This is a genomic window from Ferrovibrio sp. (assembly GCF_036381655.1).
Taxonomy (GTDB): Bacteria; Pseudomonadota; Alphaproteobacteria; order Ferrovibrionales; family Ferrovibrionaceae; genus Ferrovibrio.
In genome coordinates, this window is the sequence record NZ_DASVCJ010000023.1 from 1 (window position 1) to 54,939 (window position 54,939).

Annotated in this window: 57 protein-coding genes; 39 read left to right on the forward strand and 18 right to left on the reverse strand. The window is 63.2% G+C overall.

Going from position 1 to position 54,939, the window contains the following annotated elements; genetic code table 11:
• Nucleotides 1-278: 278 nt before the first annotated feature.
• The 19 genes from VF194_RS04455 to VF194_RS04545 all read left to right on the forward strand — a co-directional run bounded on the left by VF194_RS04455 (nt 279) and on the right by VF194_RS04545 (nt 16,645).
• The gene (locus tag VF194_RS04455) at nt 279-560 is read left to right on the forward strand and encodes a hypothetical protein (protein ID WP_330888435.1); all 282 of its coding nucleotides are present in this window, start codon (nt 279-281) and stop codon (nt 558-560) included.
• Nucleotides 561-563: 3 nt separating this feature from the next.
• On the forward strand, nt 564-1,148 hold the full coding sequence (locus tag VF194_RS04460) for a type II toxin-antitoxin system VapC family toxin (RefSeq protein ID WP_330888437.1): 585 nt from the start codon (nt 564-566) through the stop codon (nt 1,146-1,148).
• Nucleotides 1,149-1,379: 231 nt separating this feature from the next.
• Nucleotides 1,380-1,796 (forward strand): hypothetical protein, encoded by a 417-nt coding sequence (locus VF194_RS04465; protein ID WP_330888439.1) that lies wholly within the window; start codon nt 1,380-1,382, stop codon nt 1,794-1,796.
• Nucleotides 1,797-1,870: 74 nt separating this feature from the next.
• A complete protein-coding gene (locus VF194_RS04470; RefSeq protein ID WP_330888444.1) occupies nt 1,871-2,518 on the forward strand; it encodes a hypothetical protein in 648 nt (215 codons plus the stop codon).
• Nucleotides 2,519-2,524: 6 nt separating this feature from the next.
• A complete protein-coding gene (locus tag VF194_RS04475; protein ID WP_330888446.1) occupies nt 2,525-3,178 on the forward strand; it encodes a hypothetical protein in 654 nt (217 codons plus the stop codon).
• Nucleotides 3,178-3,870 carry a hypothetical protein gene (locus VF194_RS04480; protein WP_330888448.1) on the forward strand — a complete coding sequence of 231 codons (693 nt, stop codon included), beginning with the start codon at nt 3,178-3,180 and terminating at the stop codon, nt 3,868-3,870. The genes VF194_RS04475 and VF194_RS04480 overlap by 1 nt, the downstream gene beginning before the upstream one ends.
• A 37-nt stretch (nt 3,871-3,907) precedes the next feature.
• Entirely contained in the window at nt 3,908-4,969 is a 1,062-nt protein-coding gene (locus tag VF194_RS04485; protein ID WP_330888450.1) for a hypothetical protein, read from the forward strand.
• Nucleotides 4,970-5,083: 114 nt separating this feature from the next.
• A complete protein-coding gene (locus tag VF194_RS04490) occupies nt 5,084-5,569 on the forward strand; it encodes a hypothetical protein (RefSeq protein WP_330888451.1) in 486 nt (161 codons plus the stop codon).
• A gap of 77 nt (nt 5,570-5,646) precedes the next feature.
• Nucleotides 5,647-6,342: a Tn7 transposase TnsA N-terminal domain-containing protein gene (locus VF194_RS04495; protein WP_330888453.1), complete on the forward strand. Its 696-nt coding sequence runs from the start codon at nt 5,647-5,649 to the stop codon at nt 6,340-6,342.
• A gap of 56 nt (nt 6,343-6,398) precedes the next feature.
• Nucleotides 6,399-8,486 carry a DDE-type integrase/transposase/recombinase gene (locus VF194_RS04500; RefSeq protein ID WP_330888455.1) on the forward strand — a complete coding sequence of 696 codons (2,088 nt, stop codon included), beginning with the start codon at nt 6,399-6,401 and terminating at the stop codon, nt 8,484-8,486.
• 29 nt (nt 8,487-8,515) lie between these two features.
• Nucleotides 8,516-9,532 (forward strand): TniB family NTP-binding protein, encoded by a 1,017-nt coding sequence (locus VF194_RS04505; RefSeq protein ID WP_330888456.1) that lies wholly within the window; start codon nt 8,516-8,518, stop codon nt 9,530-9,532.
• An 18-nt stretch (nt 9,533-9,550) separates the two neighbouring features.
• Nucleotides 9,551-10,432 (forward strand): TniQ family protein, encoded by an 882-nt coding sequence (locus VF194_RS04510; protein WP_330888458.1) that lies wholly within the window; start codon nt 9,551-9,553, stop codon nt 10,430-10,432.
• A 219-nt stretch (nt 10,433-10,651) separates the two neighbouring features.
• Entirely contained in the window at nt 10,652-11,110 is a 459-nt protein-coding gene (locus tag VF194_RS04515; RefSeq protein WP_330888460.1) for an SUF system Fe-S cluster assembly regulator, read from the forward strand.
• Between the two features lie 21 nt (nt 11,111-11,131).
• Nucleotides 11,132-12,592 (forward strand): Fe-S cluster assembly protein SufB, encoded by a 1,461-nt coding sequence (gene sufB, locus VF194_RS04520; RefSeq protein WP_330888462.1) that lies wholly within the window; start codon nt 11,132-11,134, stop codon nt 12,590-12,592.
• 21 nt (nt 12,593-12,613) lie between these two features.
• The gene (sufC, locus tag VF194_RS04525) at nt 12,614-13,363 is read left to right on the forward strand and encodes a Fe-S cluster assembly ATPase SufC (protein WP_330888464.1); all 750 of its coding nucleotides are present in this window, start codon (nt 12,614-12,616) and stop codon (nt 13,361-13,363) included.
• Nucleotides 13,364-13,376: 13 nt separating this feature from the next.
• On the forward strand, nt 13,377-14,669 hold the full coding sequence (sufD, locus tag VF194_RS04530) for a Fe-S cluster assembly protein SufD (RefSeq protein WP_330888466.1): 1,293 nt from the start codon (nt 13,377-13,379) through the stop codon (nt 14,667-14,669).
• Nucleotides 14,666-15,922: a cysteine desulfurase gene (locus tag VF194_RS04535; RefSeq protein WP_330888468.1), complete on the forward strand. Its 1,257-nt coding sequence runs from the start codon at nt 14,666-14,668 to the stop codon at nt 15,920-15,922. Before sufD ends, VF194_RS04535 begins: the two co-directional genes overlap by 4 nt.
• Nucleotides 15,922-16,269 (forward strand): SUF system Fe-S cluster assembly protein, encoded by a 348-nt coding sequence (locus VF194_RS04540; RefSeq protein WP_330888470.1) that lies wholly within the window; start codon nt 15,922-15,924, stop codon nt 16,267-16,269. Before VF194_RS04535 ends, VF194_RS04540 begins: the two co-directional genes overlap by 1 nt.
• Nucleotides 16,270-16,279: 10 nt before the next feature.
• Nucleotides 16,280-16,645 carry an iron-sulfur cluster assembly accessory protein gene (locus VF194_RS04545; protein ID WP_330888472.1) on the forward strand — a complete coding sequence of 122 codons (366 nt, stop codon included), beginning with the start codon at nt 16,280-16,282 and terminating at the stop codon, nt 16,643-16,645.
• 22 nt (nt 16,646-16,667) lie between these two features.
• On the opposite strand, the gene VF194_RS04550 is transcribed toward VF194_RS04545, so the two are convergent.
• Nucleotides 16,668-18,251, reverse strand: coding sequence for a hypothetical protein (locus tag VF194_RS04550; protein ID WP_330888474.1), 1,584 nt, complete (start codon nt 18,249-18,251; stop codon nt 16,668-16,670).
• Nucleotides 18,252-18,364: 113 nt separating this feature from the next.
• On the opposite strand from VF194_RS04550, the gene VF194_RS04555 reads away from it, so the two are divergent.
• Genes VF194_RS04555 through VF194_RS04565 form a run of 3 tightly spaced genes read left to right on the forward strand, consistent with a single transcriptional unit; the run spans nt 18,365 to nt 20,384 of the window.
• Nucleotides 18,365-19,099, forward strand: coding sequence for a class I SAM-dependent methyltransferase (locus VF194_RS04555; RefSeq protein ID WP_330888476.1), 735 nt, complete (start codon nt 18,365-18,367; stop codon nt 19,097-19,099).
• On the forward strand, nt 19,096-20,049 hold the full coding sequence (locus VF194_RS04560; RefSeq protein WP_330888478.1) for a glycosyltransferase family 2 protein: 954 nt from the start codon (nt 19,096-19,098) through the stop codon (nt 20,047-20,049). Before VF194_RS04555 ends, VF194_RS04560 begins: the two co-directional genes overlap by 4 nt.
• A complete protein-coding gene (locus VF194_RS04565) occupies nt 20,049-20,384 on the forward strand; it encodes a DMT family transporter (protein ID WP_330888480.1) in 336 nt (111 codons plus the stop codon). Before VF194_RS04560 ends, VF194_RS04565 begins: the two co-directional genes overlap by 1 nt.
• An 8-nt stretch (nt 20,385-20,392) precedes the next feature.
• On the opposite strand, the gene VF194_RS04570 is transcribed toward VF194_RS04565, so the two are convergent.
• Together VF194_RS04570 and VF194_RS04575 are read right to left on the reverse strand one after the other, a co-directional pair.
• Nucleotides 20,393-21,514: a DegT/DnrJ/EryC1/StrS family aminotransferase gene (locus VF194_RS04570; RefSeq protein WP_330888482.1), complete on the reverse strand. Its 1,122-nt coding sequence runs from the start codon at nt 21,512-21,514 to the stop codon at nt 20,393-20,395.
• Nucleotides 21,515-21,532: 18 nt separating this feature from the next.
• A complete protein-coding gene (locus VF194_RS04575) occupies nt 21,533-22,510 on the reverse strand; it encodes an NAD-dependent epimerase/dehydratase family protein (protein ID WP_330888484.1) in 978 nt (325 codons plus the stop codon).
• Between the two features lie 129 nt (nt 22,511-22,639).
• Between VF194_RS04575 and VF194_RS04580 the strand changes: the two genes are divergently transcribed.
• Nucleotides 22,640-23,044 (forward strand): hypothetical protein, encoded by a 405-nt coding sequence (locus tag VF194_RS04580; protein ID WP_330888486.1) that lies wholly within the window; start codon nt 22,640-22,642, stop codon nt 23,042-23,044.
• Nucleotides 23,045-23,058: 14 nt separating this feature from the next.
• On the opposite strand, the gene VF194_RS04585 is transcribed toward VF194_RS04580, so the two are convergent.
• From VF194_RS04585 to ugpB, 4 genes are all read right to left on the reverse strand, one after another.
• Nucleotides 23,059-24,138, reverse strand: coding sequence for a sn-glycerol-3-phosphate import ATP-binding protein UgpC (locus VF194_RS04585; RefSeq protein ID WP_330888487.1), 1,080 nt, complete (start codon nt 24,136-24,138; stop codon nt 23,059-23,061).
• A 2-nt stretch (nt 24,139-24,140) separates the two neighbouring features.
• Entirely contained in the window at nt 24,141-24,998 is an 858-nt protein-coding gene (gene ugpE / locus VF194_RS04590; protein WP_330888489.1) for a sn-glycerol-3-phosphate ABC transporter permease UgpE, read from the reverse strand.
• Nucleotides 24,998-25,879, reverse strand: coding sequence for a sn-glycerol-3-phosphate ABC transporter permease UgpA (gene ugpA / locus VF194_RS04595; protein WP_330888491.1), 882 nt, complete (start codon nt 25,877-25,879; stop codon nt 24,998-25,000). The genes ugpE and ugpA overlap by 1 nt, the downstream gene beginning before the upstream one ends.
• A gap of 63 nt (nt 25,880-25,942) precedes the next feature.
• Nucleotides 25,943-27,160 (reverse strand): sn-glycerol-3-phosphate ABC transporter substrate-binding protein UgpB, encoded by a 1,218-nt coding sequence (ugpB, locus tag VF194_RS04600; protein ID WP_330888492.1) that lies wholly within the window; start codon nt 27,158-27,160, stop codon nt 25,943-25,945.
• Nucleotides 27,161-27,163: 3 nt separating this feature from the next.
• On the opposite strand from ugpB, the gene VF194_RS04605 reads away from it, so the two are divergent.
• Nucleotides 27,164-28,129 (forward strand): SprT family zinc-dependent metalloprotease, encoded by a 966-nt coding sequence (locus VF194_RS04605; RefSeq protein ID WP_330888494.1) that lies wholly within the window; start codon nt 27,164-27,166, stop codon nt 28,127-28,129.
• Between the two features lie 5 nt (nt 28,130-28,134).
• Nucleotides 28,135-29,346: a multidrug effflux MFS transporter gene (locus VF194_RS04610; protein ID WP_330888496.1), complete on the forward strand. Its 1,212-nt coding sequence runs from the start codon at nt 28,135-28,137 to the stop codon at nt 29,344-29,346.
• Here VF194_RS04610 and VF194_RS04615 read toward each other — a convergent pair.
• Nucleotides 29,321-30,385, reverse strand: coding sequence for an alpha/beta hydrolase family protein (locus VF194_RS04615; protein ID WP_330888498.1), 1,065 nt, complete (start codon nt 30,383-30,385; stop codon nt 29,321-29,323). The two genes, VF194_RS04610 and VF194_RS04615, sit on opposite strands and share 26 nt — an antisense overlap.
• A 1-nt stretch (nt 30,386) precedes the next feature.
• Complete coding sequence (locus tag VF194_RS04620; RefSeq protein ID WP_330888500.1) at nt 30,387-32,348, reverse strand: penicillin-binding protein 1A; 1,962 nt, start codon at nt 32,346-32,348, stop codon at nt 30,387-30,389.
• Between the two features lie 265 nt (nt 32,349-32,613).
• Between VF194_RS04620 and VF194_RS04625 the strand changes: the two genes are divergently transcribed.
• From VF194_RS04625 to VF194_RS04635, 3 genes are read left to right on the forward strand one after another with little or no spacing between them, the layout of a single operon-like run.
• The gene (locus tag VF194_RS04625; RefSeq protein ID WP_330888502.1) at nt 32,614-32,751 is read left to right on the forward strand and encodes a hypothetical protein; all 138 of its coding nucleotides are present in this window, start codon (nt 32,614-32,616) and stop codon (nt 32,749-32,751) included.
• The gene (locus tag VF194_RS04630; protein ID WP_330888505.1) at nt 32,748-33,542 is read left to right on the forward strand and encodes an ABC transporter ATP-binding protein; all 795 of its coding nucleotides are present in this window, start codon (nt 32,748-32,750) and stop codon (nt 33,540-33,542) included. Before VF194_RS04625 ends, VF194_RS04630 begins: the two co-directional genes overlap by 4 nt.
• A gap of 31 nt (nt 33,543-33,573) precedes the next feature.
• On the forward strand, nt 33,574-34,449 hold the full coding sequence (locus VF194_RS04635) for a metal ABC transporter permease (RefSeq protein ID WP_330888506.1): 876 nt from the start codon (nt 33,574-33,576) through the stop codon (nt 34,447-34,449).
• Nucleotides 34,450-34,526: 77 nt separating this feature from the next.
• On the opposite strand, the gene VF194_RS04640 is transcribed toward VF194_RS04635, so the two are convergent.
• From VF194_RS04640 to leuA, 5 genes are all read right to left on the reverse strand, one after another.
• A complete protein-coding gene (locus VF194_RS04640; RefSeq protein ID WP_330888508.1) occupies nt 34,527-34,865 on the reverse strand; it encodes a P-II family nitrogen regulator in 339 nt (112 codons plus the stop codon).
• A gap of 193 nt (nt 34,866-35,058) precedes the next feature.
• Nucleotides 35,059-35,994 (reverse strand): ubiquinone anaerobic biosynthesis protein UbiV, encoded by a 936-nt coding sequence (gene ubiV, locus VF194_RS04645; RefSeq protein WP_330888510.1) that lies wholly within the window; start codon nt 35,992-35,994, stop codon nt 35,059-35,061.
• A complete protein-coding gene (gene ubiU / locus VF194_RS04650; protein WP_330888512.1) occupies nt 35,991-36,989 on the reverse strand; it encodes a ubiquinone anaerobic biosynthesis protein UbiU in 999 nt (332 codons plus the stop codon). Before ubiU ends, ubiV begins: the two co-directional genes overlap by 4 nt.
• The gene (ubiT, locus tag VF194_RS04655) at nt 36,986-37,507 is read right to left on the reverse strand and encodes a ubiquinone anaerobic biosynthesis accessory factor UbiT (protein WP_330888514.1); all 522 of its coding nucleotides are present in this window, start codon (nt 37,505-37,507) and stop codon (nt 36,986-36,988) included. The genes ubiU and ubiT overlap by 4 nt, the downstream gene beginning before the upstream one ends.
• A gap of 126 nt (nt 37,508-37,633) precedes the next feature.
• The gene (gene leuA, locus VF194_RS04660; protein ID WP_330888516.1) at nt 37,634-39,322 is read right to left on the reverse strand and encodes a 2-isopropylmalate synthase; all 1,689 of its coding nucleotides are present in this window, start codon (nt 39,320-39,322) and stop codon (nt 37,634-37,636) included.
• Between the two features lie 429 nt (nt 39,323-39,751).
• Here leuA and VF194_RS04665 point away from each other — a divergent pair, with 429 nt between their 5' ends.
• From VF194_RS04665 to VF194_RS04675, 3 genes are all read left to right on the forward strand, one after another.
• On the forward strand, nt 39,752-40,453 hold the full coding sequence (locus tag VF194_RS04665; protein ID WP_330888518.1) for a CoA transferase subunit A: 702 nt from the start codon (nt 39,752-39,754) through the stop codon (nt 40,451-40,453).
• A gap of 20 nt (nt 40,454-40,473) precedes the next feature.
• On the forward strand, nt 40,474-41,124 hold the full coding sequence (locus tag VF194_RS04670; protein ID WP_330888520.1) for a 3-oxoacid CoA-transferase subunit B: 651 nt from the start codon (nt 40,474-40,476) through the stop codon (nt 41,122-41,124).
• A 258-nt stretch (nt 41,125-41,382) separates the two neighbouring features.
• Nucleotides 41,383-41,943 (forward strand): YbaY family lipoprotein, encoded by a 561-nt coding sequence (locus VF194_RS04675; RefSeq protein ID WP_330888522.1) that lies wholly within the window; start codon nt 41,383-41,385, stop codon nt 41,941-41,943.
• Between the two features lie 11 nt (nt 41,944-41,954).
• On the opposite strand, the gene VF194_RS04680 is transcribed toward VF194_RS04675, so the two are convergent.
• Both VF194_RS04680 and VF194_RS04685 read right to left on the reverse strand, forming a co-directional pair.
• Nucleotides 41,955-42,392, reverse strand: a complete 438-nt coding sequence (locus VF194_RS04680) for a hypothetical protein (RefSeq protein WP_330888524.1) — start codon at nt 42,390-42,392, stop codon at nt 41,955-41,957.
• Nucleotides 42,393-42,418: 26 nt separating this feature from the next.
• A complete protein-coding gene (locus VF194_RS04685) occupies nt 42,419-42,802 on the reverse strand; it encodes a YkvA family protein (RefSeq protein ID WP_330888526.1) in 384 nt (127 codons plus the stop codon).
• Between the two features lie 98 nt (nt 42,803-42,900).
• Here VF194_RS04685 and VF194_RS04690 point away from each other — a divergent pair, with 98 nt between their 5' ends.
• The 5 genes from VF194_RS04690 (at nt 42,901) to VF194_RS04710 (ending at nt 46,573) form a co-directional block, all read left to right on the forward strand.
• A complete protein-coding gene (locus VF194_RS04690) occupies nt 42,901-43,665 on the forward strand; it encodes a substrate-binding periplasmic protein (protein ID WP_330888527.1) in 765 nt (254 codons plus the stop codon).
• An 82-nt stretch (nt 43,666-43,747) separates the two neighbouring features.
• The gene (locus tag VF194_RS04695) at nt 43,748-44,509 is read left to right on the forward strand and encodes a 3-hydroxyacyl-CoA dehydrogenase (protein WP_330888529.1); all 762 of its coding nucleotides are present in this window, start codon (nt 43,748-43,750) and stop codon (nt 44,507-44,509) included.
• Between the two features lie 171 nt (nt 44,510-44,680).
• Complete coding sequence (gene mdh, locus VF194_RS04700; protein ID WP_330888531.1) at nt 44,681-45,646, forward strand: malate dehydrogenase; 966 nt, start codon at nt 44,681-44,683, stop codon at nt 45,644-45,646.
• A 16-nt stretch (nt 45,647-45,662) separates the two neighbouring features.
• The gene (locus tag VF194_RS04705; protein ID WP_330888533.1) at nt 45,663-46,352 is read left to right on the forward strand and encodes a lysoplasmalogenase; all 690 of its coding nucleotides are present in this window, start codon (nt 45,663-45,665) and stop codon (nt 46,350-46,352) included.
• 26 nt (nt 46,353-46,378) lie between these two features.
• Entirely contained in the window at nt 46,379-46,573 is a 195-nt protein-coding gene (locus VF194_RS04710) for a YqaE/Pmp3 family membrane protein (RefSeq protein ID WP_330888535.1), read from the forward strand.
• A 2-nt stretch (nt 46,574-46,575) separates the two neighbouring features.
• Here the strand turns inward: VF194_RS04710 and bioB are convergent, their stop codons facing one another.
• The gene (gene bioB / locus VF194_RS04715) at nt 46,576-47,607 is read right to left on the reverse strand and encodes a biotin synthase BioB (RefSeq protein WP_330888537.1); all 1,032 of its coding nucleotides are present in this window, start codon (nt 47,605-47,607) and stop codon (nt 46,576-46,578) included.
• Between the two features lie 129 nt (nt 47,608-47,736).
• Here bioB and VF194_RS04720 point away from each other — a divergent pair, with 129 nt between their 5' ends.
• On the forward strand, nt 47,737-48,402 hold the full coding sequence (locus VF194_RS04720; protein ID WP_330888539.1) for a response regulator transcription factor: 666 nt from the start codon (nt 47,737-47,739) through the stop codon (nt 48,400-48,402).
• Nucleotides 48,403-48,413: 11 nt separating this feature from the next.
• Here the strand turns inward: VF194_RS04720 and VF194_RS04725 are convergent, their stop codons facing one another.
• A complete protein-coding gene (locus VF194_RS04725) occupies nt 48,414-52,238 on the reverse strand; it encodes a NahK/ErcS family hybrid sensor histidine kinase/response regulator (protein WP_330888541.1) in 3,825 nt (1,274 codons plus the stop codon).
• A 116-nt stretch (nt 52,239-52,354) separates the two neighbouring features.
• Here VF194_RS04725 and mtgA point away from each other — a divergent pair, with 116 nt between their 5' ends.
• The gene (gene mtgA / locus VF194_RS04730; protein WP_330888543.1) at nt 52,355-53,035 is read left to right on the forward strand and encodes a monofunctional biosynthetic peptidoglycan transglycosylase; all 681 of its coding nucleotides are present in this window, start codon (nt 52,355-52,357) and stop codon (nt 53,033-53,035) included.
• Nucleotides 53,036-53,112: 77 nt separating this feature from the next.
• On the forward strand, nt 53,113-54,630 hold the full coding sequence (locus VF194_RS04735; protein ID WP_330888545.1) for a malonyl-CoA synthase: 1,518 nt from the start codon (nt 53,113-53,115) through the stop codon (nt 54,628-54,630).
• Nucleotides 54,631-54,939: the final 309 nt, after the last annotated feature.

The window sequence follows — 54,939 nt, forward strand, 5'->3', positions numbered from 1 at the left end:
AAGCATGCGCAAAGCGATATCGATCTTCTTCAGGTCAGACGCAGTGTCAGCGTCACCCTCGCTGTCCAGATCACCAGTTTGCTTCACGCGGATCATAACCGTCCTCATCAGATTAGCGGTATGATAGCGCCTCGCCATGCAAACTACGTCTTCAAAGAGTCCCGTTTACGGCCTGCATTTTCGCACTAGATTGTTGACGGTCATGGATGCATGATTGTCGCTACATCCCGTGATAATGTTGACAAGAAGTCGCGGAATTTTTCTTCGAGAAGGATTCAATGTCTTCGCTTGCCATGAAGACGGACGAAGCGCGTGAGCGCCTGGACGACCTCGTCACCAAAGTAGCTGAGGGTTCCCCTCAGGTGCTCCGTAATAATTTTGGGACAGAGGCGGTGCTGGTATCTAAACAGTATTTCGAGAAGGCAGAGTCTCTGATTAAATCCCGTCTCCTCTCGGGCGGATACGCTGGAGAGGAAGAGTCCGATCTGGAACGGGAACTGAAGAATGTCCGGTCGCAACCGACACCTTCGACCAGCGGGAGAAAACAGTCCGGAGGGTGACATATGTTCATCCTCGACACGGACGTTCTAAGCGCTACCCACAGGAAACGGCCCCCGCCGAGCTTAGTTGACTGGCTCACATCTCTTCCAACGTCTGACATCTGCACATCGGAAATCGTCATCACCGAGATCGAAGCTGGGATTGCCCGCCTCATCGAGAAGGGATCGCCTGAGGCTGTCCCTGCTGTCCGATGGTTCGAAAAATCCATCCTGCCTATTGTCACCGTCATACCGTTCATGCGGCCAGCCGGTAGCCTGTACTCTCGGATGGTCGCCATTCAGGATTTGCGTACGCTCGTGATCTTCGATCCTCGTAGCAGGAAGTCGCTTCCTGGGGCCGATCTGATGATTGCCGCTACAGCCATTTCAATTGGTGCGCCAGTCGCAACCCGAAACGTGCGTCACTTCCTGCGCATCCATGAATACTTCCAGCTTCCCGGACTCTACGATCCGTTCACGGGGGCTTGGGCAATCGATCAAACAGGACAGTTGGAATTTCAGTTTGGAACGCCCGTCGAAGGAGGTTTCCGCCAACTCATCAGCGCGCACGAAGACCCCGATGGCGAGCAGTTGGCCTTCGTCGCGTGAGAGCTTTTGACAGGATAGCAAGAAAAATCTTGACAGTCGGAAACGTGATTCGTATAGTGCTGCCCATCATGAACGCGACCTCGGCATACACTCTCTCCCGCACTCAGCAGACGCTGAGCGCCGTCGCGTATTCGCTCGCCCTGATATCCTAAGCGCTGGCGTCGAAGGACGTCGGCCCTTACGCATGCGCCAAATGGGCGCATTTTTTGCGCCTAAATCAGGGTTTGAGTCATGTCTTCCACTGCTTCCGATTTCGAAAGTTTCGACTCCTCCTCAGCGCGCCCAGGCTGCGTGCTGGAAGCTCGTGCCGCGCAGATCGTGACGGTCAAAGCTTCCTGTGGCCTGGCGTTGCCTTTTGGCGCCGAGGCTCCGGTCTGGCTCACCTTCTATATCGAGAAGGGCACCGGCCGCGTTTTCGGCATTATGCCCGTGACCTCACCGGACGCACCGTCTCAGGTCAAACTGGGTCGTCTCATCGGCGCCGCTGCCGGAGAGGACGACGCAGTTTACCTCTTCGAAGCCAAGGCGGAGTTTCCGTTCGCATTGCTCCCCAGAGACGCAGTGGCGGATGAATTGAACCAGTCTCCTGCCGAAACTGGCAAAGTCTCGCGCGCCCAAACCTCCTCTGACAGCCGCTCGATAGCGTAGCAGCGCCCATCTGAGCTGCCGCCGCCCGGAATCCGATTCCGGGAACAGAGAACGTCTGTCTGAAGGAGACCACCATGTCTATCACGTCCATGTTCTCAACCGAGAACATCCCCGCTTGGCAGGAAGCCCAGGCGCGGAAGAAGGAGTTCGAAGAGAAGCTCGCAAATCTCTCCGGGGGATTTGCCGACGAGGGTGCCGCGAAACGCGTCCTTGAGAAGGTGTTCGAGGTCGGCGAACGGCCGGACCAGGTAGCGGCTGTCGAGGCTCGCTATTCGGTCGGCGAGCCGATGACCATCGATGATGCCATCGCGCTTCTCTACTCGCTGTTCGAGGACAAGTCGCTTACGGCGAGTGACTTCCTGGATGTCGTCAATGAGTTTCGCACCCGGCGATATGCACGGCTGTTCGAAGGTGTGGAGCGGCGTTCGCTGCCGATTAGGTCGGCTTCCATCCGACCCATCGTCGATGCCGGTGGGAGCGTGACCGGCTTCGAACTGGCCACCCGCTGGCTGGGCGCAGGCGCGCTTTGGATGAACATCGACCTGATTGACGAGCCTCGCCAAAGCTACCTCGTCAGTCTGCAGTCGTTCGATGATTCGGACGAATGGCTGGACTGGCCAGAGAATCGCGAGGAGCTCCGCAAGGGGCCGAGCATCTTCGTCAATGGTCCTCCCTCGTCGGACGATGACTGGATTTTCCCTTTCGACATCGAGCGGGAGTAAGGCGCCATGACCATTATCAGGAAAACAGCAATGGCCGCGGTCAACGATAACGGCCCAATCCCGCCGACCCTCTTCATCAAGTGGGACCAGCTGATGTCCAGCGCGGAAATCCAGCGTGGGATGGCTCAGCTTGCCTGGAGGATGGGCTATCGGGCACGCGCTCTCTTCATGCCCACGAAAGCAGCTCCCGGGCTGATTGTCCCCCCGGAGGACTCCATCGTCGTGGCAATGGATGCGCGTCGCGATGAATACCGCGCGACCGCGGCCAATTCCAAGCTAAGCGGCACACTCAAGGTGATGCTTCCAAGCAACGATTGGACGGAAGAATCGGACCTCCTGGAAGCAGACATCTACCGTGCCGGTAAGGCTCTCGGCCTTTCAGTCATGCTCCTCACGTCCGCAGGGATGCCCGATGCAGTACGGCTTGAGAGCTTCTGGGCCATCTATGCCTGGACAGCTCCGGACCCGCGTCTCCCGGCTCAGGCTCGGAGTTCGTTCGAGATCGAGTTCCCCGTAGAGGCGCCCGACCCATTGTCGGTTGCCGGGATTCTGGCAGGCACCCGGTCCAATGCCCTTCGGTGGGTAGCAGCACCCGATTGCTACATCCCCATGACCAATCAACTCACCACCCAACCCCGCCGCACTCAGGAGGCCGCATAATGTCCAGCAGCTCAAGGAAAAATCGCCCGCGCCGCACTCGCCAGGAACGCGAGTCGTTCATCCTGGAATGCGACCAAATCATCAACGAAGAAGCCCGTCTTAGGCTGCAGCGGCAAAGGAACACGTCATTCGATTCAATTTGGCTGACGTTTGAGGGCTTTCCTTGGACTTCTGTTGAAGAAGCCAAACGGAAGTTCGGCTCCAAGAGGCCGATGCGAATCTATGAGCTTGCGGTCTTGCTCGAGGCATCGATGCTGAACCGCTATCCGCGCAAGCTTGCCAAGGCGGAGCAGCACCTTCGGAAGCTCATTGGCACCGTTGGCTTGTGCTACCCGGTTATCAATTCCCGACGAGTGCCGGAAACCTGCATCGACGTGTGGCTGACTTTCGATGTCGATGACGAAGGTAATGCAGTCGGACATCGCTTCTGGCGCGACTGGAGGGGTGGCGCAATCAAGCTGCCTGTAAATCTGCTACCGCCTGGCACATCGGCTCTGGAAATCGAGTGGCTGCCTGCTGGTGTTCCCAGCACTGTCCTCTGTGACAACGCTGGTGACTTCCAATCGTGGCGGCTGAACGGATGCATCGAGATCGACCACGCGCCGCTCGACGTCATCCTCATCGATGGCACTCGTCCAATGCTCAGCTCCGTAACTTACCGCACTGACGCGCAGAAACCGAGCAGCCACTGAGAAAATCCACCACGCATAAATCGTAAGGAGAACTATTATGACTTCAACTTCCCTCAACACGCGCGCCGAACTGGATGCCTTCGTCACAACGATGGCGCAGTCCCTGAACCTGGAAGGCAGGGTCCTCTGCTACCCGGGCGAGAGGCTTTCAACCGAAATGATGCTCAACCCGAACTGGGCAGTCCTCGCAATCAAGACGGGGATCCCGCTTCCGGAAAGTGAAACCGTGGGCATCTACCGCGTCCGCTTCCTCCCGGAGAATCGAGATAGGCCGCCGATCGTCAAATCGCGCCTGGAGGTGCAGCTCGGCAGATACATCAACCGCCTCGAGGCGGACGGCTTCCTGCGTGGCTTTGTTCGCGCCATTCACATGCCGGGCGATGAGGTTACGGCTCCTCCGGTGCCAACGAACGTGGCGCTGGTGGTGCTGAAGCCCTATCGGAACAGCCGTCCGGAGGAAGCGTCGGGCTCTATTGCTCTCAATCCAAACTCTTCGGACCGGAACGCGCGTATCAGCGAGAGTACACTGCTTGCCGCCCGGGAAGAACTGAAGAGCTTTCTCAAGTCTAAGGGTCGTACCCTTAGTAAGAAACGCCGTGTTCGACGGGAGCCCATCGCCACCAAAGCGGATCTCGACGAATTCGTACGCAATTTGGCTGAGGCGACCAACCTGAAGGCGGAGGTACTCAGCTATCCCGGCGAGAAACTCGCTCAGGAGTACTCGGCTCACCGGAACTGCGTCGTCCTCGCGGTGCGGACTGAAATCCCGACCGAGGTGAGCCCTGCATCTGACCGCTGGAATGTGGTCAAGGCACTTCCCGACCACCTCGATAATGGGCCGCCGCGGCCTGCTTGGCCGGTTATTGAGCCCAGGCTCGGCCGATACTTCTGTGACCTGAATGGCGGAAGCCCGAACTACACGAGCGAGTTCAGGATGGTCCACATCCCGTTCCTGCCGAAGGACAGCGAGAAGGTGGACAAGAAGTACGCCCTTGTCGTCGTGACGGAGCCGGACGGCGGAGACCCTGACGTTTGGCGCTATCCCTTCGGACGCAATCGACCGGTCCAGACTGGAGGTGAAGCGACAGCACTGAGTTAAGACGTAATCGAATCGACCTCGGGTAACCGGGGTCACCAAAACTCACTCACGACCCGACCGGCTGAAATCACATCCGCCGGAACGAGGAAGCTATGCCCTGAAAGGGGGATCACTATGGAACAGAACTTTGTGTCTACCGGCGAAATCGTCGCCATCGCCAAACGCGTCAGCCGACAGCTGCAGCGTAAGTGTACGTTGCTCTACGTACCTGGCCAGCCTGCAGGAACGCTCACCTGTAGCTGGAAGAACTTCGTCATCGCGTTGGGTAACGATTACCCCAACAACACGCCCGCACGCAAGCGGAAGCCTTGGCGCAATCGCCTAGTCCTCAATCCAGAAGCGGAGATTTACCGACCCGGACATATGAGCTTGCTCATGCGGCGGGTCGGCAAAGCCCTGCATGAGACAGGACTCCGCCATCTGGTTGTCCATGAACCTGTTTCGGATTTCATCCCGAATATGCGGGCGCCGCACGACATGGTCGTCTTTGCCATGTCGGTTACGGACGATGAAATCGAGCAAATGAAATCCGATCAGTACATGGCGTTCTTTCGCCCTGCGCTGACGTCGTCACCCTCACAGCCGAAGATTTGCGCCTAACCATGCGTGAACACTGAGCGCGGGAACCGGCTTGGCTCTCGCGCTCAAGCACCCAATCACATCAAAGGAGAATACAGATGCCTAACCTAGCAGAGCAGTATCGCGACTTCAGAAAGCCGTATCTTGCCGGGCGACCTGTCCGCAAGGTCGTAACCAAGCGGAGGAAGCGTGCGACTGGCCTCGTTTCCAGCGTGAAGAACAACGGCTCGATTCCTTGGGAGTCCCAGATTGAAAGGGACAAAATCTACCTGCTCGAGACCGCCGCCGACGTGGAAGCGTATGAAGCGCAGCCCGAGGAATTTCACTACCAACTTGATGGTGAAATGCGCAGGTACTACCCGGACTTCCGGGTCACGTATTGGGACGGACGACGGGAAATCGTCGAAGTTAAGTGTCAGGCCGACGCTGATGATGAAGAGAACCGGCGTGCGTTCGAAGCAATCAGGAAAGCCTACGCCGAAAAAAACATCGAGTTCCGTGTCGTCACTGACACGGAGATCCGGAAGCAGCCCAGGCTCGACAACGCGATTGAGCTGCTGAAGTTCCGCGACTACCAGCCCAATAGCAGGCTGGCCTCCAAGGTCCGTCATCTCTTCGCCTTGCAGCCGCCCAAGACGCTGCAGGAGCTCGCCGACACTCTTCAGTTCGCCTCGTGGGGCGAACCGAAGCTGCTTGGAATGGCTGCACGCGGCCATTTCGGCATCGAACTCGATGCAATCCCACTCTGTCCCAAAAGTCCTGTTTTTCCCACCAACCCACTAGGAGCTCGCTAATGCCTACTCAATCCCTGCGTACCACCACAAATCGCCATTCCGAAAAGGAAAAGCCCATGACTGCTACCGTTCTGAACTGGGAACCGCGTACCACGGTTCGCATCCACGACCACATCTACAAGGTCCATAGCCTGACCAAGGAAGGCATGGTGAACCTGATCTGCCTCAGCGCAAACGACAATGAGGCATCTGCGCTCTCCAAGTCGGAAACGGAGCTTATGCAGCTCTGGACCCGGAAAGACCTGGAGTTCCTGCGCGACCCTGCCATGGAAGCCGTCGATGAGCGGCGCCGCCGCTACCTTGATGTTCCGTTCTCTTCGTGGCCCGTCAACGTGCAGAAGGCCGCACTGCGCAAATACCACCACGTGAAAGCATGGGCAAACAGGAAACTTCGGCGCCGCACACCGAAAGTGCTCTTGCCCATTATCAACGAAATGGCTGAGGAGCACGGCTACACGAAGGTTCATCCCCGGCAGTTTGCCCGCTGGATTGCCGATTGGGAAAGTATTGGCTCTCCGGACATGCGCGACATCCGTATCTTCGCCCCGAGGTATCACGACCGCGGCAAGAACAAGAATCGCTTCCACCCGCTGGTGCAGGAGCAGTGCGACGCCGTCATCCAGGAGTGGTACCTCTGCGAGCAGCCGAAGACAATTGACGAAATCTGGGGCGAGATTAAGCGCCGCGTAGAGCTCATTGACGCGACGGACCTCGACCCTCGCTACAAGGACGGTAACGTCCTGCGCACCTATAGCCGCTCGAAAGTCTTTGACGAGCTGAAGTTGGTGGACAACGACATTGTTGTCTACCACCAGGAAGGCCCGCAAGCCTGGGACAACAAGTGCAAGCCAGTGCTCCGCGGTCCGCAGGCTACCCGGCCCATGGAGGTCATCGAGATCGACCATACCCTGATGGATTTCTGGGCGGTCGACTACGACAACATGGTTCCGCTTGGCAGGCCGTGGCTGACACTCGCAATTGACCGCTACACAAGGATGGTGGTCGGTTTCTACATCAGCTTCCGTGCACCGAATGCGCACTCGGTATTGAAATGCCTGCACCAGGTAATCATGCCGAAGGACGACATTCTCGCGCAGTTCCCGGGCATCAAAAACCGGTGGCCCGCGATGGGGAAGCCGCTGACCATCGTCACGGACAATGGGTCAGAGTTCCATTCAAGCGGGTTCCTCGGCCTGCTGCATGAACTGAACATCGACTTCCAGGCCTGCCCCGCGAAGAAGCCACGGTACAAGGGCCGCGTGGAACGCGCCATCGGAACCATGATGCGCGGCTTTGCCCACAAGCTGCCAGGTACGACGTTTTCGAACGTAAAGCAGAAAGGGCTTCAGAACCCGGTCAAGGCGGCGTCCATCGATCTTAAAGATGGCGTCCACCTGATGCTGCGTTACATCGTCGACGAGTACCATGTGAAGCCTCACCGTGGTCTCGGCGGCATGTCGCCGCTTGCCAAGTGGAACGAGTATTTCGGCCTGCAGGAAGACGGGAAACTGTCAAAGAGCAAGCCGGTCATGCCCGCCAGGCTCTCTGACCTAGACGAGATCATGACGCTCCCGAAGTACGTTCCGTTGACGCGCGAGGGTGTTCGGATCGCAGGTCTTCGGTACTGCGAAGACAGCCCCGAACTTTACGAACTCATCAACAGGGCGGGCAAGCCGGACAAGGTCAAGGTCCGGGTAAATCATGACGACCTCTCATCGGTGCAAATCGAGGATTGGGATACTCACAAGTACATCACGGTTCCCTCGGTCGACCCTGACTATACCGACGGTCTCACGATGGACGCTCACATGTACTACTGCGAGCGCCGTCGCAGGATGCTTGCGCCTGGTCAGAAAATCACAATCGAGCAGCTCATCGAGACCCGGCACATCACCGACCAGATGATTGCCGACCTTAAACGGCGCGGCAAACGCCGGTCCAAGAAGCTCGACGCCTATCTGAACGGCGACGTGCTTCCGACGAAAAAGACGAAGCAAAAGGCGAAGTCAGAAAAGACTGAGCAGAAGAAACGTCCTGCGGAGCGCAAGCCGAAGGCTGAGGTGCCCGAGCTGCGGGATGAATACGACACCCTCGACGAGATGGTCGAGCGTGGCGAGGAATACGGCATCTCGGCTGATATCTAACCAAATCAATCCAAGCCAGGAGAATCTACATGTCTACCAACACCCCCGTGAACGACAACTCGCCGTTCGAGAAGATTGAGTCCCTTCGCAACAGTTTTGTTGCGTATCCACGCATCAAGGAGATTAGCCGGGCACTTGAGCGTCTGCTCATTTTCGGCAATGCCGGAGCTGCAGCCGGTTCGCCTGCACGCTGCATGCTGCTTACCGGCACCTCGGGAAGCGGTAAGACGGCGCTGCTGAAGAAGTTCGCTTCCAAGCACCCGCCGTACCGGCAGGACGGCCGCCTTATTTGTCCTGTCCTGTACGTGGAGGTTCCGAGTAACTGCAAGCTCGGCGTGCTCGCTGAGAACATCATGCGTGCACTTGAAGTCCCCGAAGCCATCGCGCTTCGGGGAACCACCGCCTCCAAAACGGATCGCGTGAAGCACTACTTGCGTGAGCAGGGTGTGAAACTCGTCATTCTGGACGAGTTCCAGCATATGCTTAAGTCGGAGAACCAGAAGGTCATCTTCGAGGCAGCAGACTACGTGAAGTCGTTGCTGAATGAAGCCATCTGCCCCTTCGTTCTCGCCGGTACGGATGCCGCCAAGAAGGTGTACCGGGAGAATGAGCAGTTGCAGCGCCGCTCGTTCGGTGTTCGCGAACTGCGGCCGTTTGACTGGTTCGATACCACTGACCGGGGAAGCTTCGTTCACATTCTGGCGCACCACCAGAAGAGTTTCCCTCTGGAACTCGAGGCACCGCTCTTCTCCGAGAAGATGGCCTACCGTATCCACGCCATCGCGAAAGGCAATCTCGGGCGGGCGATCGACTTCATCTATGCGCTCGCGTCCCGGGCCGTACATGACGGTCGGCAGAAGGTTACCGTCAGCCTGATGCGTGAAGTCGCCGACGATTTCCGCGACTTCGCCAACCCCGAATGGGTGAATCCGTTCGAGGTGGAGGACGCTGACCTCAAACCTGTCGAGGTCGAGCCGGTCCAGGAGAGGGTCACCACCCTGGGACGGCGCAAGCGGCAGATTACCGCCGCTGACCTCGCTGCCTAAGTGATGAGGAGCGCCGCCATGACCAACCAGGCGGCGCTCCTTTCCGTCGCCCCCCAACCGGAACCTGATGAATCGCTCCTTGGCTATGTCCTCCGGCTCACCCAGCTCAATGGATTGCCCAAGTCATCCTGGCTCTTCCGTACGGCCGGGCTTCCCCTCAGTGATCACAGTCTGCTCGCCACCTATCCTTGGGATCTCACGATGCTGGCCGCGTGCTGCGGAGTAGAGTCGGGGCGCCTTGAGCGGATGGCTTATTGGCCAACCAAAGCGGCTGGGGAATTGAACTTCCTCGGCCACGGTATTCGGGAAGACCTCGTCACTGTCCGGCACCGCCGAGTGTGTGGCCGGTGCCTTCTCGATCGTCCGTATCATCAGGCCATCTGGGACCTCAGTGTAATGACGGTCTGCCCAAGGCACGGGTGCTACCTGGATTTTGCCTGCCGATTCTGCGGGCGGCAGCTCAATTGGCGAGCCGAGGCGTTAACCCGCTGCTCCTGCGGACGGGATTACTCGGGTGCGCCAACAAGGGCCGCCCCGATCGACGTCGTCGAGACGGTAAAAATGGTCAGCCGGACCCTGTCGCCGGACAGTCCTGCCGCCAAGGGGGACTGGATCTGGTTGGCTTACCAACTGGGCTGGCTGGCTACAGGGGGGAATGGCCTCGGGCGGCCGATCGGATTCCTCGAGATCGAGGGCGATACTTCGGGAATCCTGGCCGCCGGGATGGCAGGAGCAGTCGGAAACTTCACCGAATTTCTGGACCGCATGATGGCATTCGGGCCCGCCGGGGAGACCCACTGGCGCTTGGCTCGCACCTTCCGGCTCGTTTCCGAGCTGGTTTCAACACCTCAAAAAGCAGCCAAGCTCTCGGAAACCAGGGCCAGAATGCTGAGAGGGTGAGAGGAATTCCCGGTTTTCCGCCAGAAAACTGAAGCCATTTTCTTCCGAATTTTTATGACATTAACCGGGAAAATTCCGGTTTTCTCCTGGATACGACACCCGAGCGTTACTTGACTTCCTCCGCAGGGAAATCATCTTGCAATCCAGACCAATATGGTCATATTTAGCGCGTAATTCGGACCGTATTGGTCTGAATTGAAATTGCGAAGGATTTGCAAGATGTTGCGGTTGAGCCGACTGGCGGATTACGGGGTCATGGTGATGGCCCATATCGCCTCCGAGCCGGAAGGCGTGCATAACGCTGCCGACGCCGCGGCGGCGACCGGTCTGCCGGGACCCACGGTTGCAAAGATCATGGCCAAGCTCAGCAAGGCTGGTCTACTGACCTCCCTGCGCGGGGCCCATGGCGGCTATCGGCTGGCCAATGCCCCGGAGCAGATGTCGGTGGCCGAGATCATCACCGCCCTGGATGGGCCGATCGCGCTGACGCAATGCTCCAGCGGGCCGAGCGTCTGCGACCGCGAAAATCTCTGCGTGTCGCGGCGCGGCATCAACCGGGTCAATCTGGCGATCCGCAATGCGCTGGAAGGCGTGACCTTGGCCGAACTGGCCCGGCCGCCTTACGACTTCTTCGGTCCATTTCCGCCGCGCGCCGGCGCATCCGTTCCCAATGCCTGAGTGAAGAGGACAGGTCGCCCCATGCCTGCCAATGTCGAAACCATCGAAACCGTCCGCAATCTCGGCGGCGAATACAAATACGGCTTCGTTACCGATATCGAATCCGAGATTCTGCCCAAGGGTCTGAATGAAGACACCATCCGCTTCATCTCGGCCAAGAAGAACGAGCCGCAATGGATGCTGGACTGGCGGCTGAAGGCTTATCGCGCCTGGCTGAAGATGGCCGGCAGGGGCGAGCCGACCTGGGCCAAGATCCATCACCCGGAGATCGACTTTCAGGACATCCATTACTATGCCGCGCCGAAGAAAAAGGGCGCGGTGAAGAGCATGGATGAAGTCGATCCCGAATTGCTGGCGACCTACGAGAAGCTCGGCATTCCATTGAAGGAGCGTGAAATCCTCGCCGGCGTCGCGGTAGACGCCGTCTTCGACAGTGTTTCGGTCGCCACCACCTTCAAGGAGAAGCTGAAGGGTCTTGGCATCATCTTCTGCTCGATGTCGGAAGCGGTGCGCGAGCATCCGGAGCTGGTGCAGAAATATCTCGGTTCGGTCGTTCCCGTCACCGACAATTTCTATGCGACGCTGAATTCGGCAGTCTATTCGGACGGCTCCTTCGTCTACATACCGCCGGGCGTGCGCTGCCCGATGGAGCTGTCGACCTATTTCCGCATCAACGAGGCCAAGACCGGCCAGTTCGAGCGCACGCTGATCATTGCCGACAAGGGCGCTTACGTCTCCTATCTCGAAGGCTGCACGGCGCCGATGCGCGACGACAATCAGCTGCATGCCGCCGTGGTCGAATTGGTCGCCATGGAGGATGCCGAAATCCGCTATGCCACGGTGCAGAACTGGTATCCGGGCGACAAGGAAGGCCGCGGCGGCATCTACAATTTCGTCACCAAGCGCGGCGCCTGCCGCGGCGCGCGGGCGAAGATTTCCTGGACTCAGGTCGAAACCGGCTCGGCGATCACCTGGAAATATCCCAGCGTGATCCTGCAGGGCGACGACAGTGTCGGCGAGTTCTATTCGGTGGCGGTGGCCAACAATGCCCAGCAGGCCGATACCGGCACCAAGATGATCCATATCGGCAAGAACACCAAGTCGACGATCATCTCCAAGGGCATCTCGGCCGGCAAGGCGCAGAATACCTACCGCGGCCTGGTGCGAATGATGCCGAATGCGCTCAATGCCCGCAATTACTCGCAATGCGACAGCCTTCTGATCGGCGACCGCTGCGGCGGCCATACCGTGCCGTATATCGAGGTGAAGAACCGCACCGCGAAGGTGGAGCATGAAGCGACCACCTCGCGCATTTCCGACGACCAGCTCTTCTACTGCCGCCAGCGCGGCCTGTCGGAGGAAGATGCGGTTTCGACGATCGTCAACGGCTTCTGCAAGGATGTGCTGCAGAAGCTGCCGATGGAATTTGCCGTGGAAGCCCAGAAACTGCTGGGCGTCAGCCTCGAAGGCTCGGTCGGCTAAAAGCGAAACAAGGACTGCCCCATGCTTGAGATCAAGAATCTGCACGCCACCGTCGACGGCAAGGAAATCCTGCACGGCATCGACCTGACCATCAAATCCGGCGAGGTGCATGCCGTGATGGGGCCGAACGGCTCGGGCAAGTCGACGCTGTCCTATGTGCTGGCGGGCCGCGAGGGTTACGAGGTCACCGAGGGCGACATCCTCTTCAATGGCCGCAGCATCCTCAAGCTGGAGCCGGAGGAGCGTGCCCGGGAGGGCATTTTCCTCGCCTTCCAGTATCCAGTCGAGATTCCAGGCGTCGCCAACGCCACCTTCCTGCGCTCTGCCGTCAATGCCGTGCGCAAGCACAAGGGCCTGCCGGACATGGATGCGATGAGCTTCCTGAAGACCGCCAAGGCGAAGATGAAGGCGCTGCACATGGACGAGAAATTCCTGCAGCGCGCCGTCAATATGGGTTTTTCCGGTGGCGAGAAGAAGCGCAACGAAGTCTTCCAGATGGCCATGCTGGAGCCTTCCATGGCGATCCTGGACGAGACCGATTCCGGCCTCGACATCGATGCGCTGAAGATCGTTGCCGAGGGCGTGAACGCATTGCGCAGCCCGCAACGCTCGGCGCTCGTCATTACCCATTACCAGCGTCTGCTGGATTACATCGTGCCGGATGTCGTGCATGTCCTGGCGAAGGGCAGGATCGTCAAGACCGGCGGGAAGGAACTGGCGCTCGAGCTGGAAGAACGCGGCTATGCCGAGTTCATCGCGGATGCGGCCTGACGGAGAGCGCAGCATGTCCGCTTTGCCCTTCATGGAAACGATTGCGCAGGCCTTCCGCACGGCGGCGCCGTCGCTGCCCGGCGCGGGCGCCGTCAGCGCCCAGCGGCAGGCCGCGCTGGAAGCGTTCCGGCGCTTCGGCGTGCCGAACCACCGGCTCGAATCCTGGAAATTCACCAGCCTGTCCGGCCTGGAGAAGCAGACTTGGGCGCTGCCCGCGAACGAGGCGGGCATTGATGCGGCCCGCGTCGATGCCGCAGCGCTCGCCGGTGCCGATAGCTATCGCCTGGTCTTCGTCAATGGCCGTTTCGATGCCGCCGCTTCGCGCCTGGACGATTTGCCGAAGGGGGTGATTCTGTCGCCGCTCAGCGGCATGCCCGATGATCTGTCTGAGGTCCTGGCCGGCGAAACGGATAAGGCGACGGCCCTGGCGGCCCTGAACGCCGCGCTGGCCAGCGACGGCGTGGTGTTGCGGCTTGCCGATGGCGTTGTCCTCGAGAAGCCCGTCGAATTGATCGCCTTCGGTGCGCCGGCGCTGGTCAATTTGCGGCACATGATCGTGCTGGGTCGTGGCGCCAGCGCGACCCTGGTCGAGACTTACCGCGATGGCGGTATCGCCGCGCCGGGCTGGACCAATATCGTCGGCCGCATCGAGCTTGGCGAAGGGGCGAACCTTGCCCATATCCGCCTTCAGGCTGAAGGCGCGAGCGCCTATCACGCCGCTCTGGCGCGGATTTCGGTGGGCGGCAAGGCCCGCTACGTCCATCGCTCGCTGCAGACCGGCGGGGCGGTGGCGCGGCACGAATTGCATACCGAATTCGCCGGCAGCGATGCCGCGGTGGATATCCAGGGTCTGACGCTGGCTCGCGGCAGCAGCCATATCGACCATACCCTGTTTCTGCATCATGCGGTGCCCGGCTGCCGCAGCAATCAGCTTTTCAAGCATATCGTCGATGACCGTGGCCATGCCGTTTTCCAGGGCGGCATCCGTGTGGCGCCGCATGCGCAGAAAACGGATGCTCAGCAGCTCAGCCGTACATTGCTGCTGGCCGATCGGGCTCAGGTCGATACCAAGCCTGAGCTGGAGATTCTTGCCGACGACGTGAAATGCAGCCATGGCGCGTCGATCGGCGATCTCGATCCGCAGCAGATGTTCTACATGCAGGCGCGTGGCATTGGCGCGGAGGATGCGCGCCGCCTGCTGCTCGGCGGCTTCGCCTATGAGATCATTGCGGCGGTGCCGGAAGGCAGCTTGCGCGACCGGATCTGCGACGTCGTCGAAGGCTGGCTGCAGGGAGGTGCGGCATGACGGCATTGGCTTCAGCCCGGCGGCCGGCGGTCGCCGCTTTCGATGTCGAGCGCATCCGCGCCGATTTCCCGATCCTGGCCGAGAAGGCCCATGGCAAGCCGCTGGTCTTTCTCGATAGCGGCGCCAGCGCGCAGAAGCCCCAGGTGGTCATCGACGCGATGGCGCGCATGTACCGGCATAGCTATGCAAATGTGCATCGCGGCATTTATCAATTGAGCCAGGAGGCGACGGACGCCTTCGAGAAGGCGCGCGAGACGGTGGCCCGTTTCATCGGCACGCCCGACAGCCGCGAGATCGTGTTCACCCGCAACGCCACCGAGGCCATCAACCTCGTTGCCTATAGCGGCGGCTACAGCTTCCTGAAGCCCGGCGACGAGGTGGTGATCTCGCACCTGGAGCATCATGCCAACATCGTGCCCTGGCAGTTGCTGCGCGACCGGCACGGCATCGTGCTCAAGGTCGCCCCGATCGACGATCGCGGCGCGCTGATCTGGGATGAATTCGTCAAGCTGCTCGGCCCGAAGACCAAGCTGGTGGCGATGGCGCATGTTTCCAATACGCTTGGCACCGTGCTGCCGGTCGCCGAGATCATCCGCGAGGCGCATAAGCATGGCGCGCTGGCCCTGATCGACGGCAGCCAGGCCGTGCAGCATATGCCTGTCGACGTCCGAACCCTGGATGCCGATTTCTACGTCTTCACCGGGCACAAGCTTTATGGTCCGACCGGCATCGGCGTGCTCTATGCCAAGGCGGCGCTGCTGGAGGCGATGCCGCCCTGGCAGGGCGGCGGCGACATGATCCTGGCCGTGACCTTCGATAAGACCGAATTCAACGATATCCCGCATAAATTCGAGGCCGGTACGCCGGCTTTCGTCGAGGCGGTCGGCTTGGCGACGGCGATCGACTATGTGCAGGCCATCGGCCTGGGGCCGATCGCGGCCCATGAGCATGACCTGCTGGCCTATGCGACCGAAAAGCTTAAGCAGATCAATTCGTTAAGAATTATCGGCGAGGCCGAGGGCAAGGCCGGGGTGATCTCTTTTGTGCTGGAGGGTATTCACCCGCACGATATCGGCACCATTCTGGACCGGGAAGGCGTGGCCGTGCGGGTCGGCCAGCACTGCGCCCATCCGGTGATGGACCGTTTCGGCGTGCCGGCCACGGTGCGGGTTTCTTTCGGGATGTACAACACCCGGGCGGAAGTGGATGCGCTTTGCGCCGGGCTACAGCGTGTCAGGGAGATTTTTGGGTGATGTCGGCGACCAGTACGGAGAAGCAGGCGGAAATCCCTTCGGTCGAAGGCCTGCAGGAGCAGGTGATCGAGACCCTGAAGACCGTCTATGACCCGGAAATTCCGGTTAACATTTATGAACTCGGCCTTATATACAATGTCGAGGTCAACGAGGCCCGGGATGTCAGGATCGAGATGACCCTGACCTCGCCGAATTGCCCGGCGGCACAATCGATGCCCAGCGAAGTGGAGTACAAGACCAAGTCCATCGCTGGGGTCGGCGAGGTGACCGTCGACGTGGTTTGGGATCCGCCGTGGACGCCGGAGCATATGTCCGAGGCGGCGCGGCTCGAACTGGGTATATTGTGAGGATTGGACGATGGCTGTGACGGAAACGGCAGAGCGGCGCCCCGCCTTCAAGGCGGTGACCTTGACCGATGCCGCCGCGGCGCGCATACGCGAACTGATGGCCAGGGCGGACAAGCCGATCGTCGGCTTGCGGATCGCGATCAGCACCAAGGGCTGTTCCGGCCTGTCTTATGACATCCAGTATGCCGAGGAGAAGGGCAAGTTCGACGAGGTTGTCGAGGACAAGGGCGCGACCGTCCTGATCGAACCGAAGGCCCAGATGTATCTATTCGGCACCGAGATCGACTGGGTCGAGGACAAGCTGCAATCGGGCTTCGTGTTCCGCAATCCCAATGAAAAGGGCCGTTGCGGCTGCGGCGAAAGCTTCCACGTCTGACGACTGACCGAGATTGCGCCGGCTATTTCTCGCGCCGGCGGTAAATCGTGTAGCGGTCGTAGTCCATGATCTTCTCGTAATCCTCGAACCGCTTGGCAAAGAGGGGATTGCGCGAGAAATAATCCAGATAGCTGAACTCATCGCCCTGGCAGCGCGGGATGCCGGGAACGTTGTCGATGATCAGGAGCGACGGCTTTTTCTTGTAGAAATCCTCGGCCACCGTGCGGAAGACGAAAGCCTCCGCCGGGCTCATTGCTTCCGGCGGATTGTAGAGCGGCGCCAGTTCGCGGCATTCGGCATAGGCGCCCTGGATCAGCCACATGCTTTCGAACCGCATGGTCAGATGCAGATTGGCGTAATTGATCAGCGGAAAGATCGGATAGATGCCGGGCGACAGGATCAGGATGCGGTCGTTGCGCGTCTCCTGCTGCACGATATGCAGAAGCCGCTCCAGCACCGAGCCGCGGTAATCGAGCTGGTTGTCGAACGGCCGGTTGTGCAATACCTGCTGGTAGAAGACGAGCATCATCAGCGCCGCTGCGAACAGCTTGGCCGGCCGGCTGTCGCCCCGCCGCGGCCAGACCACGTGATCCATGACATGGGCGACGATCACGCCCGTGAGCAGCAGCGTGTAAGCCTGAGACGGTAGGGCATGGTAGGGCCAGCCCTTGTGCTGGGCATAGGCTGAAATCAGGCCGCCGATCCCGGCCAGGAACATGACCCGGGCCATGTCCGAGCGGACCGCGAAGAAGGCGGCGATCCCAAGCAGCGGCAGGATGAAGGTCGGCGGTCCCAGATTGGCGCTCAGCGCCAGGTCGATGCTGCTCCAGTTGCTGACTTCGCTGTAGAAGCCGGTCGCGATCGGCCAGACGATGGTGAAATATTCCGGCGTGACGATGATGGCGAAAAGGGCGTGTGCGATGCAGACGGCGAGGACCGACCATGGCGCCGGGTCCGCCAGGCTGCGCCGCAATCCGCATTGCGACAGGACATAGAGTTCGACCAGAAACGGGATGCCGAGGAAATAGGGCTTCATCGCGAAGCCCAGGCCGGCCAGGATGCCGGTTGTGATTCTGATCCGCCGGCTCAGTTTTTCGCCGCCGGCGCGGCCGCTCGCCACCAGCAGATACGGCATCGACAGGACCAGCATGATGTGTTCGCGCTGGGTGAAGGTGTCGCCGGGAAAGACCACCAGGATGAAAAGCAGCAGCAGCGGCAGCAGGGCGTCCGCGGTGGCGTGCGCCGGATCCAGGCTGGCGGCCAGCACCCAGCGGCATGTCAGAAATGAGCCGGCGATGCCCAGGCCCAGCAGGGCGACCAGCATCGTGGTGCCCGGGATGCCGGTCAGCTTGGCGAGCGCTTCCGGCAGCAGATGCAGGACGAAGACCAGCGGGGTATTGATGTCGATGGCATCGACATAAAGCGTGCCGCCATTCAGCCAGACCTTGGCGATGTACAGAAGCACCGCCGTATCGTGATTGATCGACGGGAAGAAGTAGCCGACGATCCAGACGGCGCAAACCGCCAGCACCAGGCTATGCAGCACGTTGGCCCAGTCGAGACGGCGATGCTGGGTCGCCTGATCGTGGGTGCGGGGATAGTCCATCGGCGGATTGGTCGCCTTTGTCAGGTTGGGGCACGGCGAGACTGGCGGATGGCCGGGCCGAATTGGTAAACCATTCGCCGGCCCGGAAATCAATGGTGAGGCGGCAGGGGCGTATGGAGCGGGTGGAATACCACCGGATGGCAGCACTCGAGGATACCATGTGGTGGTTCCGGGCGCTGCACGCCGCCATGATCCAGCGGCTGGGCCAATGGAACTTGCTCGCAGGTGCAGCAATTCTCGATGCCGGCTGTGGCACCGGCGGGCTTTTGGCCCGGCTGGCCGCCGCTCGCCCAGATTTTGCCTTGTTCGGCCTGGAGTTTGATACGGAAGCCGCTGCGCTGGCTCGTAAAAAGGCGAGGCGGCAAATCGCCGTCGGTTCCGTCAATGCGATGCCCTTCGCCGGCGGGGCGTTCGATGCCGTCGTCAGTGCCGATGTCCTTTGCCATGCCGGCGTGGATGAGGCGGCGGCCCTGTCGGAGTTTTTCCGGTGCCTGAAGCCGGGCGGACGGCTGCTGCTGAACCTGCCGGCCTATCAATGGATGGCTTCGGCGCATGACCGGCATGTCCATAATGTCCGGCGCTATACCGCCGGCGGGGCGGTTCGGCTGCTGGCCGGGGCGGGGTTCGACGGGATCAGGGCCGGCTATTGGAACAGTTTGTTGTTTCCGTTAATGCTGCTGCACCGGCTCGCCGCCGGTCGGGGGGAGGGGGGCAGCGATGTTCAGGCTTTCCCGGCTTGGCAGGACCGGACATTCTTTACCGTTACCGCCATTGAACGCCGCTTGGCGCGCGGCGGTATCGGTCTGCCCTTTGGGGGTTCGGTTTGGATATCGGCCAGGAAACCATGAGCGAGTCCGCATTCGCGCTTTCAATCGTCGTGCCGGTCTATAATGGCGCCGACAGCGTGCCCGTCCTCGTCGAGGCGCTGGCGCGCCTCGAGATTCCCGGCGGGCACGAGATTGTCCTCGTCAACGACAGCAGTCCCGATGAATCGCTGGCCGTCTGCCGCGAACTCTGCCGCCGCAACGAGGTGGCGCTGACCGTCGTCAACCTTGCCAGGAATTTCGGCGAGCACAACGCCGTCATGGCGGGGCTGGCACAGGCCCGCGGCGCCTACATCATCACGATGGACGACGATCTGCAGAATCCTCCGGAGGAGGTGACGCGGCTATGGCGCTACGCCAGGGACAATGCCTATGACGTCGTCTACACCTACTACGCCACCAAGAAGCATGCCATCTGGCGCAATCTCGGCAGCCGCTTCACCAACTGGTGCGCCGACTTCCTGCTCGACAAGCCGCAAGGCCTGTATCTATCGAGCTTTCGCTGCCTGAGCGCATTCACCGCGCGTAACATCCTCGCCCATACCGGACCGTTTCCATACATCGATGGCCTGATCATGCAGGTCACGCAGAATATCGGCCGCTTGCAGGTGGAACACCTGCCGCGCGCCAAGGGGCATAGCAACTACACCCTGCGCAGGCTGGTGCGGCTGTTCATGTCGATGTTCCTCAACTTCTCGGTCATGCCGCTGCGCGTCGGCACGCTGGTCGGCTTTCTCATGGCCGGTATCGGCGTTCTGGCCTTCGTCGTCATCCTGATCGAGGCGCTCATCGGCGATACGCCGCAGGGCTATGCCTCGCTGATGGCGGCGGTGCTTCTGCTCGCGGGCGTTCAGCTCATCATGCTGGGGCTGGTGGGGGAATATCTCGGCCGTCTGTTCCTGACCATCAACAGGAAGCCGCAATTCGTCGTTCGCGACGTGGAACGCAACGCCAAGGCCGTCGGAGAGAAATGATGATGTGGTTCTATCTGGCTTTGGCAGCCGGCATTCTTCTTGGGGTCGTCGGGCAATTGCTGTTGAAGGCGGGCGCCGGCGGCGAAACCCTGCTGCAGCAGTTCCTCGCGCCCCAGTCCGTCATCGGATTGGCGCTCTATTTCATTGCGGCGGTCTGCTACATGCTGGCGCTGCGCAAGATACCGGTTTCGGTCGCTTTCCCCAGCGTGTCGCTATCCTACGTGCTGGTTGCGCTGCTCGCCTTCTGGCTCTACGGCGAAGCCCTGAGCCCATCGAAGCTGGCCGGCATTGCGCTGATCTGCGTCGGGGTGATCCTGGTCACCCGCACCGCCTGAGCGGCGTCTCAGCCCCAGGCGGCGCGTATCGCGGCAATCACCGATTCGACCTCGGCATTCTGCAGCTGCGGATACATCGGCAGGCTGAGCACGCTTCTTGCGGCGCGTTCGGTACGCGCCAGGCCGGTCGGCCCGAGCGGAATGCGGCCACGATAGGCGGGCTGCAGATGCACGGGCATCGGGTAATGCACCAGCGTGCCGATATTGCGCTCCTTCAGGCGGGCCTGCAGCTCGTCGCGGCGCTCACCGGCATCGATTACATATTGATGATAAACCGGCATGGCGCCCGGCCTGGTTTGCGGCAGGGCCAGCCCGGATAGGCCGTCCAGGCCCGTGGTGTAGCTTTCGGCGATGCTGCGCCGCCGGGCGGTATCGGCCGGCAGGCGGGTCAGTTTCACCCGCAGAATGGCCGCCTGCAGCGGATCGAGCCGGCTGTTCATCCCGGCGATGTCGCTGACATAGCGTTGCCGCCAGCCATATTCCCGCACCGCCCGCATGGTTTCGGCCAAGGCGCCGTCATCGGTGGTGACGATCCCGCCATCGCCGATGGCGCCCAGATTCTTGGTCGGATAGAGGCTGTAGGCGGCAACGCGTCCCCAATGGCCCACCATGCGGCCATCCAGCATGGCGCCATGAGCCTGGGAATTGTCCTCCAGGATGGTCAGGCCATGCTTTTCGGCAATCGGCTGCAACGCCAGCATGGCGGCGGGCTGGCCATAAAGATGGACCGGGATGATCGCCTTCGCCTTCGGCACGCCGGCCGGCCACTGCTTCAGCAATGCTTCCAGCGCGGCGGGATCGAGCGTCCAGTATTCGTCGACATCGACCAGGACCGGCGTTGCGCCGGTCAGCTCGATGGCGGCGACGGTCGCCACGGCGGTATGGGAAACCGTGATGACGGAATCGCCGGGGCCGATGCCGAGCGCTCTTAGCGCGATGATCAGCGCGTCGGTGCCGCTGGCGACGGCAACGGCATGCTTGGCGCTGCAATAGGCGGCAAACTCGCGCTCGAAAGCGGCAACCTCTTCGCCGAGGATGTACCAGCCGCTGTCCAGCACGCGACGGATGGCGGCGTCTATGTCAGCGCGCTGGGCGATATAGGCGGCTTTCGGATTGGTCTGTGGGATCATGGTCAGCGAGCTTTCGACTCAGATGTAGTGGGCGGCATGCTGCCGGTAGAATGCTATCGTTTCAGCCAATCCGTCGGCCAAGTCGGTTTTCGGCTTCCAGCCAGCCGCCTTGCGAAATGCGCTATCGTTCGCGACGTAATCGCCGATATCGATCTTCTTGCGCTCGGCCGGGAATTCCCGCACGTCGTAACCGCCGTTGCCGGCCACGCGGACCATGGTTTTTGCCAGATCGAGCAGCGTCACCGGCGGGCAGCCGCCGACATTGTAGGCCTGTCCGATGGTTCCGTCCTGCTCGGCAGCCGCCAGCAGGGCGGAGATCAGGTCTGCGATATAGGTGAAGTCGCGCTTCTGCGTACCGCCCCAGACCTCGAACCGGCCATTTTCGATGACATGCCGGATCCAGACCCCCAGAAAGGTCTGCTTGGCATCGCGGATGCGCATGCGCGGACCGAAGACGTTGGTCAGGCGCAGGGCCGTGGCGCGCAGGCCGTACACGCGGGCATAGAGCAAATGATAGGATTCAGCGGCGTATTTATGGATGCCGTTGATGTCGGGCGACGCGATCGGATGGGCCTCGTCGACTGGCAGATAGCGCGGCGGGCCGTAGAATTGCCGGGTCGAGCTGTAGATCAGCCGGGCCTGCGGGTTGGTCCGCCGTACCAGTTCGAGAAAACGCAGATTGGCTTCCTGATTGAGCCGCAGATCTTCCAGGGGCTGCAGCATCGAATCCATATGCGAGGTCTGGCCGGCCAGGTTGAAGATGACCGCGGCGCCTCCGACGGAATCGGCTATGGCGCTTTCGGCGCCGATATCGGCTTCGATGAGTTGAACGTTCCCGGGGGCGCCCGAAAGATTGAAGGGATTGGCGCCATACTGGGCCAGCATGCGGTCGATCACCGTGACCCTGGCGCCGAGGCCCGCCAGATGGAGGACCAGATTGGAGCCAATGAAGCCCATTCCGCCGGTGACAACCACCGGAACATTGCGCCATGTCATTTTAGCCTCGAGCGGGAAAGCCGATTCCCAATTTTCTGGCGATAAATTATGGCCGAAATCGGTATGGCCTGTCAGCGGTCGGGCTTGCCGCTCTTTTTCGGGCGAGGCAAAGTGGCGGCAGGAGGAGCCATGCGTTTCAGCGGATCGCTTGCCATCGTCTGGATCGGTATCGTGCTGGCCGGTTGCGCCGGGCCCGTATCCGAACCCTACTATATCGGCCGCTGGATGCCATCGGACAGCGGAAAGATCGACATTCCCAGCCGGGTGCCGCTGACCGACACCAGGACCGGACGGCCCTATCTTTCCATCTGTTACAACAAAATGCTCCACAACGCTGAGCAGGTGCGGCAGCTGGTACGCGAGAACTGCACCGATCCGCAGCTCTTCTATAACGGCAGCGATCTTTATGCCTGCTCGCTGGCCGCGCCGATCCGGGCCACCTATAGCTGCGGCGCGCTGAGCCGCGCCGCACAGGAGGCGCGCCCCAATCTGCTCAAGGACGACCGTTACCTCGGCGAGATCAAGATCTATTGAGCCGCCTGGCGACCCTAGAGGGCGATCCGCAGCCCGCTGTCGCGATCGAAAAGATGGGCATGGGCAAGGTCGGCGATCAGGCCGGGCTTGGAATGATCGTGATAGCCCGCATGGCTGGGAACCCGGGCGACCAGGTCCTCCCCGGCGATCTTGCCGTGCAGCAGCGTATCCGCGCCGAGTTCCTCCGCCACATCGACATCCAGCTGGATCTGCGCCGCCTCTCCCTGGCGGGCGATCCGCAACTGCTCCGGACGAATCCCCAGGGTGTATTCCCCCGCCGGGACCGTCCAGCCGCTTGGAAGTGCCAGTCTGGTCCCGTCACGCAGTTTCGCCTCGAGATTGCCGGGGGTGCCGGCGATCTCGCAGGTCAGGAAGTTCATCGCGGGCAAGCCGATGAAGCTGCCGACATAGGTGGTGGCCGGCTTGTTGTAGACCTCCTGCGGCGTTCCGATCTGATCGGCCCGCCCCAGATTCATGACAACCAGCCGGTCGGCGAGCGTCATCGCTTCGACCTGATCATGGGTAACGTAGATCGACGTCACGCCGAGCTGCTGATGCAGCCGCTTGATCTCGAGCCGCATCTGGACGCGCAGCTTGGCGTCCAGGTTGCTGAGCGGCTCGTCGAACAGGAACACGCTCGGCTCGCGGACGATGGCGCGGCCCATGGCCACGCGCTGGCGCTGGCCGCCTGAAAGCTCGCGCGGCTTGCGCTGCAGATACGGCTGCAATTGCAGGATTTCGGCGGCCTGCTGAACGCGCTTTTCGATGTCCGATTTGCTCATGCCGCGAATGCGCAGGCCATAGGACATGTTCTCGTAGACGCTCATATGCGGGTAGAGCGCATAATTCTGGAACACCATCGCAATGTCGCGATCGCGCGGCTCGATGTTATTAACGACGCGATCGCCGATGGCGATCTCTCCCTCGGTGATCGCCTCCAGGCCGGCGATCATGCGCAGCAAGGTCGATTTGCCGCAGCCGGACGGACCGACGATGACGATGAACTCGCCATCGGCGATGTCCATGTCGATGCCATGGATGGCCTTGACCGGGCCGTAATTCTTCTTCACGCCTTTCAGCGTCACTTTCGCCATGACTACTTTTCCGTTTCAACAAGACCTTTGACGAACCAGCGCTGCATCAACACGACGACGAGCACCGGCGGCAGCAGCGCGAGAAATGCCATTCCCATGATCAATGGCCATTCTTCGTAGGCATCGGGCGCCCGCATGAGGCGGCCGATGGCCAGAACGATGGTCTGGTATTCCGGTTCGGCGGCGATCAGCAGCGGCCAGAGATACTGGTTCCACCCGTAAATGAACTGGATCACGAACATGGCGGCGATGCTGGTGCGGCTCAAGGGGACCAGCACGTCCCAGAAAAAGCGCATCGGGCCGGCGCCGTCGATACGGGCGGCTTCCACCAGCTCGTCCGGCACAGTCATGAAGAACTGGCGGAACAGGAAAGTGGCGGTGGCCGACGCGATCAGCGGCAGGACCAGGCCGGTATAGGTATCGAGCATGCCGAGATCGGCCACCACCTTGTAGGTCGGGATGATGCGTACCTCGACCGGCAGCATCAGGGTGATGAAGATCATCCAGAAGAAAAAGTTCTTCAGCGGGAAGCGGAAATAGACGATCGCGAAAGCCGAGAGCAGCGAGATGATGATTTTGCCGACCGCGATCGCGATCGCCATGATCAGGCTGTTCGACATCAGCGTGAGCGCCGAGGTGCCCCGGCCGACGCCGACGATCTGCGGACCTTCGAGCAGGGCGCGCGCGATATTGGTGAAGAACTCGGAGCCGGGCAGGAGCGGCATCGGCACCTGGGACATGCCCTGCAGGGTGTGCGATGCCGCGATGATCGCGAGGTAGATCGGGAATGCGACGATGATGATCGTCACGATCAACAGCAGGTGGCCGAAGGCATCGGCGACTGGACGGCGCTCGATCATTAGTAGTGGACCTTACGCTCGATATAACGGAACTGCACGACGGTCAGGGCGATGACGATAGCCATCAGGATGACCGACTGGGCCGAGGAACCGCCGAGATCCTGCGCCTCGAACCCGTCGTACCAGACCTTGTAGACCAGAATTTCGGTCGCCTTGGCCGGGCCGCCGCGGGTCAGCGAGTGGATGACGCCGAAGGTCTCGAAAAAGGCGTAGACCACGTTCACGACGATCAGGAAGAACAGCGTCGGGGACAGCATCGGCAGGACGATCGTCCAGAACCGGCGCACCGGGCTGGCGCCGTCGATGGCGGCCGCCTCGATCAGCGATTTCGGGATCGATTGCAGCCCCGCCAGGAAGAACAGGAAATTATAGGAAATCTGCTTCCAGGTCGCCGCGATCACGACGACCAGCATCGCCTGCCCGCCATTGAGCTGGAAATTCCAGTCGACGCCCATCTGCTCGACCAGATAGGCGATGATGCCGGGGCCGGGCAGAAAGACGAAGCCCCAGAGCGCGCCGGCAACGGCGGGGGCAACCGCATAGGGCCAGATCAGCAGGGTCTTGTAGATGGTGGTGCCCCGCACCAGGCGATCGGCGGTGACGGCAAGCAGCAGCGACAGGCTCAGGCCGATCACGGTCACCAGCGAGCTGAACAGCGCGGTGATCTGGAAGGAATGAAGATAGTATTCGTCCTGGAACAGCAGGATGAAATTGTCCAGTCCGACGAAATGGCTGGAAATGCCGAAGGCGTCTTCGCGCTGCATCGACTGGATGATCGCCTGGCTGGCGGGCCAGAAGAAGAAGATCACGGTGATTGCGATCTGCGGCGCGACCAGCAGATACGGCAGGAACTTATTATGAAAGACGACTCGTTTTTCCATGGGGGCATAGAAAAAGCCCGCACCTTATAAAGTCAAGGCGCGGGCTTTCCCTTCAGAACGTTGTTACCGCTTTGCGTCGCGCTCGAACTGGCGGAGCAGGCGGTTGCCACGCTCCACTGCCTCGTCCAGCGCTTCCTTGGGCGACTTCTTGCCCGCCCAGACGGCCTCCAGTTCCTCGTCCATCACATCGCGGATCTGGACGAAGTTGCCGAGTCGCAGGCCCTTGGAGTTCTCCGTCGGGGGATGCAGGGTCATCTGCTTGACCGAGATGTCAGTGCCCGGATTGGCCGTGTAGAAGCCCGAGCTTTTGGTCAGCTCGTAGGCGGCCGGGGTAATCGGCAGATAACCGCTGTTCTTATGCCACCAGCTCTGGATTTCCGGCGAGGAAAGGTAGTCCAGGAAGGCGGCCACGCCCTTGTATTCCTTCGCCGTATGCTTGGCCAGGACCCAGAGCGAGGCGCCGCCGATGATCGAGTTCTGCGGCGCGCCCTTCACGTCGGAGTAATAGGGCAGCATGCTGATGCCCCATTTGAACTTGTTCTTGGTGAAGGAGGCATAGCCCGCCGAGCTTTCCATCAGGATGGCGCATTCGCCGGAAACGAACCGGCCGGTCGACTCGTTCTTGCGCCCGCCATAGACCATCAGGCCTTCCTTCATCCAGTTGGCGAGGTTGGTGATGTGGCGCACATGCAGGGGGCTGTTGAACTTCAGTTCGGTATCCAGCCCATTCATGCCGTTCGCCTTGGTCGCGAAGGGCACATTGTGCAGGGCCGAGAAATTCTCCAGCTGAATCCAGGTTTGCCAGTTGGAGACGAACGGGCAGGAGCTGCCGGACGCCTTCAGCTTTTTCAGCACCGGCTCGAATTCCTGCCAGGTCTTCGGCGGCTTGTTCGGATCAAGGCCGGCCTTCTCGAAGGCGTCCTTGTTGTAATACATCACCGGCGTCGAGGAATTGAACGGGAAGGACAGCATCTTGCCGTCCGACGTGCTGTAGTAGCCGGTCACCGACGCGATGTACGAGGCCGGATCGAACTTGTAGCCGTTCTCCGCCATCAGCTGATAGACCGGCTTGATCGCCCCGCGGGCCGCCATCATGGTGCCGGTGCCGACTTCGAAGACCTGCAGCAGATGGGGGGGCTTGCCGGCGCGGAAGGCGGCCATGGCCGCAGTCATGGCTTCCGGATAATTGCCCTTGTTCGTGGCGATGACCTTGTACTTGTCCTGCCCTTTATTGAACCCGTCCACGATCTGATTGAGCAATTCTCCGCGGGCGCCAGCCATGGCGTGCCACCACTGGATCTCGATGCGCTCCTGTGCGACCGCACCGCCAGCACCGGCTATCATGGCCGTGCCAGCGAACAGTGCGAGCGCCGCGCGGGCGAGTTTCCCTGTCGATTTCATATTGTTGTCTCCAATGCTAATAATCCCACCCGAGTCGGGAGAGGCGACTTTTTTTACGGTTCCATCGACTGCAGTCTTGAGTCGTCTGTGTTACAGTTATATGACAAGGACCTCGGGTTGACCAAGCCTTATTCCGCATCTGTGCAAATCAATGAGGATCGGCTGATCCTCGGCGGGCGCAGCTTCCCTTTCCAGGTCCGGCGCGATACCCGCGCCCGTCGTATGCTGCTGCGGGTCATGCCGCGTGACGGTGCCGTGGTCCTCGTGCTGCCCGTACGGGCCAGCTTGCGATCCGGACAGCAATTCGTCACCGAACATGCCAATTGGATTCTGGCTCGCCAGGATGAGCGGCCGGCCGTCCAGGTTTGGCAGGACGGTGCCGTGCTCCCGCTTTACGGTGCACCGCACATAATCCGCCACCGCCCCGATGCGCGGGGTGGCGTCTGGGTGGAGGGGCAGGAGATCCACGTCAGCGGCCGAAGCGAACATCTGCCGCGCCGCCTGCGCGACTGGCTCAAGCGCCGCGCGCGCGAAGAATTTGGCGCCGCCGCCCGCGACATGGCGGTCGGCCTGGGCGTGGCGGTCAAGCGGGTCACCGTCCGCGATACGCAAAGCCGGTGGGGCAGTTGCTCGGCGCATGGCAACCTGTCCTTTTCCTGGCGCCTGATGCTGGCGCCCGCGGCAGTCGCGCGATATCTGGTGGCGCATGAAGTTGCGCATTTGAAACATATGGATCACAGCATCGCTTTCTGGCGGCTCTGCGCGCAATTGCTGGGCGGCGAAAGCGAATTGCGTGCGGCGCGGACCTGGCTGCGCCGGCATGGCGCGGCGCTGCATCTGCATGGCTGACTGACATGATGCGGGCGCTGCCGCGCGACTCCGTGGCCCTGGTCGTGTTGCTGGGCTGCGTGACGGCCCTTGGGCCGCTGAGTACGGATATGTATCTGCCGTCGCTGCCGGCGATGGCGGCCGTCTTCGGCGCCGATGCGGCCGAAGTGCAGCTGACGCTGAGCGCGTTTCTCGCCGGCTTCGCCGTGACGCAATTGGTCTACGGGCCGGTATCGGACCGCTACGGCCGCCGGCCGACCTTGCTGACAGGGATCGCAATCTTCACCGCCGCCTCGGTCGGCTGCGCCTTCGCCGGCAGCATCGAATGGCTGATCCTGTGGCGTTTTCTGCAGGCGCTGGGGGCCTGCGCGGGCGTTGTCCTTGGCCGCGCCATCGCGCGCGATTTTTACGAGGGGGCCCAGGCGGCCAGGGCGCTGTCGATGATGGCGATGGTGCTCGGCCTTACCCCGGCGGTGGCGCCGATCTTCGGCGGCTATCTGCAGGTGTGGTTCGGCTGGCAGGCCAATTTCCTCGCCATGGCGACGGCGGGCTTGCTGCTTGGGGTTTGCGTGCTGCTGTTCCTGACGGAAAGCAACAGGCACCGCAATCCGGCGGCGATCGCGGTCGGACCGATGCTGCGCAACTTCGCCGCCCTGATCCGGCATCGGCGCTATTGCGGCTATGTGCTGTGCGTCGCGTTCTCCTATGGCGGCATGTTCGCCTTCATCTCCGGCTCTTCGTTCACGTTGAGCCGTGTCTTCGGGGTCGGAGAGACGGTATTCGGTTTCTGTTTCGCGTTGACGGTGTTCGGCTATATCTGCGGCGGGATGCTGGGCGCCCGGCTGACCGCGCGGCCCGGCGTCGATGCGATGTTGCGGCTGGGGACGATCTTCTGCGCCTGCGGCGGCGGCATGCTGGCGCTGCTGCAAACCTATGCCTGGGCCGAAGGCCTGCACTGGCATTGGTTCAGCCTGATCGGGCCCGTCATGCTCTATACGGCCGGTCTCGGCCTGACCATGCCGCAGGGGCAGGCCGGTGCGCTGCAGCCATTCCCGCGGATGGCCGGCAGTGCCGCTTCGCTGATGGGGTTCATTCAGATGACGGTCGGTGCGGTCACCGGCATTCTGGTCGGCCATACGCTCGATGCGACGGCCTTGCCGCTGAGCTATGCGATGGCCGCGATGGGCGCCGCGACCTTTCTGTCGTATGCCATCATCTTGCGCCGACGGCCGCAGTAGAGGGCTCGTCGGGCGGCAGTTTGCTGAGCAGCCAGTTCTCCAGGCGGCGCAGCAACTCGGGATCCAATTCGCCTTCCAGACCGGCATCCTCTTCGCCGCGCAGCGGCTTCAGGTTGTGGCTGGTCTGAGGCAGGGTGATCAGGGCATGGTCATCGTCGGGGCGCTGCTGCAACGCCTGATCGAGAGCCAGCGCATCCTTTTCGGTCGAGATTTGCCGGTCGGCTTCGCCTTGTAGCAATAGAACCGGCCCGTTGAAATTCCGCGCCAGCCGCAAAGGGTCCAGCCGCATGACTGCTTGCCAGAACGGCCCGATGTAAGACGGATAGAAGGCGGCGAGGCCCGTCGGAACGTCGTCGGGAACTTTGCCGGTATCCCGGATCGCCTTGACGATGCGGTCGTTGGCGGCGAGGTAGAAACGGCGCTGATGCTGCGTGGCCTTCTGCTGCTTCAGCGCGCGCTCGATCTGATCGCGCAGGACGGCATCCATCCGTCGTCCGGGCGTGCTGATCAGCACCAATGCGTGCGGCGCATCTTCGCCGCGCAGGCGGGAAGCAAGATCGAGCGCCAATAACCCGCCTTCGGAATGGCCGAGCAAAGCCATCCTGTTCGGATCGATGGCCGGCTGCTTGCGCAGGAATTCGTAGCCGGCGTAGGCGTCGTCGATGAAATGGTTCCAGCCGAAGAACGCGGCGTAATCGGCGGTATTCGCCGGCAGGCTGGCTGCATTGGCATACATGCCGCGCTTGTCGTAGCGCAGCGATGCGATGCCGTGCTGCGCCAGGGCTTCGGCGATCTGACGCATGAGGTCGGTGCGGATATTCGGCGGCTGGTTGCCGTCGCGGTCCGTCGGGCCGCTGCCTTGCAGGAAAATGGCGGCCGGGATTTTCGTGCCCGGCTCGGCCGGGAGCGTCAGCGTTCCGGCCAGTTGGACGCCGTCGCTGCTGGTGAAGATCACCTGCTGGTTTATCACGCTCTCGGCGGCGAGCAGCGGCCGCGCGGCACCGAGTAGCAGCAGAAGGAGTATGGTCCAGAACCGCATGTCACCGGTTTACCGGCTGGGGGCCGGTTTGCCAAATCATTCGCGGCTGTCCCGGTTGGGCAGCCGGCTCGACGATCTCCGCGGCCGGCGGCCTTGGCGGCGGCGGGGCGGGCGGCGGCGCTGCCGCTTCGGCCTTGCCGCTGAAGGTGCGCACCAGGCGATCCCACAGCGAAGGCAGGCTGAAACCGCGCTGCGGCGGCTCGGGCAGGGCATGCGGCGGCACGCCTTTCAGGGCGCGCAGCATGAAGCTGTGCCAGATCTGCGCCGGCAGCCCGCCGCCGGTCACCTTCCTGGTCGGGCTGTTGTCGTCGTTGCCGACCCAGATGCCGGCGATCAGATCCGGGGTATAGCCGATGAACCAGGCATCGCGGTAATCCGATGTCGTGCCGGTCTTGCCCGCAGCCGGCCGGCCGATCTGGGCCGCGCGGCCGGTGCCATACTCGATGACGCTGTGTAGCATGTCGTTGAGATCGCCGAGCGTGTCGCTGGCGATCATATGCGCATAGGCGCCGCTCTCGGTACGGCGATACAGCAGATGGTTCTGCCCATCGCGGATTGCGAGAACGCCATAGGGCTGGACGGCATAGCCGCCATTGGCGAAAGCCGCATAGGCGGCGGTAAGCTCCAGCACGCCGACCTCAAAGGAGCCGAGCGCCAGCGACGGCTCCGGCTTCAGGTCGCTGGTGATGCCGAGGCGCCTCGCTGTCTCGATTACCTTGTCGCGGCCGACCTTTTCATCGACCTGCACGGCGACGGTATTCGCCGAACGCGCGACGGCGTCACGCAATGTGATGTTGCCGGCATATTTGCCGTCATAATTATGCGGCTTCCAGTTGCCGACGCTGATCGGGCCGTCGAAGACCTGATCGTCCGGCGTAAAACCGTTCTGCAGCGCCGTCAGATAGACGATGGGCTTGAACGCCGAACCGGGCTGCCGGCGTGCCTGGGTTGCCCGGTTATAGGGGCTGTCCAGATAGTCCCGGCCGCCGACCATGGCGCGCACGGCGCCGTCAGGTCCCAGCGCGACCAGCGCCGCCTGCTCAACGTTGAGCTTTTCGCCGCTCTTGTCCAACGCGGTTTCGACGGCGTCCTCGGCCTGACTCTGCAAACGGGCGTCCAGCGTGGTGTAGACGACGAGATCGGGATGGCTGCGGCCGACCAACTGGTAGATTTCATCGACCACCCAATCCGCGAAATAGCGCGCGCTCGGCAGGGGCGTGCGCGTGCGGGCGAGCTGGGCCGGCCTGGCGATGGCGGCATCCGCCGTCGCTTCGCCAATGAAACCGGCGGCGACCATGTTGCGCACGACCTGGGCCGCCCGGGTCTGGGCGGATTTGATGTTGCCGGTCGGGGCGAACCGCGAGGGCGCCTTGAGCAGGCCGATCAGCATGGCCGATTCCGCCAGGCTGAGTTTCGACGCGGGCTTGTCGAAATACCGCTCCGCCGCCGCCTCGACGCCGTAGGCGCCGGCACCGAAATAGACCCGGTTGAGATACATCTCCAGGATCTGGTCCTTGCTGAACTTGCGCTCCAGCCAGAAGGCGAGCAGCAGCTCCTGCACCTTGCGCTTGAGCGTGCGGTCGCGGTCGAGGAAGACGTTCTTGGCAAGCTGCTGCGTCAGGGTCGAGCCGCCCTGCACGACATGGCCGGCCCGCAGATTGGCGTAGGTGGCGCGGGCCAGGCCGATCGGGTCGATGCCGAAATGGCTGTAAAAGCGGCGATCCTCGGTGGCGATCAGCGCCTGTGGCAGGTATTTCGGCAAAGCCTTCAGCGGCTGGTGCTCGCCGTAAAGATCGCCATAGGTGGCCAGCACCATGCCATCGGCGGCCTTCAGCGTGATCGAGCTGCGCCGCTCGACGACATAGAGATCGTCAAAGTCGGGCAGGTCGTAGGCATACCAGCCGACGATCCCCGCCAGGGCGACCAGGCCCCAGATGCCGGCCAGCAGGGCAAGGCGCAGCAATCGGCTGAGCCAGCTGCGGCTGGCGCTGCGGCGGGCTGGTTTGCGGCTGGCTTTCTTACCACTCGATGAGCGAGGCGACTGACGAGCCATAACTGGGCATTCAACTCTTTAAATTTGCTTCTCGATGGAAAGTCCGAGCGGCCAGGAGAGCGACCTTGGGGTCGCCGCGGTGTCTGGCAGGGGAATATGTCGGGTTTAGGGCAACAAGGGTTGACGGTCGATGAAATTTGATATGTTATAAGATAACATTTGCAATGGATGCCAGATGAAGAGCCTGCGAGGGACAGCCGAGTTCGACCTCCCCGTGGCGGTGCTTGCCGCTTCGGCCTGGACGCGCGTGCTTCTGCTGTTGCCCCTGCTGGCGATCCTCTGGCTGGCCGTAGCCTGGGCGATGGGCGAATGAACAGCTTGGCAGGAACGATGGCGAGCCTGGCCGGCGAGATCAGGCTGCGGAATCTGACCGTCAGCTACAACCGGCATCCGGCGGTGCACCATGTCAGCGGCCGCTTCGCCCCCGGATCGCTGACCGCCATCGTCGGGCCCAATGGAGCAGGCAAATCGAGCCTGCTGAAAGCCATCGTCGGATTGCTGCCGGCCGCCGACGGGGCGATCGAGCGCGATCATCTGCAGCCGGCCGACATCGCCTACCTGCCGCAGCAGGCCAATATCGACCGGGCCTATCCGATTTCGGTGCTGGAACTGGCGCTGCTTGGTCATTGGCGGCGTTCCGGCGCCTTCGGCGGGGTCGGACGCAAGGGCATCGCGGCCGCGCGGACGGCGTTGCAGGCGGTCGGACTGGAAGGATTCGAGGACCGGCCTATCGCCAGCCTCTCGGTAGGCCAGCTGCAGCGCGCCATGTTCGCCCGCGTGCTGGTGCAGGATGCGAAGGTGATCCTGCTGGACGAGCCGTTCAACGCGCTGGATGCGCGCACCATCGCCGACCTGTTGGGCCTGTTGCAGCGCTGGCATGGCGAGCGGCGCACCGTGATCGCCGTCCTGCACGATTTCGATCTGGTGCGGCGGCATTTTCCCCAGGCGCTGTATCTGGCGCGCCGGCTGATCGCCTGGGGCCGCGCTGAGACCGTCCTGACGGCGGAGAATCAGCTGGCGGCCCGGCGCATGGCGGAATCCTGGGACGAGCAGGCCGCCATTTGCCATACCGATACCCACACCCATACCGGCCACGCCGCCTGATCCCGGCGCTTGTTTTTCGATGGAAGCGCAGATGAGCGCCAACATGGTCTACGACTTCCTTGCCGGGCCTTTCGCCGATTTTCCCTTCATGCGGCGGGCGCTGGTGGCCTGCTTTGCACTGGCGCTGGGCAGCGCGCCGATCGGCGTGGTGCTGATGCTGCGACGGATGAGTCTGTTCAGCGAGGCGATGAGCCATGCGATCCTGCCGGGCGCCGCCATCGGCTTCCTGATCGCGGGCTTTTCCCTGCCGGCAATCAGCATCGGCGGCATCGTCGCCGGCCTCGTCGTGGCCCTGGCCGCCGGCGCCGCCACCCGCGCCACCGATCAGCGGGAAGACGCCAGTCTCGCCGCCTTCTACCTGATTGCGCTGGCGCTGGGCGTGACGCTGATCTCGACCCGGGGCTCCGCCGTCGACGTGCTGCATTTGCTGTTCGGTTCGATCCTGGCGGTCGACAGGCCGGCCCTGCTGCTGGTCGGCAGCATCGCCAGCCTCAGCCTGCTGATCATGGCTGCGATATACCGCCCCCTGCTGGTCGAGGGCTTCGATCCCGATTTCCTGCGCAGCGTGCGCGGGCAGGGCGCCATCTATCATTTCATCTTTCTCGGCCTGGTGGTCGTCAACCTGATGGCGGCGTTCCAGGCGCTGGGCAGCCTGATGGCGGTCGGGCTGATGATGCTGCCGGCCGCGGCGGCCCGCTACTGGACCCGCTCGCTGGTTTCGGCCATGGCGCTCGCCGCCCTGCTGGCGGCCCTATCCGGCTATTGCGGCTTGCTGCTGTCGTTCTATGCCGACATTCCCTCGGGGCCAGCCATCGTGCTGGCCGCCGGCACGGCCTATCTGATTTCGCTGGCGATCGGGCGGCAGGGCCTGATTCTGCACTGGCATCGCCGCCACCTGGAAGCATAGGCAAGCGGGCGCCGCCTCGAAAAAAATGCCGCCGGCCTGTACGGCTCCGGCGGCACGCATGGGGGGAGGGAAGAACCTCACAGAGCGTCGTCGTCGGTCTCGCCGGTGCGGATGCGGAGGGCTTTCTCGAGATCGAGGACAAAAATCTTGCCATCGCCGATCTGCCCCGTCTTGGCGGCGGTCTGGATCGCTTCGACCACGCGGTCGGCCAGGGCGGACTTCACCGCCACTTCGATCTTGACCTTGGGCAGGAAACTCACCGCGTATTCCGCCCCACGGTAGATCTCGGTATGGCCCTTCTGCCGTCCGAATCCTTTCACTTCCGTGACGGTCAGACCCTCGACGCCCAGACTGGTAAGAGCCTCGCGTACCTCGTCGAGCTTGAATGGCTTGATGACTGCCATGACCAGTTTCATGTCTCGCACTCCTCAACGTTGTCGGCCGATTTCGAGGTTCCAGCCCGTCCGGCTGTATCGTCTGGCCACCCCCTTCAAAAAGCGTGCCGGGTTGTGCTGGCCGGGTCAGGTGCCACTTATAGCCCGCTCCGCATCCGGCCGTGAAGTGGAGCGAATCGATTATTGCCCGATTTTCAACGTTGAGGCTCAAATATTAGGCAATCGGTGGCCTGACGGTGTCTCGCTTGGCCTGGACCAATGCGCGGCCTTCGCGGCCATGCAGGAAGCCGTTGGAGAAGCGGAATTGCGGCGCCAGGCCGGCCAGCGCTTCCGCCACACTGCCCGGATCGGCTTTGCCGTCGAGGAGCAGCCGGAACTGGCGCGCCACGGCGACCATGTCGACGCTCTGCGGCGACAGGCGGAAATACCTAACGCCCGCTTCCATCAGCATCGGAATCTCCCGGCTTAGATCGAGACAGGTATGCGACATGGTCTGGGTGCCGTTGATCGCCAGGAACGGCTCGCCGTCGAGCGTCGCAACCGAGCGGCCATCCGGATCGTTGCCGCACACGAAGCGGCAGGAATCCTTATGCAGGCCATGGGCCCGGGCATGGAAGCATCGCGCCGAGATTGCCAGCGGCAATCGTCCGAACGCCAGAACCTCGAGCGGCATCGGCGATGCGGCCGCCAATGCGAAGACGGCTTCGCCGGGCAGTTCCGGCGGCAGGCAGACGCGTTCCGCGCCCTGCCGGGCCAGATAGTCCAGCGTGCCTTCATTATAGACGTTCACGAAGGGGCCGATGACATGCGGCCGGCCGGCGAGACTGCGCAGCGCACCGATATCGTTGGCTTCGATCGGCAATGCCGGATCGTCTGCCGTGGCGGCGATCTGATCCGCCGTCATCCTGGCCTCGCGCTCGGTCATCACCAGGGCGCGGCTGGAGAGAATGACGGCCTTGCCGCCGCGCTGCAGCCGCTCGATGATCTCCGGCAGCACCGGATCGACGAAGGGCGCCCGTTTCGAGCAGACGATCTCGCCGACATGCACGATGTCGACCGGCGCTTCATCGGCGATACGGGCATAGAAGTCCTGCAACCGTTCGGCCGGCCAGTGAAACAGGACCGGGCCCAATACCAAGCGAGCCGTCATCGCCAATCTTTCCGGTATGCGCCTGAGGTTTCCTGCTGGCCTTCCGCCAGCTGCCGCAGCGCCGCGGTGGCGGCCGGCACCGTAACGCCGGCGGCAAGACCGTCGACCAGGCTGCGGAACTGGCGCACCACCTCGGCCACATAGGCGCGGCCGCGCTGCCGCCCTTCGATCTTCAGGGCCTTCACGCCGGCGGCGGCGAGATCCTTGAGTATGTCGCCGGTGCTCAGGCTGGTCGGCTCCTCGAACAGGTAGCTCGCATATTCGCCGACCACGAAGCGGCCCTTGCACAGCGTCGGATAGCCGGCTTTTTCGCTCTGCTCGAAAACATTGATGGTCGAGCCGCCCAGCTTGGAGACGAGGGCGCCGCCGCGCTGTTCGTAGCGCACATGGCTGGCTGGCGAGCAGACGCCCTGCCGGTTCGGCGACTGGCCGGTGACATAGGAGGACAGGGAGCAGCGGCCCTCGGCCATCGGGCACATGCCGCCGAAGGCAAATACCTCCGTTTCGACCGGTATCCGCCTGGTCAATTGCCCGATCTCGGCGACCGTCAGCACGCGCGGCAGGACCACGCGCCGCACGCTGAAAGCCTCGTGGTAGAACCGGATCGCCTCCGCATGCGAGGCCGCGGCCTGCACCGACAGATGCAGCCGCAGCTTCGGATGCTTTTGCGCGGCGTAATCCAGAAGGCCGATATCGGCGATGATCACCGCATCGGCGCCCAGTTGCGCGGCATCGTCGATCGCCCGGTGCCAGACATCCTGCTTGCCGGCGGCGGCATAGGTATTGATGGCGACGAAAACGCCGCGGCCGCGCTGATGGGCATAGGCGATGCCGTCGCGCAATTCGCTGCGGCTGAAATTCAGGCCGGGAAAGTTGCGGGCGTTGGTTTCGTCGCGAAAGCCGACATAGACCACATCGGCGCCGGCATCGACGGCATCGCGCAAGGCGGCGGGCGTGCCGGCCGGGCAGACCAGTTCGAGCGGAGCGGTCTTCATGCTGGCCTGCGGATGGTCCGGACGAGACCGATCGCGCGGCGGGCGATGCGCTCCGCCGGCGCGGCAAGCGGGCCGAACTGCGCGGCGATGTCGGCAATCAGGTCGATGCCGGCCTCGTCGACCGCATTCCGCAGGGCGACGACGACATTCATGTCGCCCTCGACGATCAGGTCGCGCGAGAAAAACAGGGCGTCGCCGTCCAGCTTGCCCTGCAGGAGGCGCAGGAGCGTCAGGATATCGGCGCGGATGACGGCGTCGGCATTGCGCTGATCCCGAGGGGAGAGCAGCGTTACGCGCGGCGCTGCGGGCGGCGTCTGCAGCGTCAGGAGCAAAGGATAGGGCATGTCCTGCGCGACGATCAGGCAGCGGGTGCCGGCGAATTCGGCCAGACGGTCCAGTACCGTGCCATGACGGCGGGCGAGCAGTTGCGACAGCCGGTTGAGCAGAATTTCGGCGATGGGCCCCGCTCCGGGCGGCAGCGGCATGGTCCGCCAGGGCGATGGTCGAGCAATCATCATCTGCACACTCCTGCCGACTGAGAACAGGAGCGTCACTTAGAAGGGCTGGGCTGGAACGTCGTTGACGTGCATCAAAGAGGAGGCCGTTGCGGGCCTCCTCTTCAGGCAGGTGATGGCGAGTCGCGATTAAGCGACCAGGCGATTGGCCGCCGAGGTCACCGCCTTCAGCGAAGCCGTGACGATATTGCGGTCGCGGCCGATGCCGAACAGCGTGCGTCCGTCCGGCCGCTTGACCTCGACATAGGCCACGGCTTCCGAGGACGCGCCGCTATCGGCCGTCCGCTGCGTGATCGCATGTTCGCGATAGTCCACCAGCGTGATGTCTATGCCGGCATGGCGGCCGAGGGCATCGATATAGGCGTCGATCGGCCCCGTCCCCTGACCTTGCAATTCGATGGTCTGCTGTCCGTCGCGGATGCTGGCGGTGAGGTTGCGCCGTTCGCTCTTATGCGGATCGGGCAGCGTGCGATGCCCGATGAAGCTGAAGCGCCCGGCCGGCTGCGAGAGGTATTCCTCTTCGAAGGACGTCCAGATCAGCTGCGGCGAAATCTCCTTGCCGGTTTCGTCCGCAATCTTCTGGATCACCTGGCTGAACTCGATCTGCAGCCGGCGCGGCAGTTCGAGGCCGTAATCATGCTCCATCACATAGGAGATGCCGCCCTTGCCCGACTGGCTGTTGATGCGGATCACCGGCTCGTAGGCGCGGCCGACATCGGCCGGATCGATCGGCAGGTAGGGGACTTCCCAGATGCCGTCATTGCGCTGGGCCTGCGCCGTCATGCCTTTCTTGATCGCATCCTGGTGCGAGCCGGAGAAGGCGGTGAACGCCAGTTCGCCCACGTAAGGATGGCGCGGATGGATCGGCAACTGATTGCAATACTCCGCCGTGCGCGCGGCCGCCGTGATGTCGCTGAAGTCGAGTTTCGGATCGACGCCCTGGGTGAACAGGTTCATCGCCAGGGTCACGACATCGACATTGCCGGTACGCTCGCCGTTGCCGAACAGAGTCCCCTCGACGCGGTCGGCGCCGGCCATGACGCCCAGCTCGGCGGCGGCCACGCCGGTGCCGCGGTCGTTATGCGGATGCAGACTGAGGATGATGCAATCGCGGTTCTTCACCTTGCGCAGGAAATACTCGATCTGGTCGGCATAGATGTTCGGCGTACTCATCTCCACCGTAGCCGGCAGGTTGATGATCATCCGCTTCTGCGGCGTCGGCTGATAGACATCCATCACCGCCTCGCAGATCTCGACGGCATAGTCGAGCTCGGTGCCGGTGAAGCTTTCCGGCGAATACTGGAAGATCCAGTCGGTCTCCGGCGCCGCATCGGCAAGCTGCTTGACCAGTTTCGCGCCGTCGACGGCGATCTGGGTGATGCCGGCCTGATCGAGGCCGAAGACGACGCGACGCTGCAGGGTCGAGGTCGAGTTGTACAGGTGCACGATGGCGCGCCGGGCGCCTTTCAGCGCCTCGAAGGTGCGAATGATCAGTTCCGGCCGCGCCTGGGTCAGCACCTGGATGGTGACATCATCGGGGATGAGGTTTTCCTCGATGATCTGGCGCACGAAGCCGAAGTCGGTATCGGAGGCGGCGGGAAAGCCGACCTCGATCTCCTTGAAGCCGAGCTGCACCAGGGTTTCGAACATCCGGCGTTTGCGTTCCGGCCCCATCGGCTCGATCAGCGCCTGATTGCCGTCGCGCAGATCGACGCTGCACCAGATCGGCGCCTCGGTGATGGTCCTGTTCGGCCAGGTCCGGTCCGGCAGGTGAACGGGCTGGAACGGTCGGTACTTGTGAAAGGGCATGGGATTCATGATTCGCTCCTGAGGCGAAAAGGGTTGGCGTTCGACGGATAAGGGCCGGATTACGGCCGCCGAGGGGCCCGCGGGCTCAGCGGCCGCCGATAAGTCGAAGCGCCGGAAGGAGAAGGGTCAGGAGCGCAGGCGCAAACCGGCCTGGAACGGAATCGCAGGCTGCGAAGCGGGGGAAAACAGCGATTTGCGGAAATATGGACATGGAAACCGACCGACTGGTTCGACAGACACGCGTTCAGAACTCCCGACCCTGCTCACAGGATCGGGCAGCTAAGAAGCAGCGTGCGAAGTCGGCGGTTGGTGTTCATATCGCCAACAAATTGCCAGTCTGTTGGCGCCACGTCAAGCCGACCGTTGCCCGAGCCGCCCCACCTCGGTAATGTCCCCGCATCTCAGGGGCTTGGCCCTAAACAAGTCTGGGAAGAGGGCATGAAAAAGGTCTATCCGAACGCGAAAGCGGCGTTGGACGGCATCGTCCGCGACGGAATGATGGTGATGTGCGGCGGCTTCGGCCTCTGCGGCGTCCCTGACAAGCTGATCGACGCGCTGATGGAAAGCGGCGTCAAGAATCTCACCTGCGTGTCGAACAATGCCGGCGTCGATGGCGCCGGCCTCGGCAAGCTGCTGGCCTCGCGGCAGATCAAGAAGATGATCTCGTCCTATGTCGGCGAAAACAAGATCTTCGCCCAGCAGTATCTGGCCGGCGAGCTGGAACTCGAATTCAACCCCCAGGGCACGCTGGCCGAGCGCATCCGTGCCGGCGGGGCGGGCATTCCGGCCTTCTTCACCAAGACCGGGGTCGGCACGGTGATCGCCGAAGGCAAGGAAGAGCGCACCTTCAACGGGCAGCGCTACATCATGGAGACCGGCCTGGTCGCCGATCTCTCGCTGGTCAAGGCCTGGAAAGGCGATACCGCCGGCAACCTCGTCTATCGCAAGACGGCGCGGAACTTCAATCCGGCCATGGCCACGGCCGGCCGGATCACGGTGGCCGAAGTCGAGGAACTGGTCGAACCGGGTCAGCTCGATCCCGACCTGATCCATACGCCGGGCATCTACGTGCAGCGCATCATCTGCGGGGCGCCGTACGACAAGAAGATCGAAAACCGCACCGTGCGCAAGCGCGCCTGAGCCGAGGAGGAGAGCATATCATGGCTTGGACCCGCGAAGAGATGGCCGCCCGTGCTGCCAAGGAATTGCGCGACGGCTTTTACGTCAATCTCGGCATCGGCATTCCGACGCTGGTATCGAACTACATCCCCGAAGGCATAGATGTCGTGCTGCAATCCGAGAACGGCATGCTGGGCATGGGGCCTTTCCCCTATGAAGGCGACGAGGATCCCGACCTGATCAATGCCGGCAAGCAGACGGTCACCGAGCTGCCGCATTCGAGCTTTTTCGGCTCGGACCAGTCGTTCGCGATGATCCGCGGCGGCCATATCGACCTGTCGATCCTGGGCGCCATGCAGGTCGCCGAGAACGGCGATCTCGCCAACTGGATGATCCCGGGCAAGATGGTCAAGGGCATGGGCGGCGCGATGGACCTGGTGGCGGGCGTCAAGCGCGTCGTCGTCGTCATGGAGCACACGTCCAAGGACGGGGAAAAGAAGCTGCTCAGGCGCTGCACGCTGCCGCTGACCGGCGCCGGCGTGGTCGATATGGTGATCACCGATCTTGCCGTGTTCACCATCGACAAGAAGAAGGGCGGCATGGTGCTCATCGAGCGCGCCCCCGGCGTTTCGCTGGCCGATATCGAGCGCAACACCGAGGCGGCATACACGGTGGCCGACACGGCAAAATAGCAGCGCAAGCTTTCGCGAAAACGAAAGCCCCGGCATCGCCCGGGGCTTTTTGTTATCTCCGCCGGGCTTTCTTCGAATTTGGCGGCCTCGCCGGACCGCAAATGGTCACCGCGGCGGTTGTGCCGATTTCATTCGACAAGTGTTGTTGACGATGAAGCCGGAGCCGGTCGGCGCCGCGCCCAAGATGCGTCTGCGTCCCGGACCGGAAATGTCGTTGCTTGGCTGGCTGCAACACGGCTGCAGCCGAAGGAGGTGGCCATGATTGCGCGTCGCGTTTTCATCGCTTTGTTGACCCTATCCGCTGTAGCCGCCTGCGCTCCGACACCGAGCGCGGTCACCGGCACGGTGTCCTACCGCGAGCGGCTTGTCGTGCCCGCCGACTCGGTGGTCGTGGTGCGGCTGGAGGACGTTACCCGCGGGACCGGATATCCGACGGTCGTGTCCGAGCAGCGCATCGTGCCGGTCTCGAACCAGCCGGTTCGCTTCTCGCTGCCATATTCGCCGGCGGATATCGATCCGCATGGCACATACGTCGTGAATGCCTGGATCGAGGAAGGCGGGCGGATTCTCTTCCGCAACGCCAGTCTCAACCAGGTGCTGACCAAGACGGCGCCGCGCAGCAACGTCCATGTCGAGCTCGAACAGGTCGTCGCCACCATGCCGGCGCCTCCGGGCACGACGACGACCACCGTGGTCCCGTCGAGCGGCGGCACGGTGATCGTGCAGCCCAATACGGGCACGACGATTGCGCCGGCGCCGGCAACGACCACCACGACGACAAGTCCGCCGGCCAGCGTGGTGATTCCGCCCGCGCGGTAAGTGCGGGTGCGCTAGGGACAGGGCGCTTCGCGGAAAGCGTAGATGCGATCGTCCAGCGGCGTGAAATCGGCGTGGTCGCGCTTTTCGACGCCATCGACCAGCCATCGCGGCGACAGATAGGTCTGATAGATCAGGCAGACCATCTGTCCGTCGCGCTTGACGCGGCTGTATTCCGCCTTGGCCGCCCAGCGGCCGTCCGGCAGCAGCAGCCGGGTTTCGCCGCCGGCCACGGCTATCCGCCAGTGCAGCGGCGCGCCGTCGCGGACGGCAAGCGTCACCATGCCGGGCACCGGCGGCAGGAGCACGGCCTCGGCGAGAATATGGCCGCCGGCCAGCACGGTTCCGGCCTCGAAACGGAGCGGCGGCGCCGGCGATTCCGCCGCATATGCGGCGAAAGCCGTCAGGGCCGCAGGGAATGCGGCGGCGCGGACGATGCTGAACCAGTCCATGCCGCATCATAGCACAATTCGGCTGTTCAGGGTTGATTGCGTGCTTTTTCCAGCCAGGTCCTGGCTTTATCGCGATGCTCGTCGGTGATGCTGCTTTCCACGGCCTTGATGGCGGCGAGAATGACGGCAATGTCGTCGCCGTAACCCATGGCGCCGAAGAAATCGGGAATGAAGTCGAACGGCACAATGAAATAGCCGAGGGCGCCGAACAGGATCGCCTTGGCGCTCGCCGGTGTCTTCGGATCGACGGCGGCGAAAAAGGCGGCAAGGAACGTCTCGGCGAAAGGCAGATAGCTCAGGGTCGCCTTGAACTTGCGCCAGAAGCGGCGCACAAGCCGCGGCTCCTCCTGTGCCAGCCGGGCGGGGTCGGCGGGCAGTTGGTAGGTCGGCGGATTGGGGTCTTCGCTCACGCTCCAGATATGGGAAGCGGCCGCGGGCGGCGCAAGATCGCTTCTGTCGGGGGCTGGGCTGTGGCATGCTGACCGCAGCAAAGGAGCAGGCAGGCGGCATGGGAAGATTGCTGAGGCGCGTCGTTCCGGCGGTTGCCATTGCCGTGGCAGGCCTGTTCGTCTGCGCCGGGTCGAATGCCCGGGCGGACAGTCCGCTGGCTCTGGTGACCGGCGATAATTACCCGCCCTTCGCCGACGAGAAGCTGGCCGAAGGCGGCACGGCCACGGCGCTGGTCAGGCGGGTCTTCGACCTGATGGGGCGGACGACCACGGTGACCTTCCGGCCGTGGCGCCGCGGCTATGAGGAAATGCTGCATGGCCGCTTCGATGCGAGCTTTCCTTATGTGCGCACGACAGAGCGCGAACGCGACGTGCTGTATTCGCTGCCGATCGTCACGGTCCGGCAGGAGGTCTTCATGGCTGCGGACAGACGGTTCGCCTTCGCCGGCGCAGCGGATCTCAAAGGGCGGCGGATCTGTGCGGCGCTGGGCTATGCCTTGCCGGCGGACCTGCAGCAGATGCTGGAGCGGGGCGAGATCGAGCGCACGACCCCGGCCAATTCCGAATCCTGTCCCGGCATGCTGGCGGCCGGGAGGGTTGATTTCTTCCTGCAGGACAAGCGTATCGGCACGGCGCTGATCGACAGGGCCGGCATACCGGCCGGCGCGATCGTCGTGGCGCCGACGCCTTACGCAACGGCATCGCTGCATCTCATCGTCCCGCGCGGCCATGCCCAGGCTTCCCGCCTGATCGGCGATTTCAATGCGGCGCTGCGCCGCTTGCAGGCGAGCCCGGAATACGAGCGGCTGCTGGCCCTCAACTAGACCTGCGGCTATCGCCAAGTGTCCGGCGATCTGCTAGAACCCGCCCAATCGTTGCAAAGGCAAATGATCAGGAGGAAGATTCATGCAATTGCAGGGCGTTGGCGCGATCGTCACCGGCGGTGCCTCGGGTCTGGGCGCCGCTACGGCGCGGGAACTGGCCAAGGCTGGCGCGAAGGTCGCCATTTTCGACATGAATGCCGAACAGGGCGAAAAGGTCGCCCGGGAGATCGGCGGCGCCTTCGTCAAATGCGATGTGGCGGACGGCCCGGGCGGCGAGGCTGCGGTGAAGGATGCGATCGCCAAGGTCGGTCCGGTCCGCGTGCTCGTCAATTGCGCCGGCGTCGGCACGCCGATGAAGGCGGTGAGCAAGGACGGCCCGGTCGCGCTGGAGAAGTTCGTCCGCGTCGTGCAGATCAATCTGGTCGGCACCTTCAACATGGTCCGCCTCGTGGCGCATCACATGCAGCAGCAGCCGGCGCTTGCCGATAACGAGCGCGGCGTGATCGTCAACACCGCCTCGGTGGCGGCGTTCGACGGCCAGATCGGCCAGCCCGCTTACGGCGCCTCCAAGGCCGGCGTGCATGGCATGACGCTGCCGCTGGCGCGCGAATTCGCCCAGTTCGGCATCCGCGTCTGCACGATTGCGCCGGGCCTGTTCAACACGCCGATGATGGCGGCGCTTCCGCCCGAGGCGCAGGAAAGCCTCGGCAAATCGGTGCCGTTCCCGCAGCGGCTGGGTAAGCCGGAGGAATATGCCGCTTTGGCGCGCCATATCTGTGAAAATGTGATGCTGAATGGCGAAACCATTCGTCTCGACGGCTCGATCCGCATGGCGCCGCGCTAAGGCGTTAAGCGGTTCTTATATCGTAAAGATCGACGGCCGCTGGATCCTTCCGGCGGCCGTTTTTCTTTACGCTATTCGGCCCGGCCGAACACTTGCCCGGGCGGGCATTTCCCGCTACCCCTTGGGCCGCGCATTTCCACCCCTGACTTCAGCCATTTCCGGAGGTTTCCCATGGCGCGCAAGAAAATCGCCCTGATCGGCGGCGGCAATATCGGCGGCACGCTGGCGCTGCTGGCCGGGCTCAAAGAACTCGGCGATATCGTGGTCTTTGACGTGGTGGAAGGCCTGCCACAGGGCAAGACGCTCGACATCGCCCAGGCCGGCGCGGTCGAGGGCTTCGATGCCGCGCTGTCCGGCACGCAGGATTACAAGGACATTGCCGGCGCCGATGTCATCATCGTCACGGCTGGCGTGGCGCGTAAGCCCGGCATGAGCCGCGACGACCTGCTCGGCATCAACATCAAGGTCATGCAGGCGGTCGGCGCCGGCATCAAGCAGCATGCGCCGAACGCTTTCGTCATCTGCATCACCAACCCGCTCGACGCGATGGTCTGGGTGCTGCGCGAAGTCTGCGGCCTGCCGCATAACCGCGTGGTCGGCATGGCCGGCGTGCTCGACTCCGCCCGCTTCCGCCACTTCCTCGCCGAGGAATTCAAGGTTTCGGTCACCGACGTGAATGCCTTCGTGCTCGGCGGCCATGGCGACACCATGGTGCCGCTGATCCGCTATTCGACCGTGGCCGGCATCCCGGTGCCGGACCTGATCAAGATGGGCTGGTCGACCCAGGAGCGCATCGACAAGATCGTCCAGCGCACCCGCGACGGCGGCGCCGAGATCGTCGGCCTGCTCAAGACCGGCTCGGCCTTCTACGCGCCGGCCTCCTCGGCGATCGAGATGGCGGAAGCCTATCTGAAGGACAAGCGCCGCGTGCTGCCCTGCGCCGCCTGGCTGAACGGCGAGTATGGCGTGAAGGGCATGTATGTCGGCGTGCCGGTGGTGCTGGGCGCCAACGGCGTCGAGAAGGTGGTCGAAATCCAGCTCAATGCCGAAGAAAAGAAGATGTTCGATCACTCGGCCAATGCCGTGAAGGGCCTGGTCGATGCCTGCAAGCAGATCGACGGCTCGCTCGGCAAGTAAGCTGAGTTTCCTTCCGATGAACGACGCGGCGCGCCAGAACCCATCCGGCGCGCCGTTTTTCTTTCCCGCCGCCCTGGCCGCGGCCTTGCTGATGGCTGGCCTGTATCTTCTGTTGCCGCCGCTGGCGGCACCCCTGTGGCCGACCGCTGCCGTCAAAGGCGCCGTCTGCCCATGTCTTGCCCTGGCCTTATGGGCGAGCCGCGGCGGCGACCGGCCGGCTTTGCTGGGCGGTCTGGCGCTGCTTGCCTCCGCAGCGGGCGACGTATTGCTGGCGGCGGACGGCGCGCGCCTCTTCGTGCCGGGGCTTGCCGCCTTCCTGGTTGCCCATCTGCTTTATATCGCGCTGTTCGTCATCGGCGGCCGGGCTGCCGGCCGGATGACGCCGATCCGATGGGCGCTCGCGGCGGCGATCCTGTTCCATGCGGTCGGCATGGCGATCTTTCTGGCGCCTCATCTCGGCCGCATGGCCGTACCGGTTTACGCCTATCTCGTCGTCATCAGCATGATGGGGTTGAGCGCGGTGCGGCTCGGCCGGTGGCTCGTCATTTTCGGTGCGCTCAGCTTCATGCTGTCGGATTCCCTGCTCGCGCTGAACAAATTCGTCCAGCCGATTTCTCATATCGGGCCGGCGATTTGGATCGCCTATGTCGCGGCGCAGGGTATGATCGTTCTCGGCTGGCGCAATCGCGGCGGCGCCGTTCAGTGACCCGTTAACGGACAAGAGGAGAAGCCATGCGGCTCATCATCGCCATCTTCCTGCCCTTCCTGCTGTTCTTCACCATTGGCCGGCCGATCGCCGGCATCATCTGCCTGATCCTGCAGATCACGCTGATCGGCTGGCTGCCGGCGGCGCTCTGGGCCATCTACGCCCTCGGCCAGTACAACACCGCCAAGCAGATCGAGCGGGCGGCGGGCGGTAGCGACTGACGCTATTCCGCTGAGGGCGCGGCGAACTCCACCGTCTCGTAGGGCAGGGGTTCGATGCCGAGTTTGGCGAACAGCTTTTCGTCGCGGTCCTGGCCCGGATTCTTCGTCGTCAGCAGCTTCTCGCCCAGGAACAGCGAGTTGGCGCCGGCGAGGAAGCAGAGCGCCTGCAGCTCGTCGCTCATCTGCTCGCGGCCGGCGGAGAGCCGAACCATCGAAGCCGGCATGACGATGCGGGCGACCGCGATCATGCGCACGAAGTCGATGCCGTCAGGCTTCGTCCTGCCATGCAGCGGCGTACCTTCCACCTGGATCAGCATGTTGATCGGCACGCTTTCGGGGTGCGCCGGCAGGGTAGCCAGGCTGTGCAGCAACCCGACGCGATCGTCGGCCTGCTCGCCCAGGCCGACGATGCCGCCGCAGCAGACCTTAAGGCCGGCATCGCGGACATGGCTCAGCGTATCCAGGCGGTCCTGAAAGGTCCGCGTGGTGATGATCTCGCCGTAGAATTCCGGCGAGGTGTCGAGGTTATGGTTGTAGTAGTCGAGGCCGGCCTCACCGAGGCGCCGGGCCTGCTGCGGCGTCAGCATCCCCAAGGTTGCGCAGGTCTCCAGCCCGAGGGCTTTCACTTCGCTGATCATGGCGCAGACCTGATCGAGGTCGCGGTCCTTCGGATTGCGCCAGGCCGCGCCCATGCAGAAGCGGCTGGCGCCATTCGCCTTCGCCGCCCGCGCCGCCGCCAGGGTGGCTTCGACCGCCATCAGCTTTTCGGCCTTCACGCCGGTATCGAAGGCGGCGCTTTGCGGACAATAGGCGCAGTCCTCCGGGCAGCCGCCGGTCTTGATGCTGAGCAATTGGCTCATCTGCACCCGATTGGCGGGAAAATGGCGGCGATGGACCTGCTGCGCCAGGAACAGAAGGTCGTTGAACGGCAATGCGAACAGGGCCGCAATCTCCGCGCGAGTCCAGTCATGGCGCGGTTTCGCCTCGGCGCATTGCCGCTTCAGGTCTTCAATATCCACCTGCGTGACGTCCATGGTCGGGCTCTCCACCGTCTTGACTGCGCCCCTGCCGTAGCCCGTGGCGGCGGCGCTGTCCAGTGCCGGGGCCAGGCGATCCCCGCACTTCGTCTTGCCGCCCAATGGGCGCTAGTCTACGCTCGACGCATGATGACAGCAGGCAAAACCGGCGCAGAACCGGCACTCACAATCATCATCGCCGATGATCACCCTCTGGTGCGCGAGGCGCTGGGGCAGGCGCTGCGCCAGGCTATGAACGGCGTCGAGGTGATCGGTGCGGCAGACCTGGATGGCGCCCGTCAGGCGCTGGAGGCGCGTGAAAGTGTCGACCTCCTGATCCTGGATCTCGATATGCCCGGGATGGACGGCTTTGCCGGTCTGGCCTCGGTGCGCGCCAGCCATCCGGCGGTGCCGGTGGCGATCGTCTCGTCCACGCGCGATCCCGCCGTCATGCGCCGTGCCATCGAATTCGGCGCCGCCGCCTTCGTGCCGAAATCGGCCGCCCTGGATACCATCGCCAGTGCGCTGCAATCCGTCCTCGACGGCGAGATTTGGCTGCCGCCCGAACTGGAATCGAGCGACGGTACCGTGCCGGACGATTTCGCGCGGCGGGTGAGCGAACTGACGCCGCAACAGCTTCGCGTGCTCACCTTGCTGCGGCAGGGCAAGCTGAACAAGCAGATCGCGCATGAATTGTCGGTCGGCGAGGCCACGGTGAAGGCGCATGTCACCGCCATCCTGAAGAAGCTTGGCGTACGCAGCCGCACGCAAGCCGTCATCGCCGCCCGGCATTTTTCCTTCGACGACAAATAGGAATAGCGCCGTCAGTCGCCGGTTTCGGCCAGGGCTCCTGCCGGCCGGCGGCGTTGGCTGATCAGGGCCCGCAAGGCTGCGGGCTTGACCGGCTTGTGCAGGATGTCGACTCCCATCGCCGCGGCGCGGCGGCGCAGATCCTGGCTGCGGTCGGCGGTGATCAGGATCGCGGGAATGCGCTGACCCCAATCCTGGCGCAACTGGGCGACGGCCTCGAGGCCGTCCGGCGCCTGCTCTTCGAGATGGAAGTCGGCCAGGATGATATCCGGGCTGCGCCCTGCGGCCGCCACCGCCTGGCGGGCCGCTTTGATGGCATCGACGGCCGTAACCTGGCAGGACCAGCCCTCCAGCAGGGTGGTCATCGCCTCGCGCACGCCAGCCTCGTTCTCGATGCACAGGACGAAGCTGCCGGTGAGCGAGCCGGCTATGTAAGCCGGCATCGGCGGCGGCGCGGCCGGCTGCGCCGGCTCTACGGCGGCGCGCGGCACTGTGATGGAAAATACCGATCCGCGGCCCGGTTCGGACCGCAGGCCGATCGGGCTGCCGAGCTTCCTGGAGATACGCTCGACAATGGCAAGGCCAAGTCCGAGGCCGCGCTCGGCGGCATCGCCGCCAGGTTCCAGACGGGCGAATTCCTGGAAGATGATCTGCCGCTTGTCCTCGGGGATGCCGGGACCGTTGTCGCAGACATCGATCCGCAGCGTGTCGCCGCGGCGGCGGCAGCCGACCAGCACGCGGCGATCGTGCCGATCGCTGCGGGCATAGCGGATCGCATTGGCGACGAAGTTCTGCAGCACGCGCCGCAGCATGGCCGGATCGGTGCTGACGGTTGCCGTCGTCGGCACGACCTTGAGCGCGACGCCGCGGCGGGCGGCCAGCGGCGCAAAGGCGGCCGCCAGCGATTCCAGCAGGGGCCCCAATGCAACGGGGCGGATTTCCGGCTTGACGGCGCCCGCATCCAGCTTGGAGATGTCCAGCAGCGCATCGAGCAGGGCTTCCACCGCGCCGAGGCCATGATCGATCTTGGAGACCAGCGGGTTGTCGGGCTCGCGCTCGGCGAGGGCGGCGGTGAACAGCCGGGCGGCATGCAGCGGCTGCAGCAGGTCGTGGCTGGCGGCGGCCAGAAAGCGCGTCTTGCCGAGATTGGCGGCTTCCGCCTCGGCGCGCGACTGCTCCAGTTCCTGCACGGCGAGCTGCAGTTCGGCGGTTCTTTCCGCCACGCGCCGCTCCAGGCCTTCATAGGCGGCGCGCAGGGCGGCATCGGCGCGCCGGCGCTCGGTGATGTCCTGATAGAGCAGGAAGAAGCCGAGCACATGGCCCTGTTCGTCGATATGGGGGATGTAGGTGCCCTGGGCGACGGCGATCTTGGCGTCGTTGGTGGGGAACTCGATTTCGAAATTCTGCCGCTGCCCGGCCAGGGCCGCGTCGATATGCGGCTTGAGCCGCAGATAGCGGTCCGCCGGTATCAATTCGGATATCGACCGGCCGTCGATCTGGCCTTCCGGCAGGCCCAGGGCCTTGCGGAACGGCATATTGGTGAAGCGATAGCGCTCGTCGCGGTCGATATAGGCGATCAGGACGGGGACATTGTCGGTATAGATGCGGATGGTGCGCTCTGAATCGCGCAGCGCTTCCGCCGTGCGCACGCGGTCGCTGATATCCGTGGCGGTCGCCACGACCCCGCCGTCCGGCATCGGATCGATGCGGATTTCGATCACGCGTCCATCGGGCCTTCGCTGCTCGTGGATGCGCGAACCAGACGCGCTGGAGGCCAGCAGCGAGATCAGATCGGGCGCGGCCTCGCCCGCCAGGGCCTCCAGAAGCATGCCGACCTCGGCCCGGGCGATGGGCAGCCCGAGCAGATCGAAGAAGCGGTCGTTCCAGGCCGCCAGCCGGCGTTCGCGGTCGAACACGCCGATGCCCTGGCTGACGTGATCGAGCGTGGTGCGCAGAAGGTCGAAGTTGTGGCGGATCGCTTCCGAGGCTTCGCCCAGCATGGCGCGCGCCGCGCGCGGGCTGAGCAGGTTCTTGTGCTGCGCCGAAGCCATCACGATGCGGGCCGAGGCGGCGCCGATGGCGCCGCCGAGCAGATGCTCGGTAAACGCCATGGCTTCGGCGGCGCTCATGTGGCGGCCGGCGAAGGCGCGGTCCGCCCGCTCCGGGCCGATGAAGCGCGAGGCGAGCGCCCGCCATTCCTCGATGCGCGGATCGGTGCTGCCGACATCGATGGAGGCTGCCGGCAGGCTGTCGCCGCCGCTGGTGAAGATCACTGCCTGTTCGATGTCGCGGCTGCGCGGCCGCGCGATCAGCGACACCGCGATCAGCAGGACGACGTTGACCAGCAGGCTGGCCGCGAAGCCCTGCAGGATGGGATCGAAGCCGTTGATCGGCGGCGGCAGCAGTCCGGCCAGCGGTGCGGTCATCGTCCGGCTGGCGGCGGCGCCGGCGATGGAGGGCAGCAGCAGGGCATAGACCCAGACGCTGAAGCCGGCGATCAGGCCGGCGATCACGCCATGGCGATGCGCCTTGCGCCAATACAGGCCGAGCAGCATCGGCGGCGCGAAATTGGCGACCGCGCAGAAGGAGATCATGCCGATCGAGGCGAGCGGCAGGTAACCGGCGATCCAGCCATGATAGATATAGGCGGCGACCAGGATCAGCACCACGGCGGCGCGCCGCACGTTCAGCACGATCTGGCCGACCTCGCCCGAGCCGCCGGCGCGCGAGCGCAGCAGGAACGGGGTGACCAGCTCGTTGGAGACCATGATCGACAGCGCCATGCAGGCGACGATCACCATCGACGTCGCCGAGGACAGCCCGCCGATGAAGGCGAAGACCGACAGGGCGACCTGGTCGGAAACCAGCGGCAGCGTAATGACGAAAAGGTCCGGGTCGGTGCTTCTTTCCATCAGCAGCAGGCCGGCCGCGGCAATCGGCACCACGAACAGGTTGATCGCAATCAGATAGGTGGGAAACAGCCAGCGCGCGGCTTTCAGGCTGCCGGGTTCGCCGTTTTCCACCACGGCGACGTGGAACTGGCGCGGCAGGCAGAGAAAGGCGAAGCCGGACAGCATGGTCATCGCGATCCAGTTGGTGCCGAAGCCGCTTTGCAGCCTGGCGGCCAGGTCCGGCGCGGCCCGGACGCGGTCGAACAGGTCTATGCCGGAATCGAACAGGCCGTAGATGACGAACAATCCGACCGCAACGAAGGCGGCGAGCTTGACGATCGACTCGAAGGCGATCGCCAGCATCATGCCGCGGTTCTGTTCGGTTGCCTGCACATGGCGCACGCCGAACAGGATGGTGAACAGCCCCATGATGCCGGCGACAAACATTGCCGTGTCGCGCCAGGGCGGCGGCAGGCTGGTCTGCAGCAATTGCGCCATGTCGCTGCCGACCAGAACCTCGAAGGTGACGCTGACTGCCTGCATCTGCAGGGCGATATACGGCAGCACGCCGATCACGGCGATCAACGTCACCAGCACGGCGATGGCGCGGCTTTTGCCGTAGCGCGAGCCGATGAAATCGGCGATCGAGGTCACGTTCTGCCGCTTGGCGACGGCGATCATCTTCGCCATCACCGGATAGCCCGCGGTGATCGCCAGCACCGGGCCGATATAGATCAAAATGAAGTCCGGGCCCGACAGGGCCGCGCGGCCGACCGAGCCGTAGAAGGTCCAGGAGGTGCAGTAGATCGCCAGCGACAGCGCATAGATGGTGGCGCCGCTGCGGCCTCGATACCAGCGCGGCGCCAGCTTGTCGCCCAGATGGGCAATGGCGAAGAGCAGCCCAAGATAGCCGAGCGATAGAAGCAGGATGGCGCTGCCCTGCAGCATGGATCGTTTTCTCCCCGTTCTTCTGAGTAAAGCCGCTCCGCCAGTTACTGTCCACAGGCTTCCTGCGCCGCCCCTGAAAGGTTGCTTTGCCGGCCGGTTAAGGCTTTTCTGCCGTCATGAGACTGCTGCTCCGCCTTGTGAAGGCCGTCCTGATCGTTCTGCTCGCCTTCTGGCTTGGCGGGCTGCTGCTGTTCCGCTTCGTCGATCCTCCGCTGACGCCCTTGATGGTCATCCGCGGCATCGAGCGGGGCGGCCTGATCCGCTATCGCCCGGTTGCGCTGAACCGGATCGCGCCGGCGCTGGCGCATGCCGTGATCGCCGCCGAGGACAGCCGTTTCTGCTTTCATCACGGCATCGATATCGGCGCGGTGCAGGACGCGATCGACGATTACGAGGAGACCGGCCGGCTACGCGGTGCCAGCACGATCACCATGCAGGTGGCGCGCAACCTGTTTCTGTGGCCGGGCGGCGGCTTCCTGCGCAAGGGCCTCGAGGCGCCGCTGGCCCTGGCGCTCGACGCCCTCTGGCCGAAGCGGCGCATCATCGAGACCTATCTCAACGTCGCCGAGACGGGCGACGGCCTGTTCGGCGCCGAGGCGGCGGCGCAGGCGCATTTCCGCACCAGCGCGGCGCGGCTCGATCCGGCGCAGGCCAGCCGCATCGCCGCGGTGCTGCCCAATCCGCGGCGCTGGAACGCGGCCCGGCCGACCGCCTATATCGAGCGGCGCAGCGCCATCATCCGCGCCCGCATGCAGCGGCTGAGCCGCGATCAGATCCGTTGCCTTTCCGGCCCGTAACCGGCCCCTAGGCCTTGCGCCCGGCGCCCCCTTTCGCTGTTAATAGCCAATCCGCCATTCCAACATATTCATTTGCCATGTCCGACAATCTCTACACGCTGATCCGCTCCCGCATCCAAGACCCGGCCAAGACCTTCATCGAAACCGGCGAGGGCCGTGTCTTTTCGTATGCCGACACATTCGCCTTGGCGCAGCGCTTCGCCAATGCGCTGGTGGCCCTGGGCGTTCAGCCGGGCGATCGCGTGGCCGTGCAGGTCGACAAATCGCCCGAGGCGCTGATCCTCTATCTCGGCGTGATCGCCGCCGGGGCGATCTACCTGCCGCTCAATGTCGGCTACACCCTGGCCGAGCTGGAATATTTCATCGGCGATGCCGAGCCGCGCGTCGTGGTCTGCCGCCCCAGCGTGGAGAAGGATCTGGCGCCGCTGGCGCAGAAGCTCGGCGTCGCGCATTGCCTCACGCTCGGCAGCAAGGGCGAGGGCAGCCTGATGGACAAGGCCAATGCGGCCTCGCCGGATTTCCAGGCCGTGGCGCGCCAGGCCGACGATCTTGCCGCGATCCTCTATACTTCCGGCACCACCGGGCGCTCGAAAGGCGCGATGCTCAGCCACCGCAACCTGTCGTCCAATGCGCTGACCCTGGTGGATTACTGGCGTTTCACCAGGGACGACGTGCTGCTGCATGCGTTGCCGATTTTCCATACGCATGGCTTGTTCGTTGCCAGCAACATCATCCTGCTGGCCGGCGCCGCGATGATCTTCCTGCCCAAGTTCGACGCCGAGGAGGTGCTGAAGCAGCTTCCGCGCGTAACCTCGATGATGGGCGTGCCGACCTTCTACGTGCGCCTGCTGCAATCGCCGGACCTGACCCGGGATCTGGTCAAGCATGTGCGCCTGTTCGTCTCCGGCTCGGCGCCGCTGCTGGCCGATACGCATAAGGAATGGGAGGCCCGCACCGGCCACCGCATCCTCGAGCGCTACGGCATGACCGAAACGAACATGAACACCTCCAACCCCTATGACGGCGATCGCGTCGCCGGCACGGTGGGCTTCCCGCTGCCGGGCGTGTCGCTGCGCATCGCCGATCCGGAAAGCGGCAAGATCCTCGCCCAGGGCGAGATCGGCATGATCGAGGTGAAGGGCCCGAACGTGTTCCAGGGCTATTGGCGCATGCCGGAGAAGACGGCGGCCGAATTCCGGCCGGACGGCTTCTTCATCACCGGCGATCTCGGCAAGATCGACGAGCGCGGCTACGTGCATATCGTCGGCCGCGGCAAGGACCTGATCATCTCCGGCGGCTACAACGTCTATCCGAAGGAGGTCGAGACCGAGATCGACGCGCTGCCCGGCGTGATCGAATCCGCCGTCATCGGCGTGCAGCATCCCGATTTCGGCGAGGGCGTCACCGCCGTCATCGTCAAGCAGAAGGACGCTTCGCTCGACGAGGCCGCCGTGCTCAAGGCGCTGGATGGAAGGCTGGCCAAGTTCAAGCTGCCCAAGCGGGTCTTCTTCCACGACGATCTGCCGCGCAACACCATGGGCAAGGTGCAGAAGAACCTGCTGCGCGAGCAGTACAAGGATCTCTACAAGCGCTGAGCCGGAAAACCCGCCGCGGTCTGCTGCCGGGCTCTGCCCGCGGCGGGCGGCGGCAGATCGTTGCGGGCCGCCTTTCCCCATGGCGAGCCGTTCTGTACCGTTCGGGGCGGCTCGCAACCATTTTGAACCGTTCTGAACCGGTTTGGCCCATTCCGAGCCGTTTTGAACCATTTTGGCTTATTCGGCCTTTAGCGCGGCTTATTCCGGCTTTTAATTTTCATACTGCTGTAGGCACCCCTCAGGCCTGCCTCCACACGCACAGGGGCGGCAAGCCTTCATTTGCGCAAGCGGATTGACGATGAACGACAG

Bases quoted from the DNA above. Each gene is read 5' to 3' on its own strand.
- VF194_RS04455 (WP_330888435.1), top strand. From the start codon at position 279: ATGTCTTCGCTTGCCATGAAGACGGACGAAGCGCGTGAGCGCCTGGAC.
- VF194_RS04460 (WP_330888437.1), top strand. From the start codon at position 564: ATGTTCATCCTCGACACGGACGTTCTAAGCGCTACCCACAGGAAACGG.
- VF194_RS04465 (WP_330888439.1), top strand. From the start codon at position 1,380: ATGTCTTCCACTGCTTCCGATTTCGAAAGTTTCGACTCCTCCTCAGCG.
- VF194_RS04470 (WP_330888444.1), top strand. From the start codon at position 1,871: ATGTCTATCACGTCCATGTTCTCAACCGAGAACATCCCCGCTTGGCAG.
- VF194_RS04475 (WP_330888446.1), top strand. From the start codon at position 2,525: ATGACCATTATCAGGAAAACAGCAATGGCCGCGGTCAACGATAACGGC.
- VF194_RS04480 (WP_330888448.1), top strand. From the start codon at position 3,178: ATGTCCAGCAGCTCAAGGAAAAATCGCCCGCGCCGCACTCGCCAGGAA.
- VF194_RS04485 (WP_330888450.1), top strand. From the start codon at position 3,908: ATGACTTCAACTTCCCTCAACACGCGCGCCGAACTGGATGCCTTCGTC.
- VF194_RS04490 (WP_330888451.1), top strand. From the start codon at position 5,084: ATGGAACAGAACTTTGTGTCTACCGGCGAAATCGTCGCCATCGCCAAA.
- VF194_RS04495 (WP_330888453.1), top strand. From the start codon at position 5,647: ATGCCTAACCTAGCAGAGCAGTATCGCGACTTCAGAAAGCCGTATCTT.
- VF194_RS04500 (WP_330888455.1), top strand. From the start codon at position 6,399: ATGACTGCTACCGTTCTGAACTGGGAACCGCGTACCACGGTTCGCATC.
- VF194_RS04505 (WP_330888456.1), top strand. From the start codon at position 8,516: ATGTCTACCAACACCCCCGTGAACGACAACTCGCCGTTCGAGAAGATT.
- VF194_RS04510 (WP_330888458.1), top strand. From the start codon at position 9,551: ATGACCAACCAGGCGGCGCTCCTTTCCGTCGCCCCCCAACCGGAACCT.
- VF194_RS04515 (WP_330888460.1), top strand. From the start codon at position 10,652: ATGTTGCGGTTGAGCCGACTGGCGGATTACGGGGTCATGGTGATGGCC.
- sufB (WP_330888462.1), top strand. From the start codon at position 11,132: ATGCCTGCCAATGTCGAAACCATCGAAACCGTCCGCAATCTCGGCGGC.
- sufC (WP_330888464.1), top strand. From the start codon at position 12,614: ATGCTTGAGATCAAGAATCTGCACGCCACCGTCGACGGCAAGGAAATC.
- sufD (WP_330888466.1), top strand. From the start codon at position 13,377: ATGTCCGCTTTGCCCTTCATGGAAACGATTGCGCAGGCCTTCCGCACG.
- VF194_RS04535 (WP_330888468.1), top strand. From the start codon at position 14,666: ATGACGGCATTGGCTTCAGCCCGGCGGCCGGCGGTCGCCGCTTTCGAT.
- VF194_RS04540 (WP_330888470.1), top strand. From the start codon at position 15,922: ATGTCGGCGACCAGTACGGAGAAGCAGGCGGAAATCCCTTCGGTCGAA.
- VF194_RS04545 (WP_330888472.1), top strand. From the start codon at position 16,280: ATGGCTGTGACGGAAACGGCAGAGCGGCGCCCCGCCTTCAAGGCGGTG.
- VF194_RS04550 (WP_330888474.1), bottom strand. From the start codon at position 18,251: ATGGACTATCCCCGCACCCACGATCAGGCGACCCAGCATCGCCGTCTC.
- VF194_RS04555 (WP_330888476.1), top strand. From the start codon at position 18,365: ATGGAGCGGGTGGAATACCACCGGATGGCAGCACTCGAGGATACCATG.
- VF194_RS04560 (WP_330888478.1), top strand. From the start codon at position 19,096: ATGAGCGAGTCCGCATTCGCGCTTTCAATCGTCGTGCCGGTCTATAAT.
- VF194_RS04565 (WP_330888480.1), top strand. From the start codon at position 20,049: ATGATGTGGTTCTATCTGGCTTTGGCAGCCGGCATTCTTCTTGGGGTC.
- VF194_RS04570 (WP_330888482.1), bottom strand. From the start codon at position 21,514: ATGATCCCACAGACCAATCCGAAAGCCGCCTATATCGCCCAGCGCGCT.
- VF194_RS04575 (WP_330888484.1), bottom strand. From the start codon at position 22,510: ATGACATGGCGCAATGTTCCGGTGGTTGTCACCGGCGGAATGGGCTTC.
- VF194_RS04580 (WP_330888486.1), top strand. From the start codon at position 22,640: ATGCGTTTCAGCGGATCGCTTGCCATCGTCTGGATCGGTATCGTGCTG.
- VF194_RS04585 (WP_330888487.1), bottom strand. From the start codon at position 24,138: ATGGCGAAAGTGACGCTGAAAGGCGTGAAGAAGAATTACGGCCCGGTC.
- ugpE (WP_330888489.1), bottom strand. From the start codon at position 24,998: ATGATCGAGCGCCGTCCAGTCGCCGATGCCTTCGGCCACCTGCTGTTG.
- ugpA (WP_330888491.1), bottom strand. From the start codon at position 25,879: ATGGAAAAACGAGTCGTCTTTCATAATAAGTTCCTGCCGTATCTGCTG.
- ugpB (WP_330888492.1), bottom strand. From the start codon at position 27,160: ATGGCTGGCGCCCGCGGAGAATTGCTCAATCAGATCGTGGACGGGTTC.
- VF194_RS04610 (WP_330888496.1), top strand. From the start codon at position 28,135: ATGATGCGGGCGCTGCCGCGCGACTCCGTGGCCCTGGTCGTGTTGCTG.
- VF194_RS04615 (WP_330888498.1), bottom strand. From the start codon at position 30,385: ATGCGGTTCTGGACCATACTCCTTCTGCTGCTACTCGGTGCCGCGCGG.
- VF194_RS04625 (WP_330888502.1), top strand. From the start codon at position 32,614: ATGAAGAGCCTGCGAGGGACAGCCGAGTTCGACCTCCCCGTGGCGGTG.
- VF194_RS04630 (WP_330888505.1), top strand. From the start codon at position 32,748: ATGAACAGCTTGGCAGGAACGATGGCGAGCCTGGCCGGCGAGATCAGG.
- VF194_RS04635 (WP_330888506.1), top strand. From the start codon at position 33,574: ATGAGCGCCAACATGGTCTACGACTTCCTTGCCGGGCCTTTCGCCGAT.
- VF194_RS04640 (WP_330888508.1), bottom strand. From the start codon at position 34,865: ATGAAACTGGTCATGGCAGTCATCAAGCCATTCAAGCTCGACGAGGTA.
- ubiV (WP_330888510.1), bottom strand. From the start codon at position 35,994: ATGACGGCTCGCTTGGTATTGGGCCCGGTCCTGTTTCACTGGCCGGCC.
- ubiU (WP_330888512.1), bottom strand. From the start codon at position 36,989: ATGAAGACCGCTCCGCTCGAACTGGTCTGCCCGGCCGGCACGCCCGCC.
- ubiT (WP_330888514.1), bottom strand. From the start codon at position 37,507: ATGATGATTGCTCGACCATCGCCCTGGCGGACCATGCCGCTGCCGCCC.
- leuA (WP_330888516.1), bottom strand. From the start codon at position 39,322: ATGAATCCCATGCCCTTTCACAAGTACCGACCGTTCCAGCCCGTTCAC.
- VF194_RS04665 (WP_330888518.1), top strand. From the start codon at position 39,752: ATGAAAAAGGTCTATCCGAACGCGAAAGCGGCGTTGGACGGCATCGTC.
- VF194_RS04670 (WP_330888520.1), top strand. From the start codon at position 40,474: ATGGCTTGGACCCGCGAAGAGATGGCCGCCCGTGCTGCCAAGGAATTG.
- VF194_RS04675 (WP_330888522.1), top strand. From the start codon at position 41,383: ATGATTGCGCGTCGCGTTTTCATCGCTTTGTTGACCCTATCCGCTGTA.
- VF194_RS04680 (WP_330888524.1), bottom strand. From the start codon at position 42,392: ATGGACTGGTTCAGCATCGTCCGCGCCGCCGCATTCCCTGCGGCCCTG.
- VF194_RS04690 (WP_330888527.1), top strand. From the start codon at position 42,901: ATGGGAAGATTGCTGAGGCGCGTCGTTCCGGCGGTTGCCATTGCCGTG.
- VF194_RS04695 (WP_330888529.1), top strand. From the start codon at position 43,748: ATGCAATTGCAGGGCGTTGGCGCGATCGTCACCGGCGGTGCCTCGGGT.
- mdh (WP_330888531.1), top strand. From the start codon at position 44,681: ATGGCGCGCAAGAAAATCGCCCTGATCGGCGGCGGCAATATCGGCGGC.
- VF194_RS04705 (WP_330888533.1), top strand. From the start codon at position 45,663: ATGAACGACGCGGCGCGCCAGAACCCATCCGGCGCGCCGTTTTTCTTT.
- VF194_RS04710 (WP_330888535.1), top strand. From the start codon at position 46,379: ATGCGGCTCATCATCGCCATCTTCCTGCCCTTCCTGCTGTTCTTCACC.
- bioB (WP_330888537.1), bottom strand. From the start codon at position 47,607: ATGGACGTCACGCAGGTGGATATTGAAGACCTGAAGCGGCAATGCGCC.
- VF194_RS04720 (WP_330888539.1), top strand. From the start codon at position 47,737: ATGATGACAGCAGGCAAAACCGGCGCAGAACCGGCACTCACAATCATC.
- VF194_RS04725 (WP_330888541.1), bottom strand. From the start codon at position 52,238: ATGCTGCAGGGCAGCGCCATCCTGCTTCTATCGCTCGGCTATCTTGGG.
- mtgA (WP_330888543.1), top strand. From the start codon at position 52,355: ATGAGACTGCTGCTCCGCCTTGTGAAGGCCGTCCTGATCGTTCTGCTC.
- VF194_RS04735 (WP_330888545.1), top strand. From the start codon at position 53,113: ATGTCCGACAATCTCTACACGCTGATCCGCTCCCGCATCCAAGACCCG.